This window comes from Streptomyces sp. NPDC016845, from assembly GCF_044332585.1.
Classification (GTDB): domain Bacteria; phylum Actinomycetota; class Actinomycetes; order Streptomycetales; family Streptomycetaceae; genus Streptomyces.
In genome coordinates, this window is the sequence record NZ_JBIRPI010000011.1 from 168,543 (window position 1) to 225,260 (window position 56,718).

Annotated in this window: 48 protein-coding genes and 1 pseudogene (2 of these 49 running past the window's edge); 25 read left to right on the forward strand and 24 right to left on the reverse strand. The window is 72.3% G+C overall.

The annotated features are described in order from the left end of the window. Window positions 1–392, forward strand: partial view of a helix-turn-helix domain-containing protein gene (locus tag ACH4RC_RS25535; protein ID WP_398205060.1) — the end only. It extends 460 nt beyond the left edge of the window; 392 of the gene's 852 nt are visible here — the last part of the coding sequence; its start codon lies beyond the left edge, outside the window; its stop codon occupies window positions 390–392. On the opposite strand, the gene ACH4RC_RS25540 is transcribed toward ACH4RC_RS25535, so the two are convergent. Next, window positions 389–979, reverse strand: coding sequence for a hypothetical protein (locus ACH4RC_RS25540; protein WP_398205061.1), 591 nt, complete (start codon window positions 977–979; stop codon window positions 389–391). The genes ACH4RC_RS25535 and ACH4RC_RS25540 overlap by 4 nt on opposite strands. A 245-nt stretch (window positions 980–1,224) precedes the next feature. Between ACH4RC_RS25540 and ACH4RC_RS25545 the strand changes: the two genes are divergently transcribed. From ACH4RC_RS25545 to ACH4RC_RS25580, 8 genes are all read left to right on the forward strand, one after another. Beyond that, on the forward strand, window positions 1,225–2,091 hold the full coding sequence (locus tag ACH4RC_RS25545) for a universal stress protein (protein ID WP_398205064.1): 867 nt from the start codon (window positions 1,225–1,227) through the stop codon (window positions 2,089–2,091). 56 nt (window positions 2,092–2,147) lie between these two features. Beyond that, window positions 2,148–3,755 carry an alpha-amylase family glycosyl hydrolase gene (locus tag ACH4RC_RS25550; protein ID WP_398205066.1) on the forward strand — a complete coding sequence of 536 codons (1,608 nt, stop codon included), beginning with the start codon at window positions 2,148–2,150 and terminating at the stop codon, window positions 3,753–3,755. A gap of 275 nt (window positions 3,756–4,030) precedes the next feature. Further along, window positions 4,031–5,041, forward strand: coding sequence for a LacI family DNA-binding transcriptional regulator (locus tag ACH4RC_RS25555; RefSeq protein WP_398205069.1), 1,011 nt, complete (start codon window positions 4,031–4,033; stop codon window positions 5,039–5,041). A gap of 264 nt (window positions 5,042–5,305) precedes the next feature. Next, the gene (locus tag ACH4RC_RS25560; RefSeq protein WP_398205072.1) at window positions 5,306–6,724 is read left to right on the forward strand and encodes an extracellular solute-binding protein; all 1,419 of its coding nucleotides are present in this window, start codon (window positions 5,306–5,308) and stop codon (window positions 6,722–6,724) included. Window positions 6,725–6,760: 36 nt separating this feature from the next. After that, entirely contained in the window at window positions 6,761–7,714 is a 954-nt protein-coding gene (locus ACH4RC_RS25565; protein WP_398205073.1) for a carbohydrate ABC transporter permease, read from the forward strand. A gap of 43 nt (window positions 7,715–7,757) precedes the next feature. After that, window positions 7,758–8,633 (forward strand): carbohydrate ABC transporter permease, encoded by an 876-nt coding sequence (locus ACH4RC_RS25570; RefSeq protein ID WP_398205176.1) that lies wholly within the window; start codon window positions 7,758–7,760, stop codon window positions 8,631–8,633. 96 nt (window positions 8,634–8,729) lie between these two features. Beyond that, window positions 8,730–10,349, forward strand: coding sequence for a glycoside hydrolase family 13 protein (locus tag ACH4RC_RS25575; RefSeq protein ID WP_398205075.1), 1,620 nt, complete (start codon window positions 8,730–8,732; stop codon window positions 10,347–10,349). 252 nt (window positions 10,350–10,601) lie between these two features. Further along, window positions 10,602–11,996 carry a PP2C family protein-serine/threonine phosphatase gene (locus tag ACH4RC_RS25580; RefSeq protein WP_398205077.1) on the forward strand — a complete coding sequence of 465 codons (1,395 nt, stop codon included), beginning with the start codon at window positions 10,602–10,604 and terminating at the stop codon, window positions 11,994–11,996. Between the two features lie 24 nt (window positions 11,997–12,020). On the opposite strand, the gene ACH4RC_RS25585 is transcribed toward ACH4RC_RS25580, so the two are convergent. Further along, on the reverse strand, window positions 12,021–13,502 hold the full coding sequence (locus ACH4RC_RS25585) for a hypothetical protein (protein ID WP_398205078.1): 1,482 nt from the start codon (window positions 13,500–13,502) through the stop codon (window positions 12,021–12,023). A gap of 234 nt (window positions 13,503–13,736) precedes the next feature. Here ACH4RC_RS25585 and ACH4RC_RS25590 point away from each other — a divergent pair, with 234 nt between their 5' ends. Beyond that, the gene (locus tag ACH4RC_RS25590; RefSeq protein ID WP_398205080.1) at window positions 13,737–14,888 is read left to right on the forward strand and encodes an aminoglycoside phosphotransferase family protein; all 1,152 of its coding nucleotides are present in this window, start codon (window positions 13,737–13,739) and stop codon (window positions 14,886–14,888) included. A 219-nt stretch (window positions 14,889–15,107) separates the two neighbouring features. Continuing rightward, on the forward strand, window positions 15,108–17,087 hold the full coding sequence (locus ACH4RC_RS25595) for an N-acetylmuramoyl-L-alanine amidase (protein ID WP_398205082.1): 1,980 nt from the start codon (window positions 15,108–15,110) through the stop codon (window positions 17,085–17,087). Window positions 17,088–17,190: 103 nt separating this feature from the next. Here the strand turns inward: ACH4RC_RS25595 and ACH4RC_RS25600 are convergent, their stop codons facing one another. The 3 genes from ACH4RC_RS25600 to ACH4RC_RS25610 all read right to left on the reverse strand — a co-directional run bounded on the left by ACH4RC_RS25600 (window position 17,191) and on the right by ACH4RC_RS25610 (window position 21,582). After that, window positions 17,191–17,688, reverse strand: coding sequence for a hypothetical protein (locus tag ACH4RC_RS25600; RefSeq protein WP_361061644.1), 498 nt, complete (start codon window positions 17,686–17,688; stop codon window positions 17,191–17,193). Between the two features lie 321 nt (window positions 17,689–18,009). Beyond that, window positions 18,010–20,895, reverse strand: a complete 2,886-nt coding sequence (locus ACH4RC_RS25605; RefSeq protein ID WP_398205085.1) for an ATP-binding protein — start codon at window positions 20,893–20,895, stop codon at window positions 18,010–18,012. 36 nt (window positions 20,896–20,931) lie between these two features. Further along, entirely contained in the window at window positions 20,932–21,582 is a 651-nt protein-coding gene (locus ACH4RC_RS25610; RefSeq protein ID WP_398205088.1) for a CGNR zinc finger domain-containing protein, read from the reverse strand. 69 nt (window positions 21,583–21,651) lie between these two features. Here ACH4RC_RS25610 and ACH4RC_RS25615 point away from each other — a divergent pair, with 69 nt between their 5' ends. Beyond that, window positions 21,652–22,377, forward strand: coding sequence for a leucine-rich repeat domain-containing protein (locus ACH4RC_RS25615; RefSeq protein WP_398205091.1), 726 nt, complete (start codon window positions 21,652–21,654; stop codon window positions 22,375–22,377). An 8-nt stretch (window positions 22,378–22,385) separates the two neighbouring features. Here the strand turns inward: ACH4RC_RS25615 and ACH4RC_RS25620 are convergent, their stop codons facing one another. The 6 genes from ACH4RC_RS25620 to ACH4RC_RS25645 form a co-directional block, all read right to left on the reverse strand. Then, on the reverse strand, window positions 22,386–23,327 hold the full coding sequence (locus ACH4RC_RS25620) for a universal stress protein (RefSeq protein ID WP_398205094.1): 942 nt from the start codon (window positions 23,325–23,327) through the stop codon (window positions 22,386–22,388). Between the two features lie 161 nt (window positions 23,328–23,488). Next, window positions 23,489–23,731, reverse strand: a complete 243-nt coding sequence (locus ACH4RC_RS25625; RefSeq protein WP_398205095.1) for a DUF397 domain-containing protein — start codon at window positions 23,729–23,731, stop codon at window positions 23,489–23,491. An 84-nt stretch (window positions 23,732–23,815) separates the two neighbouring features. After that, window positions 23,816–24,994, reverse strand: a complete 1,179-nt coding sequence (locus ACH4RC_RS25630; RefSeq protein ID WP_398205098.1) for a thiolase domain-containing protein — start codon at window positions 24,992–24,994, stop codon at window positions 23,816–23,818. Beyond that, on the reverse strand, window positions 24,991–26,094 hold the full coding sequence (locus tag ACH4RC_RS25635; protein WP_398205100.1) for a thiolase domain-containing protein: 1,104 nt from the start codon (window positions 26,092–26,094) through the stop codon (window positions 24,991–24,993). Before ACH4RC_RS25635 ends, ACH4RC_RS25630 begins: the two co-directional genes overlap by 4 nt. Further along, window positions 26,095–27,066 carry a Zn-ribbon domain-containing OB-fold protein gene (locus ACH4RC_RS25640; RefSeq protein WP_398205103.1) on the reverse strand — a complete coding sequence of 324 codons (972 nt, stop codon included), beginning with the start codon at window positions 27,064–27,066 and terminating at the stop codon, window positions 26,095–26,097. A 630-nt stretch (window positions 27,067–27,696) separates the two neighbouring features. Further along, the gene (locus tag ACH4RC_RS25645) at window positions 27,697–28,503 is read right to left on the reverse strand and encodes a crotonase/enoyl-CoA hydratase family protein (protein WP_398205104.1); all 807 of its coding nucleotides are present in this window, start codon (window positions 28,501–28,503) and stop codon (window positions 27,697–27,699) included. 160 nt (window positions 28,504–28,663) lie between these two features. Between ACH4RC_RS25645 and ACH4RC_RS25650 the strand changes: the two genes are divergently transcribed. Both ACH4RC_RS25650 and ACH4RC_RS25655 read left to right on the forward strand, forming a co-directional pair. Continuing rightward, entirely contained in the window at window positions 28,664–30,283 is a 1,620-nt protein-coding gene (locus ACH4RC_RS25650; RefSeq protein WP_398205107.1) for an acyl-CoA synthetase, read from the forward strand. Window positions 30,284–30,323: 40 nt separating this feature from the next. Continuing rightward, the gene (locus ACH4RC_RS25655; RefSeq protein ID WP_398205109.1) at window positions 30,324–31,115 is read left to right on the forward strand and encodes a GNAT family N-acetyltransferase; all 792 of its coding nucleotides are present in this window, start codon (window positions 30,324–30,326) and stop codon (window positions 31,113–31,115) included. On the opposite strand, the gene ACH4RC_RS25660 is transcribed toward ACH4RC_RS25655, so the two are convergent. Continuing rightward, entirely contained in the window at window positions 31,112–31,951 is an 840-nt protein-coding gene (locus tag ACH4RC_RS25660; RefSeq protein ID WP_398205111.1) for an alpha/beta fold hydrolase, read from the reverse strand. The two genes, ACH4RC_RS25655 and ACH4RC_RS25660, sit on opposite strands and share 4 nt — an antisense overlap. Window positions 31,952–32,101: 150 nt before the next feature. Here ACH4RC_RS25660 and paaK point away from each other — a divergent pair, with 150 nt between their 5' ends. Continuing rightward, entirely contained in the window at window positions 32,102–33,403 is a 1,302-nt protein-coding gene (gene paaK / locus ACH4RC_RS25665; RefSeq protein ID WP_398205113.1) for a phenylacetate--CoA ligase PaaK, read from the forward strand. Window positions 33,404–33,489: 86 nt separating this feature from the next. On the opposite strand, the gene ACH4RC_RS25670 is transcribed toward paaK, so the two are convergent. Continuing rightward, window positions 33,490–35,001 (reverse strand): acyl-CoA synthetase, encoded by a 1,512-nt coding sequence (locus tag ACH4RC_RS25670; protein ID WP_398205116.1) that lies wholly within the window; start codon window positions 34,999–35,001, stop codon window positions 33,490–33,492. Between the two features lie 139 nt (window positions 35,002–35,140). Here ACH4RC_RS25670 and ACH4RC_RS25675 point away from each other — a divergent pair, with 139 nt between their 5' ends. Beyond that, on the forward strand, window positions 35,141–37,564 hold the full coding sequence (locus tag ACH4RC_RS25675; RefSeq protein WP_398205178.1) for a penicillin acylase family protein: 2,424 nt from the start codon (window positions 35,141–35,143) through the stop codon (window positions 37,562–37,564). A 10-nt stretch (window positions 37,565–37,574) separates the two neighbouring features. On the opposite strand, the gene ACH4RC_RS25680 is transcribed toward ACH4RC_RS25675, so the two are convergent. After that, complete coding sequence (locus tag ACH4RC_RS25680; protein ID WP_398205119.1) at window positions 37,575–39,131, reverse strand: acyl-CoA synthetase; 1,557 nt, start codon at window positions 39,129–39,131, stop codon at window positions 37,575–37,577. Between the two features lie 285 nt (window positions 39,132–39,416). Further along, on the reverse strand, window positions 39,417–40,520 hold the full coding sequence (locus tag ACH4RC_RS25685) for an NAD(P)H-dependent flavin oxidoreductase (RefSeq protein WP_398205121.1): 1,104 nt from the start codon (window positions 40,518–40,520) through the stop codon (window positions 39,417–39,419). Between the two features lie 179 nt (window positions 40,521–40,699). Between ACH4RC_RS25685 and ACH4RC_RS25690 the strand changes: the two genes are divergently transcribed. After that, the gene (locus ACH4RC_RS25690) at window positions 40,700–42,499 is read left to right on the forward strand and encodes a serine hydrolase (RefSeq protein ID WP_398205123.1); all 1,800 of its coding nucleotides are present in this window, start codon (window positions 40,700–40,702) and stop codon (window positions 42,497–42,499) included. A 19-nt stretch (window positions 42,500–42,518) separates the two neighbouring features. Here ACH4RC_RS25690 and ACH4RC_RS25695 read toward each other — a convergent pair whose 3' ends face one another. From ACH4RC_RS25695 to ACH4RC_RS25715, 5 genes are all read right to left on the reverse strand, one after another. Then, the gene (locus tag ACH4RC_RS25695) at window positions 42,519–44,057 is read right to left on the reverse strand and encodes a phytoene desaturase family protein (RefSeq protein ID WP_398205180.1); all 1,539 of its coding nucleotides are present in this window, start codon (window positions 44,055–44,057) and stop codon (window positions 42,519–42,521) included. Between the two features lie 132 nt (window positions 44,058–44,189). Continuing rightward, window positions 44,190–46,469 carry a tetratricopeptide repeat protein gene (locus ACH4RC_RS25700; protein ID WP_398205126.1) on the reverse strand — a complete coding sequence of 760 codons (2,280 nt, stop codon included), beginning with the start codon at window positions 46,467–46,469 and terminating at the stop codon, window positions 44,190–44,192. Next, window positions 46,433–47,383 carry an oxygenase MpaB family protein gene (locus ACH4RC_RS25705; protein WP_398205127.1) on the reverse strand — a complete coding sequence of 317 codons (951 nt, stop codon included), beginning with the start codon at window positions 47,381–47,383 and terminating at the stop codon, window positions 46,433–46,435. The genes ACH4RC_RS25700 and ACH4RC_RS25705 overlap by 37 nt, the downstream gene beginning before the upstream one ends. 58 nt (window positions 47,384–47,441) lie before the next feature. Continuing rightward, on the reverse strand, window positions 47,442–48,620 hold the full coding sequence (locus ACH4RC_RS25710) for an acyl-CoA dehydrogenase family protein (RefSeq protein WP_398205128.1): 1,179 nt from the start codon (window positions 48,618–48,620) through the stop codon (window positions 47,442–47,444). 116 nt (window positions 48,621–48,736) lie between these two features. Next, window positions 48,737–49,168 (reverse strand): ferredoxin, encoded by a 432-nt coding sequence (locus tag ACH4RC_RS25715; protein ID WP_398205182.1) that lies wholly within the window; start codon window positions 49,166–49,168, stop codon window positions 48,737–48,739. A 303-nt stretch (window positions 49,169–49,471) separates the two neighbouring features. On the opposite strand from ACH4RC_RS25715, the gene ACH4RC_RS25720 reads away from it, so the two are divergent. The 6 genes from ACH4RC_RS25720 (at window position 49,472) to ACH4RC_RS25745 (ending at window position 54,044) form a co-directional block, all read left to right on the forward strand. Further along, entirely contained in the window at window positions 49,472–50,371 is a 900-nt protein-coding gene (locus ACH4RC_RS25720) for a GNAT family N-acetyltransferase (RefSeq protein ID WP_398205130.1), read from the forward strand. A 165-nt stretch (window positions 50,372–50,536) separates the two neighbouring features. Then, window positions 50,537–51,475: a cation diffusion facilitator family transporter gene (locus ACH4RC_RS25725; protein ID WP_398205132.1), complete on the forward strand. Its 939-nt coding sequence runs from the start codon at window positions 50,537–50,539 to the stop codon at window positions 51,473–51,475. Window positions 51,476–51,564: 89 nt separating this feature from the next. After that, a complete protein-coding gene (locus ACH4RC_RS25730; protein WP_398205134.1) occupies window positions 51,565–51,972 on the forward strand; it encodes a VOC family protein in 408 nt (135 codons plus the stop codon). 119 nt (window positions 51,973–52,091) lie between these two features. After that, a complete protein-coding gene (locus tag ACH4RC_RS25735) occupies window positions 52,092–52,250 on the forward strand; it encodes a hypothetical protein (protein WP_398205136.1) in 159 nt (52 codons plus the stop codon). Window positions 52,251–52,315: 65 nt separating this feature from the next. Then, entirely contained in the window at window positions 52,316–52,813 is a 498-nt protein-coding gene (locus ACH4RC_RS25740) for a two-component system response regulator (protein WP_398205137.1), read from the forward strand. Between the two features lie 142 nt (window positions 52,814–52,955). Next, a complete protein-coding gene (locus tag ACH4RC_RS25745) occupies window positions 52,956–54,044 on the forward strand; it encodes a hypothetical protein (protein WP_398205139.1) in 1,089 nt (362 codons plus the stop codon). A gap of 71 nt (window positions 54,045–54,115) precedes the next feature. On the opposite strand, the gene ACH4RC_RS25750 is transcribed toward ACH4RC_RS25745, so the two are convergent. After that, window positions 54,116–54,751: an HdeD family acid-resistance protein gene (locus ACH4RC_RS25750; protein ID WP_398205140.1), complete on the reverse strand. Its 636-nt coding sequence runs from the start codon at window positions 54,749–54,751 to the stop codon at window positions 54,116–54,118. A 136-nt stretch (window positions 54,752–54,887) separates the two neighbouring features. Here ACH4RC_RS25750 and ACH4RC_RS25755 point away from each other — a divergent pair, with 136 nt between their 5' ends. Beyond that, entirely contained in the window at window positions 54,888–55,169 is a 282-nt protein-coding gene (locus tag ACH4RC_RS25755; protein ID WP_398205142.1) for a DUF488 domain-containing protein, read from the forward strand. 8 nt (window positions 55,170–55,177) lie between these two features. Here ACH4RC_RS25755 and ACH4RC_RS25760 read toward each other — a convergent pair whose 3' ends face one another. The 3 genes and pseudogenes from ACH4RC_RS25760 to ACH4RC_RS25770 all read right to left on the reverse strand — a co-directional run. Continuing rightward, the gene (locus ACH4RC_RS25760; RefSeq protein WP_398205144.1) at window positions 55,178–55,573 is read right to left on the reverse strand and encodes a helix-turn-helix domain-containing protein; all 396 of its coding nucleotides are present in this window, start codon (window positions 55,571–55,573) and stop codon (window positions 55,178–55,180) included. 138 nt (window positions 55,574–55,711) lie between these two features. Further along, window positions 55,712–56,071: a luciferase family protein gene (locus tag ACH4RC_RS25765; protein ID WP_398205146.1), complete on the reverse strand. Its 360-nt coding sequence runs from the start codon at window positions 56,069–56,071 to the stop codon at window positions 55,712–55,714. 21 nt (window positions 56,072–56,092) lie between these two features. Further along, a pseudogene (locus ACH4RC_RS25770) lies at window positions 56,093–56,554 on the reverse strand (PadR family transcriptional regulator); the annotation flags it as partial. Between the two features lie 65 nt (window positions 56,555–56,619). On the opposite strand from ACH4RC_RS25770, the gene ACH4RC_RS25775 reads away from it, so the two are divergent. After that, a protein-coding gene (locus tag ACH4RC_RS25775) for a nuclear transport factor 2 family protein (RefSeq protein WP_398205148.1) crosses the window boundary here: on the forward strand, window positions 56,620–56,718 show its 5' end (the start). Its footprint extends 294 nt past the window's final position; 99 of the gene's 393 nt are visible here — the first part of the coding sequence; its start codon is at window positions 56,620–56,622; its stop codon lies beyond the right edge, outside the window.

The window sequence follows — 56,718 nt, forward strand, 5'->3', positions numbered from 1 at the left end:
TCCGGACACCGCGGGCCCGGCGCCGGGTCGATCCCGAGGTCGCCCACTGCTGGCGCCGTCTGCTCCGCACCCGGGGCCGGGTACGGGTGGACGGCCTCGCGGACGAGGTCGGCTGGGACCGCAAGCGCCTGTCGGCCCGCTTCGGCGCCCAGCTCGGCATCGCCCCCAAACGCGCCGCCCGCCTCGTCCGCTTCGACCACGCCGCCCGCCTGCTGGCCTCGGGGCACACCCCGGCCACCGCCGCCACGGTCAGCGGCTACGTCGACCAGTCCCATCTGCACCGGGAGGTGCGGGAGTTCACCGGTCTCACCCCGTCGGGGGTGGCGGCGGCCCCGTGGCTGCAGATCGATGACGTGGCGTGGCCGGACGCGGTGCCGGCAGCGGTGTCCTAGGCGTGCCGCCGTCCCCACACCGGCTCCACCCGGCTCCACCCCCGTTCCCACGCCGCCAGGCGACGGCGGTCGAGGGCCGCGCGTAACGTGAGGCGCGTGGTGAGGGCAAGCCCGGCCGTCGCGGTGGCCACCAGGAAGCCCGCCGCGAGGGTGTGCGACCAGACGTCGCCCCCGCCCCAGGGCGCCGTGGTGACGCCACCGTGCCGGTCCAGCCAGACCGTGGCGGTGTCGCCGCGTTCGAGCCCGGCCGTGACGGGGGCGATCGCGGTGACCGTGCGGCCCTGCCCGTCGGTCCAGCGCACCGTGACCGGGTAGGTGACCGTCGCCTGGACACCAGAGGCGGCGGGCACGTGGTCCGGCGCGTCCTCGACCAGCCGGGCCCGCTGCGGCTGACGGGACTCCCGCTGGGCGCGGACGTGGGCCCGGGCATCCTCGTGCGCCGCCCAGCCGCTCAGCGCGCCCGCGGCCGGCGCCACCAGGACGGCGAGCACGCCGAGCACCAGCGCCGCCCAGGCCTCGACCACGTCCGACCTGCGGCGCAGCGGGTTGTCCCGCGCTGCCCGGTGGTCCGGCCCGAACAGGCCCATGGCGGCCTCCTCGCTCCACACTTACGCGGACCGCACGGCGCGGCACAGGGGCCGAACGACCCCGGCGCCAGGGCCGGTTCGCCTCTCCCGGTGCGAACGACGGGGGTGACAGGGTCCGGAACGCGCCCGGCGCACGCGCCTTTTGCGTGCATCCGGTTCCTGGGACGGGCACGCGTGACCGCTCTCTCGCGTGGAACCCGCGCCGGAGCCGAGCACCGATCCCTCTGCCATCGGGAGGTTCCGTCATGGACCGTATGCGCGTCCTGACCGTCGGTACGGACGGTTCACGCGAGAGCCTGGACGCCGCCGACTGGGCGGCCCGCGAAGCGCTGCGGCGCGGGCTGCCTCTTCGTCTGCTGCACGCCTACAGCGGTGAACGGCTCGCGCCGCCACCGCCCGACGTGGACCTGCCGGGACGCGGCGTGCTCGACCGGATCGCGCTCCAACTCGGCTACGAGTACCCCGCGTTGGAGATAGTCGCGCGCCGCCGGCCCGCGCCACCGGTCGCCGCGCTCCTCGAAGCGGTCACCGAGTCCGAGACGCTCGTCCTCGGCTCGCGCGGCTTCACCGGGTACTCCGGGTTCCTCGTCGGCCCGGTGGCGCTCGCCGTGACGGCGCGCGCGGACCGGCCGGTCGTCCTCGTACGGGCGGGCGGGCTCCCGCGGGACGAGCGGGCGCCGGACGGGGACGGGTACCTGCCGGTGGTCGTCGGCCTGGACGTGACCCAGCCCGCGGACGAGGTGCTCTCGTACGCCTTCGAGGCGGCGGCCCTGCGCGGTACGGAGCTGCACGCGCTGCACGCCTGGACGCTGCCGCCGCTGGGCGCCGGCCCGCCGGGGACGACGACGCCGCCCGGTGACGCGGCGCGCCGCGAGTCGCTGCGCCGCCGGGCGCTCACCAGCGCGTTACAGGTGTGGCGGGCGAAGTATCCGGAGGTGCCCGTGGTGCAGCGGCTCCTCTACGGTCAGCCCGGCCACCATCTGCTGAAGGCGTCGACGGGGGCCGGCCTGACGGTGATCGGGCGCAACGCCGACGTGGCCGAACTGGGCCGCACGGCACACTCGGTGGTGCACCATGTGATGAGTCCGGTGGCCGTGGTCCCGCACACCTGAGCCACGGGGACGCCCGGCCCGCCCGGCCTTTCCCGACCGAGAGGCAGTTCGCGTCCATGACCTCGTTCCGCCCCGCCCCGGCCTGGCTGTCCGACGCCGTCTTCTACCAGATCTACCCGCAGTCGTTCGCGGACTCGAACGGGGACGGGATCGGGGACTTCGGCGGCATCGCCGAGCGGCTCGGCCATCTGTCCTGGCTCGGGGTGAACGCCGTATGGATCAACCCGTGCTTCGTGTCCCCGTTCCGTGACGCGGGCTACGACGTCGCGGACTACCTCGCGCTCGCGCCGCGCTACGGCACCGACGACGATCTGGCCCGCCTGGTGGAGCTGGCCGGGCGGCGCGGGATCCGCGTCCTGCTCGACCTCGTCGCCGGGCACACCTCCGACCGGCACCCGTGGTTCCGGGCGTCCGCGCACGATCCGGACGACCACCGCTACATCTGGAGCGCGGACGGCGTCCCCGACGGTTTCGTGCCCTCGCCCGGGACCCGGCCCGGCGGCTACCTGCCGAACTTCTTCGACTCGCAGCCCGCCCTCAACTTCGGTTACGCGCGCGAGAGCGCGGCCGAGCCGTGGCGCCAGCACGTCGACGCCGAGGGGCCACGCGCCAACCGGGAGGCGCTGCGCACCGTCATGGACCACTGGCTGCGGCTCGGTGTGTCCGGGTTCCGGGTCGACATGGCGGCGTCGCTCGTGAAGGACGACCCGGACAAGCGGGCCACCGCGCGGATCTGGACCGAGCTGCGGCACTGGCTCGACCGGGCCCACCCCGACGCCGTACTGCTCGCCGAGTGGGGCGATCCGCAGGTGTCCGTGCCGGCCGGGTTCCATGCCGACTTCTTCCTCCAGTTCGGCGGCCCGACGGACGGGCTCGCGATGCGCTCGCTGTGGAACAACGGGGCGGGCACGCGGAACGAGACGTGGGCGCCGCTCGACTGCTTCTTCGACGCGTCGGGGCTCGGCTCGCCCCGGCCGTTCGTCGAGGCGTGGCGCGCGGCGGACTCCGCGCTCGGCGACACCGGTTTCGTGTCGCTGCCCACGTCCAACCACGACTTCTCCCGCCTCAACTGCGGCCCGCGCACGGCGGAGCAGCTCCCGGCGGCGTTCGCCTTCCAGCTGACCTGGCCCACCCTCCCCGCGATCTACTACGGCGACGAGATCGGCATGCGGTACGTGCCGGGCCTGCCCGACACCGAGGGGAGTGTCCTCGGGCCGTACTACAACCGGGCGGGTTCCCGTACGCCGATGCAGTGGGACGAGGGCCCCGGCGCGGGGTTCTCGACCGCGCCCGAGGAACGGTTCTACCTGCCGCTCGACCCCGCCCCCGACCGTCCGTCGGTCGCCGCGCAACGGGCCGACGAGGGCTCGCTGCTGCACCTCGTACGCCGCCTCGTCGCCCTGCGTACGTCCACCCCGGCGCTCGGCGCCCGCTCGCCCGTCGAGGTGCTGCACGAGGGGCATCCGTTCGTCCACGTCCGGGGAGGCCGGTTCCTGGTGGTCGTGAATCCGGCCGCCGGCCTGCGGACCTGGGCCGTGTCCGAGCCGGGGCGCCTCGCCGGGGCGCGGCCGGTGGAGGTGTCCGGGGTGCGGATCGCCGCGGACGGCTCGGCCGTCGAGGCGGACGGATTCGGGTACGGCGTCCTGGCTCTGACGACGGACTGAGACATCTCCGCGACGATGACTCCGCACCGTCGCGGGAGTCTTGACCGACGAGGAACTCTTCCCAGGAACGCTCCTTCCGGAGGTGCCCGATCTGCTCCCGTCAGCCCCCCGTGCCCCACCGCCGACCGCCCCGACCACGACGCGCGGGCGCCGGTGGGGCAGTTGTGGCCGGGGCGCGGAGGGCCCCGCTCGCGGCGTGAGGCACCTTCTCGGTCCGTGACCGGATGTCACCATCACGCAAACTGTCCGCAATCTTTTGCGCTAATCTTGCGCACATGACGCGCAGACTTGCTCAGGTGGCGAAGAAGGTCGGAGTCAGTGAGGCCACGGTCAGCCGGGTGCTCAACAACAAACCCGGCGTCTCGGAGGCCACACGACAAGCGGTACTCACCGCACTCGACGTACTCGGCTACGAGCGGCCGACCCAGCTGCGCGGGGAGCGGGCCCGCCTGGTCGGCCTGGTCCTGCCGGAGCTGCAGAATCCGATCTTCCCCGCCTTCGCGGAAGTGATCGGCGGCGCCCTCGCCCAGCAGGGCCTCACGCCGGTCCTGTGCACACAGACCAAGGGCGGCGTCTCCGAGGCGGACTACGTGGAGCTGCTCCTTCAGCAGCAGGTCTCCGGGGTGGTCTTCGCCGGTGGTCTGTTCGCGCAGGCCGACGCCGAGCACGGGCACTACCAGCGCCTCGCGGAGCGCAATGTCCCGGTGGTCCTCGTCAACGCCTCCATCGAGCGGCTCGGCTTCCCGCGCGTGGCCTGTGACGACGTGGTCGCCGTCGAGCAGGCGTGGCGCCATCTGGCCTCGCTCGGCCACGAGCGGATCGGGCTCGTCCTCGGGCCCGAGGACCACATGCCCTCGCGCCGCAAGCTGACCGCGGCCCGCGCGGTCGCCCGCGCCACCGGCGGCAAGCTCCCGGACGACGCGATCGAGCGCGCCATGTTCTCCCTGGAGGGCGGGCACGCGGCGACGACCCGGCTCCTGGAGCGCGGCATCACCGGCATCATCTGCGCCAGCGACCCGCTCGCGCTCGGCGCCGTGCGCGCCGCCCGCCGCGCCGGGCTCTCCGTGCCCCGGGACGTGTCGGTGGTCGGCTACGACGACTCGGCGTTCATGAACTGCACGGAGCCGCCGCTGACGACGGAGCGCCAGCCGATCGAGGCGATGGGCCGCGCCGCGGTCGAGCTCCTCGTGGCGCAGATCCAGGGCGGCACGGTCCCCGTCGGCGAGCTGCTCTTCGAGCCGGAGCTGGTCGTGCGCGGCTCGACAGCGCCCCCGCCCGCCGAATAATCGCGCAACCGAGCGCAACCGACCGCAAGAACCGGACGCCACGGGTCCGCCGTATGACGGCGGGCCCGTGACGCGTACTCCCCCATGACCCCCTCCTGTTAATTTTTTGCGGAGTACGCGCGACATCTTGCGGAGATCCGTCGACGGTGCTTGAGTGTGGCACGCCCCCGGCACGCACCTCCCCGTGCAGCCCAGTGCCGCGGGCCTCCACGTTCCTGCCTGCCTGTACGCACAGGCGGGCTCAGGCCCGAAGGGGACCCAACGATGAGAAGCACCACCTGGTCACGTCCTGTCCGCCGAACGTCAGCGGTCGCCATCGCCACCGCCCTCGCCCTGGGCTCGCTCGCCGCTTGCGGCACCAGCAGCAGCTCCGACGACGGCGGGTCGGGCGGCACCGGGTCGAAGGCCGACATCAGCGCACCGCTCGACCCGAAGACCAAGGTCACGCTGACCATCGACTGTATGCCGCCGAAGAACAAGGCCGCCGAGCTGAAGGAGTGGAAGGAGGACGTCAAGGAGTTCAACAAGAAGTACCCGAACGTCACGATCGACGGTAAGTCGACCGCGGGTCAGTGCGAGGAGCCGGCCCGGTTCACCGCCGCCCTCAAGGCGAAGTCGCAACCGGACGTCTTCTACACGTACTTCACCGACCTCCAGCAGGTCCTCGACAACAACGGCGCCGAGGACATCACGGCATACGTCACCGACAAGACCGTTCCGGCGATCGGCTCGATCGACCCGAACGTGATGAACGCCCTGAAGAAGGACGGCAAGCTCTACGCCCTGCCGACCAGCAACTACACCATGGGCCTGCTCATCAACCGCAAGCTGTTCAAGCAGGCCGGACTCGACCCGAACAAGCCGCCGACCACCTGGGACGAGGTCCGCACCGCCGCGAAGAAGATCGCGGGCCTCGGCAACGGCATCTCCGGATACGGCGAGTACAGCGCGGAGAACACCGGCGGCTGGCACTTCGCCGCGGCCCAGTACAGCCTCGGCGGCTCCATGGTCACCGCCGACGGCAAGAAGGCCGCGTTCAACGACGCGACCGGCAAGCAGGTCGTCCAGCAACTGCACGACATGCGCTGGACCGACGACAGCATGGGCAAGACGCAGCTGCTCAAGTGGGGCGACCTGCAGAAGCAGATCGCGTCCGACAAGCTCGGCATGTTCCTCGCCGCGCCCGACGACGTGACGTACATGGTCCAGCAGCTCGGCGCGGAGTACGAGAACTTCGGCATGGGCCCGATCCCCGGCGGCAAGGCCACGCTGTTCGGCGGCAACGACTACATGATCAAGAAGGGCTCGTCGCCCGACAAGATCAAGGCGGCCATCGCCTGGCTGAACCTCAAGACGCTCACCCCTGCCAAGGGCCAGTTCGACTGGGCGCGCACGAAGGCGGACAAGCTGCCCGTCGGCCTGCCGCAGCCGAACTTCTTCACCGGTGAGACCAAGGAGCAGGACCTCAAGTCCCGTACCGACAACGCCACGATGCCGGTCGAGAACTTCAAGGCGTTCATGGACAACCCGGTGCCCGGCAAGGCCGAGCCGCCGAAGGCGCAGGAGATCTACAAGGTTCTCGACAACGTCATGTCGGGCGTCCTGACCAACGAGGACGCCGATATCGACAAGCTCCTGTCCACCGCCGAACAGCAGGTCAACCAGGTGCTGGCCAACCAGTAAGCCGCCCCGCCAGTACCTGTGATCCGAGGAGTGACCATGTCGGCCCCGACGCTGCCCGCGAAGTCCCCGCAGGCCGCACCGCCTCCCGCCGAGCGCCAGCCCGCCACCCCGAGCGGTTCGCTGGCACGCGCCGTAAGACGCAATCTCACCGCTCACGGCTTCCTGATCGGCGCGGTGCTCTGCTTCTCCTTCTTCTCCTGGTATCCCATGGTCAGGGAGTTCATCCTGGCCTTTCAGAAGACGAAGGACGGCCGCACCACCTGGGCCGGCTGGTCCAACCTCACGTACGTCTTCAACGACCCGGCCTTCGGGCAGGCCTGGCGCAACACCCTCCTCTACACCGCGCTCGCCCTGGTCCTCGGCTTCGCCGTCCCGTTCTTCGTGGCGGTCCTGCTCAACGAGTTCCGGCACGGCCAGGGCTATCTGCGCATGCTCGTCTACCTGCCGGTGATGCTCCCGCCGGTCGCCTCGGTCCTGCTCTTCAAGTACTTCTACGACCCCGGCTACGGCCTGTTCAACCGCGTCCTCGGGATCTTCGGGATCCCCGAACAGCAATGGCTGCAATCGACCGACACCGCGATGCTCTCCGTCGTGATCGCGGCGACGTGGATGAACATGGGCGGCGCCACCCTCATCTACCTGGCCTCGCTCCAGGGCATCCCCGGCGAGCTGTACGAGGCCGCCGAGCTGGACGGCGCGGGCCTGTGGCGCAAGATCTGGCACGTGACGATCCCGCAGACGCGGCTGATCCTCTCGCTGATGTTCCTCATGCAGATCATCGCCACGATGCAGGTCTTCACCGAGCCGTTCCTGCTGACGAACGGGGCAGGCCCGGAAGGGTCCACCACCACCGTCGTCTACCTCATCTACCAGTACGCCTTCAACTTCAACAACTACGGCGGCGCGGCGGCCCTCGGCCTCGTCCTGCTCGTCCTGCTCGCGGCCTTCTCCGCGGTGTACGTCCGCCTCAGCCGTTCGCAGGACGACTGACGCCCAGAGGAGTTGGGATCTCACCGACATGGCTACCGAAACGATGCGCCCCCGCACCCTGATCTCGCCGGCCACCCTCGGCCGGCGCCGCGGAAGGATCATCTACTGGACCGTCTTCGGCGTGACGATGGGCCTGTTCACGCTGGTCTTCCTCGGCCCGCTGTACTGGATGGTCACCGGCGGTCTCAAGACCACCGCCGAGATCGTCCAGTCCCCGCCCACCCTCGTACCGCACAGCTCGCACCCCGAGAACTACAAGGACGCCTGGCAGGTCATGGACCTCGCCAAACTCCTCTTCAACACCCTCTACTACGCGTTCGGCGCGCTCGCCTTCCAGCTCGTCCTGGACGTGGCCGCCGCGTACTCCCTGTCCAAACTGCGGCCCGTCTTCGGCAACGTCGTCCTCGGCATGATGCTGGCGACGCTGATGATCCCCGCGACCGTCCTGGTCGTCCCGCAGTATCTGACCGTGCTCGACGTGCCCGTCTTCGAGCGGAACCTCCTCAACAGCCCGTGGGCGATCTGGCTGCCGTCCGTCACGAACGCGTTCAACATCTTCCTGCTCAAGCGGTTCTTCGACTCGATCCCGCAGGAGCTGCTCGACGCGGCCTCCATCGACGGCGCCTCCTCCGTACGCACCCTGCGCTCCATCGTGCTGCCGATCTCCCGGCCGATCCTCGGCGTCGTCTCCATCTTCGCGGTGGTCGGCGTGTGGAAGGACTTCCTCTGGCCGATGCTGACCCTGCCGGACCCCGCCAAGCAGACCCTGAACGTCGGCATCTACTCGCTCTCCAACGGCGTCCCGCAGAACCAGCTGATCGCCGCGCTCACCATCGCGTCGGTGCCGACGCTGATCCTCTTCCTGCTCTTCCAGCGCAACATCATGGGCGGCCTGACCGCCGGCGGCCTCAAGGGCTGACACCGGCCCGCCCGCACTCTCCACTCTCTGTCGTGTGCCGCCGCGTACCCCCTCATCGGGGCGCGGCGCGCACCGCCCTGCCCGAAAGGACCCCTCGTGGCCGACGACTGGTGGCGTTCCGCAGCCATCTATCAGGTGTACGTCCGCAGCTTCGCCGACGGTGACGGCGACGGGACGGGAGACCTCGCCGGGGTCCGAGCACGCCTGTCCTATCTGGCGGAGCTCGGCGTCGACGCCATCTGGTTCACGCCGTGGTACCGCTCCCCCCTCGCCGACGGCGGCTACGACGTCGCCGACTACCGCGTCATCGACCCGGCGTTCGGCACCCTCGCCGAGGCCGAGAAGCTGATCGCCGAGGCCCGCGACATGGGCATCCGCACCATCGTCGACATCGTCCCGAACCACGTCTCCGACCAGCACCCCTGGTTCCGGGCCGCCCTCGCGGCGGGCCCCGGCAGCCCCGAGCGGGAGCTGTTCCACTTCCGCCCCGGGCGCGGCGAGAACGGCGAACTGCCGCCCAACAACTGGCCCTCGCAGTTCTCCGGCGAGACCTGGACGCGCGTCCCCGACGGCGAGTGGTACCTGCATCTGTTCACCGCCCAGCAGCCCGACCTCAACTGGGCGCACCCCGCCGTGCGCCAGGAGCACGAGGACGTGCTCAGGTTCTGGTTCCAGCGCGGCGCGGCCGGCGTCCGCATCGACTCCGCCGCCCTCCTCGCCAAGGACCCGGCCCTCGCCGACGCCGTCGACGGTGACGAGTCCGGCTACGTGGACCGCGACGACCTCCACGCCGTCTACCGCTCCTGGCGCGCGATCGCCGACGAGTACGACGGTGTCCTGATCGGCGAGCTGTGGGTGCCCGACCCCGAGCGGTTCGCCCGCTACCTGCGCCCCGACGAGCTGCACACGGCCTTCAACTTCGACTTCATGGCCCGGTCCTGGGACGCGGCCGAGCTACGCGCGTCCATCGACAACACCCTCGCCTACCACGCGCCGGTCGGCGCGCCCGCGACCTGGGTCCTGTGCAACCACGACGTGACCCGCACCGTCACCCGCTACGGCCGCGAGGACACCCGCTTCGACTTCGCCGCCAAGCGGTTCGGCACCCCGACGGACCTGGCGCTCGGCCTGCGCCGGGCCCGCGCCGCCGCCCTGCTCTCGCTCGCCCTGCCGGGCTCCGTATACCTGTACCAGGGCGAGGAGCTGGGCCTGCCCGAGGCCGAGGTCCCGCGCGACCGCATCGAGGACCCGATGCACTTCCGCTCCGGCGGGGTCGACCCGGGGCGCGACGGGTGCCGGGTGCCGCTGCCGTGGTCCGCGCACGGGGTGTCGTACGGCTTCGGGAACGCGGGCGAGCCGTGGCTGCCACAGCCCGCGGAGTGGGGCGCGTACTCCGTCGAGAGCCAGGAGGCGGACCCGGCCTCGATGCTGGCGCTGTACCGCGCGGCGCTGCGGCTGCGCGCCGCCGAGCCGGGCTTCGAAGGGCTCGGCCTGACCTGGCTCCCCTCCCCCGAGGGCGTACTGGCGTTCGCCCGCGCCGACGGTGTCGTCTGCGTTGTCAACCTGGGCGCCGCCGAGCCGGTCCAACTTCCGCCGCACAAGCGCCTGTTGCTGTCGAGTGACGCGCTCGACGCCGACGGCCGCCTGCCGGGCGACACGGCGGTGTGGCTCAGCACAGCTCCACGGACAACCCCTCGGGCGACTCCTCAGGCGTAGCCTTCCCTACGCTGTCCGGCCCTTCGCGCATCGGCGCACGGCCGAACGCGTCTACGCCGTTTCCTACGCCTCTCCCGGCCGTCAGTTCGACTGTGGCGTCCGGGAGAGGCGTTCCGGAGGACAAAGACATATGCCAGAAGCACCACCGCATCGTGTATGGCGAAATGCCTTACGAGGCCAGGCGGCCTGTGCCACAGTCGTAGGCAGTCCTCCCGTCCGCCGTGGCCTTCGGCGCCTGTATCGGAGTTCGTCATGTCTCCCCATGTCTTCGCGGACCGCCCCACCGGCCAGCCGCCGGAGCGTGGCACGGTCGACGCGCTGATCTCGCAGACACGCCGGCTCCTCGGTGACGTCGACGCGGTGCGCCGGGAGACACCGGGCCCCTTCGACGGCGAGGCGGACGCCGAGCTCCGGTGGCAGCGCGCCCTGTACGAGCTCGCGGTGCACCAACTGAGCGACCTGGACCGGCATTTAGCACAACTGCGCGAAGGCCCCGCGCCCCGCCCCGCCGCCGCCGAACAACGGCACAGCTCCCTGGTCAGCCGGGTCGGCAGCGCCGAGTGGAACCTGCTCACCGACGAGGTGACCTGGTCCGACGAGCTCTACCGCATCCTCGGCCGCGACCGGCTCGCCCCCGCCCTGACCCTCGACGAGCTGCCGGCTCTCGTGCACCGCGACGACCAGCCGAGACTGACCGCGATGGTCACGGACTGCCTCATCGACGGCAAGTCGATCGACGGGGAGTTCCGCGTCGTACGCCCGGACGGTTCCGCGCGCACGGTGCACATGATGGGCGAGCCCGTGCTCGACGCCGACGGCTCGACCGCCTCGATGTGGGCGGTCGTGCGCGACGTCAGCGAACTGCGCCGCAGCCAGCGCGCGGTGAGCGAGACCCGTGACTCGCTCCAGCGCCAGCGGCACATCGCGCAGACCGAGCACCGGCTCGCGGTCGAGCTGCAGGAAGCCGTGCTGCCGCCGTGGCGTGGCTCCCTGCGGCTCCCGCACGGCCTCGACGTGGCCGCCCGCTACCTCCCCTCCCCCGTCGGCGGCCTCATCGGCGGCAACTGGTACGACGTACTCGAACTCCCCGACGAGCAAGCGCTGTTGACCGTAGGCGACCTCTCCGGACACGGCGTCGCCGCCGCCTCGGGCATGGCGATGCTGCTCGGCACGGTCCGCGGCATGGCGGTCTGCGCCGCCGCCCCGGACGAGGTGCTCGCCCGGCTGAACCACCTCCTCCTCGCTTCCCCGGGCCCCTCCCTGGCCAGCGCCCTGTGCTGCCGGTACGACCCGGCGGCCCGCACACTGGCGTGGGCGCAGGCGGGACATCCCGCCCCGCTGCTCTTCCGCGACGGGTCGGGGCGTGCGCTCACGCCACCCGAAGGCGCGCTCCTCGGAGCGGCCTCCGGCGCCCGCTACGGACCCGCGCGCGAGACACTGCGCGCCGGTGACGTCCTGCTCCTGCACACCGCCGGGCTCGTGCCCCGGCACAACGGCGACATCGCGGCGCAGCGACTGCTCGCGCTCGCGCCCGAACTGGCCACGGCCCCCAGCGCACAGGAGTGCGTGGGCCTGATCGTGGACGAGCTGGGCACGGGTGAGCGCGAGGACGACGCCTGTGTACTGGTCGCCAGGATCGGCCCCTGAACCTTCCCCGTACGGGGTTCGAGGTCAGGCCCGGGCGCGCTTCACCGACGGCCTCGGCAGAGCCAGTTTGATCTCCGTACGCAGCTCCTCGATCTTCGGGTAGCCCGCGAACTGACCGGTGAGCCGGTACATCTCGCGCAGCCGGTCCCAGGTGCGGTGGGACGAGTTCGACCCCATCGACGACAGGGCGAGGCGGGCGTACCGGTCCGCCTGTTCGGGGTCGTCGGCGATGAAGCAGGCCGACGCCAGGGACAGGTGGTCGAAGATCTTCGAGCGGTCGCGGCCGCCCGCGCGGAGCGCGAGCGCCTCCTTGGCGTGGCGCTGCGCGATGATCGCGGCGCCCGGTTCGTGCTCGGCGAGGGTGCGGTAGGCGAGGGCCTGCATACCGTGCAGGTCCGCCTCGTCGAACATCTGCATCCAGCTCGGCGGCGCCACGTCACCCCGGTCGGAGACGAAGAGGTCCTCCGCCTCGCCGAGGGTGCGGCGCATGGCCTGGCCCTTGCCGAGCGACGCCTGCGCCCATGCCTCGATGGTGTACAGCATGGCCTTGGTGCGGGGCAGCACCTCGTCGCCCGAGCCGGACTTGGCGAGCTTCATCAGGTCGAGCGCCTCGTCGGGGGCGCCCAGGTGGATCTTCTGGCGGGCGGCCCGGGAGAGGGCCTCGCCCGCTCTCGGCCGGTCGCCGCCCTCGCGCGCGGCGTGCGCGGCGATGACGAAGTACTTCTGGGCCGTGGGTTCGAGGCCGACGTCGTGGGACATCCAGCCCGCGAGGACGGCGAGGTTGGCGGCGACGCCCCACAGGCGCCGCTGCAGATGGACAGGGTGTCGGTAGGAGAGCATCCCGCCGACCTCGTTGAGCTGGCCGACGACCGCCTTGCGCTGCAACCCGCCGCCGCGGGAAGCGTCCCAGGCCCGGAACACCTCGACCGAGCGCTCCAGCTCCTCGATCTCCTGCGACCCGATGGGGGCGGCCTCGTAGCGGTCGAACCCAGCGGGGTCGGCATGCAGGGGGTCGTGGGAGGTAGGGGCGTCGGCCGCGAGGACCGGGTCGGTGTGCAGCCAGTCGTGCATGGCGCTGCTGAGTGCGGATCCTGCGGCGAGCGCGGCACCCGCGCCCACCAAGCCGCGTCGGTTGAGCATGAGGTCCATTCCCGTGAATTCGGTGAGGACCGCAGCTGTCCGCTCGGGCGCCCACGGCACTCCGTCGGGCCCCTGTTGCTCCGGGCCCTGCCGTCTTCCTGCGCGCCCGCGTCGGACGAGACCGAGATCCTCGATGGTCACGACACGGCCGAGTCGCTCGGTGAACAGCGCCGCCAGCACCCGCGGTACCGGATCGCGCGGGATCTCTCCCATGTCGATCCAACGCCGCACCCGCGAGGTGTCCGTCGCCAGCTGGGGGTGGCCCATGGCCGCCGCCTGCCGGTTGACGAGCCGCGCGAGTTCGCCCTTGGACCAGCCGGCCAGGCCGAACAGGTCGCTCAGGCGGGTGTTGGGTTGTCCGTTCACGTGAGCCCCCAGGTTCTCGGCTGCAATCGACAGTAGCCCTCTGTCAGTTGCTGAGCGACTATTCGCCAGGGTTCGCCAGGGTGCGCCAGCTGTCGGGCTCCTGCCCGTCGGGTGTCAGGTAGGAATGCGCCACCCCGACCCGGTCGACGCAGGGGCATTCCCCAGGGTGTACCGGTCGGCCGGGCCGGGGCAGCGCACGCAACTCGTCGGCACGCGAAGGGATCTGTCTCGCCCATGTACGCAGCATCGTCCTCCGTGTCCGCCCCGCCCCGGTCGCCCCGCCCCCTCCGTCCGGTGGTGCCCGGCAGCGGCCCGTACCTCGACCCCTCGCGGCCCGCGGGCCCGGCGCTCGGTGGCGTCGGACGCCCGCGTCGCGCCTCGGGGATCGGCACACCACCGCTCAGCGGGAGACTCGACTTGTCCGGCCCCCAGGGCGCCCAGTTGCGCACGGCGATCGCCACGGTGCACCGGATCTGCCCGGAGTTCCATCCGGTCCAGGTGCTGCGGCGCAGCCCGCGCTCCGTACTGCTCGTCGGAACGACCGGGCGCAGCACCGCCGTAGCCAAGTGTTTACTGGACCACTCCCCTGCGTGGACCGCGCGGGTCGGGCACGAAATAGCGGCATACCGCTCGTTCGTCCGACACCGGCCGCCGGTGCGGGTCCCGCGTCTCATCGCGGCGGACCCGGACAACGGCACGCTGGTGATCGAGCGGATGCCCGGCCGGGTGGCGGCCCTGCAGCGCCACCCGGCCGAGGCTCCGCCGCGGGCGGACGTGCGTGCCGCGCTCGGCGCGATCTGCCGGCTCAACCAGTGGCGGCCTCCGGCGGGCACGTTCGACGCGCCGCTGGACTACGCGGAGCGGATCAACAAGTTCCACGATCTGGGTCTGCTGACCGACCGTGACATGGGTGATCTGCAGAAGCTGCTGCACGGCATCGCCCACACGGCGGGCCGCGGCGGCATGGGCCAGTTCTGTCACGGCGACGCCCTGCTCTCCAACGTGCTGCTCTCGCCCGCGGGACCGGTGCTCGTGGACTGGGAGCACGCGGGGTGGTACCTGCCGGGGTACGACCTGGCGACGCTGTGGGCGGTCCTCGGCGACGCCCCGGTGGCGCGCCGGCAGATCAGCCAGCTCGCGCAGTCCGGCGGCCCGGCCTCGCGCGACGCGTTCCTGGTCAATCTGATGCTCATCCTGACCCGGGAGATCCGTACCTACGAGACGGCCGCGCAGCGTTCGCTGCGCGAGCAGACCCCGGCGGCACCGGGACCGGCCCACCCCGGTGCTGCGCCGTCCGGCGAGGAGCAGCGGTTGTTGCTGCGCCGCCTGCACGACGACTGCAACATGGCCCGCAAGGCGGTCCGTGCGGCGGTCGGCACTCGCTGACGGGGACGTGGTTCCGCGGCGCGCCGAAGAGGGTGGCGCACCGCGGATCCTCGTCGTCCGAGAACCGGGTGCGGACCGGTCCAACTCCCGCCGCCTGTACGTGCATTGGTCTACTCCGGTGACGCGTCGCAGGCGGCGTTCTGTCGCCCCTGGGATGATTGACTGATCGGTGGCGAGCCGATACCACTGGTGCGACCACCAGCGCCCCAGGAGGCCCCGTTGCACCGGTCCATCCGTTCCATCCCCGGCAGGCGTCCCCGTACGGGGGTGCGGGCGGCGGGCACGCTCGCCACAGCGGCTCTGCTTCTTCCGCTGCTCGGGGCGGCGCCGCCCGGGGCGGCGGAGGACGGTTCACCGACCGGGCTGCAGGGGGCGTTCGCCGCCGCGGCGGCCGAGTACCGGGTGCCGCAGAGCGTGCTGCTCGGCGTCTCGTACCTGCAGTCGCGGTGGGACGCGCACGACGGCGCGCCGAGCGTGACCGGCGGCTACGGCCCCATGCACCTGACCGACGCGCGCACGGCGATCGCCGGAACCGTGGCGCACGACCACGCGGAGGGCGACGCGCGCGGCGACGACTCGCGCGACCCGCTGCGGGCCTCCCGGGCCGTGCCGCTCGACAACCAACTCCCCCTCCGTCTGAAGACGCTGCCGCGCGCGGCGGACCTCACGGGCATCCCCGCCGAGCGGCTGCGCAGCGACCCGGCGGCCAACGTGCGCGGTGGCGCCGCGCTGCTCGCCGCCGCGCAGAAACGCCTCGGCAAGCCGCTCAGTGACACGCCGGCCGACTGGTACGGCGCGGTCGCGGCGTTCTCCGGCGCCGACGACAAGGCGACCGCGGCGACGTACGCCAATGATGTGTTCGCGGTGATCCGTGACGGCGAGCGGCGCACGACGGACGACGGTCAGAAGGTGGCGCTCGCCGCCGATCCGGCCGCGAAGCCGCAGGCGGCGCAGTTGGAGTCGATGGGCCTGCGCCGCACGGACGCCTCGGAGACCGAGTGCCCGAGGACGGTGTCGTGCGAGTGGATCCCGGCGCCGTACGAGGAGTTCGGCGACGGCGACTACGGCAACCACGACCTGGCGGACCGCCCCCACGACCAGAGCATCGACTACATCGTCATCCATGACACGGAGGCGACGTGGGAGCAGACGCTCAAGCTGGTCCAGGACCCGACCTATCTCGCCTGGCACTACTCGCTGCGCTCGACCGACGGGCACATCGTGCAGTCCATCAAGGCCAAGGACGTCGGCTGGCACGCGGGCAACTGGTACGTGAACGCCAAGTCGATCGGCCTGGAGCACGAAGGTTTCCTCGCGCAGCCCGACTCCTGGTACACGGAGGAGATGTACCGTTCGTCGGCTCGCCTCGTGCGCTACCTCTCGAAGAAGTACGACATCCCGCTGGACCGGCAGCACATCCTCGGCCATGACACGGTGCCGGGCCCGACGGCGTCGACCATCCCGTCGATGCACACCGACCCGGGACCGTACTGGGACTGGGCGCACTACTTCGCGCTGATGGGCAAGCCGTTCCACCCGTCGGCGGGGCCGCGCGGCGGGGCCGTCACCATCCGGCCCGACTTCGCGTCGAACCGGCCGGAGTTCACCGGCTGCGCGAAAGCGGGCGAGCCGTGCGCGCCGCACGGATCGAGCGCGGTGCGCGTGTACACGGCGCCGAGCGAGGACGCGCCGCTCGTCAAGGACATCGGTCTGCGGCCGGGCGGCCAGGACTCGACGATCGACGTGAACGACATGGCGTCGCGGGTGTCGACGGGCCAGCAGTACGCGGTCGCGGAGCGCAAGGGCGACTGGACGGCGATCTGGTACCTCGGCCAGAAGGCGTGGTTCAAGAACCCGCGCAAGCAGCCGACGGCGGTCGACGCCCGGGAGTCCGTGGTCACGCCGAAGGCGGGCGCGACCGAGATCCCGGTGTACGGGCGGGCGTATCCGGAGGCGTCCGCGTACCCGGCGGGGATGACGCCGCAGGCGGTCTCACCGCTGCCGTACAAGCTCCTCGCCGGGCAGCGTTATGTGATCGGCGGGCGGACGACCGGTGAGTACTTCTACTCCCCGACGTTCGACACGTCGACGCACAAGGTGGTCAAGGGCGAGGACGTGTACTACGAGATCCAGTTCGCGCACCGGGTCGCCTATGTGCGGGCGGCGGACGTCCAGGTGGTGTCGTCGAAGGTGCGGTGACGGCCTCGGCCGCCGGATGAAGGGGCCCGGATCCGCGCGGGAGCGGATCCGGGCTCTTGATTCTTTCGAGGCGTCTTTTCGAGGCGTCTTTCGGCAGTGCCGTTCAGGCCTGCTGGAACAGCTCCGCGGGCAGCGGCTTGAGCAGCGCGTACAGGTCGTCGGTGATCGGACGGTCCCAGGACGCGATGGTCACGAGCACATTGTCGCTGCGGTCGAACTGGACGCAGGAGATGCGCGTCTCGGAGAGCTTCAGGCGCCGCACGATCAGCAGGTTGTCGCCCTGCATCACCGGGACGTCCTCGACGCCGGTGACCGTGACCTCCTCCTCGTTCTCCAGCGCGATGAGGAGCTGGGCGACCTCGAAGGGGATCTCGCCCTCGGCGGTGTCCCGGGCCGGGGAGCCCTCGGGGAGATTGCCGATGATCATCGCGGGGCCGCGGCCGCCGAACAGGTCGTAGCGCAGGAACACGCCCTGGCAGCTGCCGTCGGGGGCGGGCAGCAGGCCCGCGCCGAGATTGCCCGGCCAGTCGCCCGGATCCATGGCCAGGACGTCGAAGTCGGGGCCCGCGGGGGTCGCTGCGCGGCGGCGGAGGAAGGACATGCCGTCCATCGTACGTCGCTCGGGGCGTGGTGCCCGCCTCGGGGTTTGGCGACCGAATTATCGGTTCCCGGCTGCGGCGTCGGGTGGTCAGGGCTGCGACATCAGGTGCTCAGGGCTGCGGCGTCAGGTGTTCCCGGCTGCGGCGTCAGGTGCTCACAGCCACCGCGTCAGGCGCTCAGGGCGGCGGCGTCACGTGCCGAGCGCTGCCGCGTCACATGCTCAGAGCCACCGCGTCACGTGCCGAGCGCTGCCGCGTCACATGCTCACGGCCACCGCGTCACGTGCTGAGCGCTGCCGCTTCACATACTCACGGCCACCGCGTCACGTACCGAGCGCTGCCGCGAGGCCCGTCTGGTCGGTGCCGATCTTGCGGTAGACGGCCGACAGGAGGCGGACCACCGTCTGCTCGTCGAGGTGCAGCTCGGCGGCGGTCTCGGCGGGGCAGAGGCCGCGTGCGGCGCAGCCCGCCGCCGCGCGCTCCCTGGCGGTCAGCGCGTCCGTGGCCGGGCTGCGCAGGGGCCGGGGCCGCAGCCCCGCCGCGGCGAGTTCGTCGCGGGCGCGTTCGGCGAGGCCGTCGGCGCCGCAGGTGGCCGCGGCCTCCAGGCCCCGGTAGAGCTGGTCGGCGGCATCGGCGGAACGGCCCGCTCGGCGCTGCTCGGCGCCGAGGGCCACGAGCGAGCAGGCCAGTTCGTAGCCGGCCGGTGAGCGTTCGAGATGGGCGACGGACTCCTCCAGGAGCTTGCCGCGCGCGGCACCGGTGGAGACCTCGGCGGCGGCGCGCAGGGCCTGCCCGATCGCGGACGGCGCGCCGAAGTGGCGGGCGCGTTCGACCGCGTCGTGGGCGGTGGCGAGGGCGCGGGCCGGGGCGTCGTGCGCCTCGGCGCGGGCGAGGTGGAGCTGCCAGGGGCACCAGGCGGGGTTGCGCATGCCGCGCGGGTCGAGCCGGCGCCCGGCGGCGGCCAGCTCCATGGCGGCGTCCTTGGTGCGGCCGAGGGCGAGGAGGAGCTCCCCGTAGACGGTCTGTGCGTCGGGGAAGACGACGGCGGCGGGGAACGGCTGTCCGAAGGAGTACGTCTCCGCGACCGTCCGGGCCTCCTGGACCCGGCCGCGCGCGAGCAGCACCTCGATGAGGGTGCCGACGGCGTACCAGTGGGCGGGGGTGCCGGGTCCGACGCGCTCGGCGAGGCGCAGGCCCGCGCGCGCGAAGTCGTCGGCCTCGGCGAGCCGCCCGCGCCGGTGGCGGACGTAGCCGAGCAGGGTGTACGCGAAGGAGAGGTGGCCGCCGCGCCAGCCCGCGTGCTCGAAGTCGGCGATGCCCTCGACGAAGAGTTCCTCGGTGCGTCCTGGCCGGTCGGCGTAGAGGAAGGACAGGGCGACGAGGACGGGGACCTCGAAGCCGCGGTCGTCCTCGGCGGCCCAGCGCAGTCCGCCCGCCAGGGCGCGTTCGGCGTGCCGGACGACGGTGGCGGCGGGTTCGCCGCGCAGGGTGGCGTCCCAGGTGCGCAGGCCGATGATGTAGCGCTCGGTGAGGTCGCGGCCGGTGAGCCGGTCGGCGAGTCTGGCGAGGCGGCGGGAGCGGGCCGGGGAGTCGGGTTCGTCGGCGCGGAAGGCGTCCCACATGAACTGGTCGGCCTGGAGCCGCAGCCGGACGCGGGGATCGGTGGTGTGCCGGGTTTCCCGGGCGAGGATCTCCGACGCCTCGGCGAGCCGGTCGCTGTGGGCCAGGACCTGGGAGAGCCGGTAGACGATGCCCTGGCGCAGGGCCGGGTCGGAGATCGGCTCCTCCAGGGCGGCGCGCAGGTGGTTGACGGTGGTGGCGGGTTCGGTGAGCAGGGAGGCGCTGCCGAGTTCGTAGAGGACGACGGCGCGGTCCTCGAAGGGCGGGGGTTCACGCAGGGCGCGGGCCAGGTAGCGGCGGGCGGCGTCGGGGGCGCCCGCGCGGACGGTCTCGCGGGCGGCCGAGCGGAGCTCCTTGACGACCCAGCCGTCGCCGTCCGGGTGGGTCTCCAGGAGGTGGCGGGCTGCGGCGGCCGGGCCCAGTCCGGCGTCGACCAGGGTCCAGGCGGCCTGCCCGTGCAGGGCGACGCGGATGCCGCTGGGGATGGCGCGGTAGACGGCGGTGGCGATCAGCGGGTGGACGAACTCCAGGGTGTCCACGCCGGTGAGGATGCGCGCGGTGCGCAGCCGGTCGGCGGCGTCCGTGGCCTCCTCGGCGCCGAGCCCGGCGACGCCCGCGGCCAGTTCGGGGCCTATCTCGGTGCCGAGGACGGCGCAGGCCCAGGCGAAGCGGACGGTGGAGGTGCCGAGGCGTTCGAGCCGTGCGATGAGTCCGCTGCCCTTGACGGCGGCGGCGAGGTCGCGCAGCAGGTGCGCCGCGTTCTCGGTCGGGGCGAGGCCCCGGTCGTGCACCTTCGCGGTGAGTTCGACGGCGACGAAGGGGTTTCCCGCGGTGACGGCCCAGCACTCCCGGCAGAACGCGTCGTCGGCGTGTGCCCCGACGGACTCGCGGACCATGTGGGCGATGGCGGGCGCGCTGAGCGGTTCGAGGCCGAGGGGGCGGCGGCCCGCGCGGTCCGGGAGACCGCGCAACGCCTCGGCGTGGTCGGGCAGTTCCTCGGGCCGGTAGGCGACGACGAGCAGCAGCGGCAGCTCCTCGGCGCGCGGCGCGAACGCGGCGAGCCAGCTCAGCGACTCCGGGTCGGCCCAGTGGGCGTCGTCCAGGACGAGGACCATGGGGGCGCGGTCCACGGCGAGGTGGGTGAGCACCCAGTCGAGGCCGTCGCGCAGGCCCTGCGGGTCGGGCGGCGCCCCGTCGGCGGCGGCGCACAGACCGAGGGCGGGGCCGACGATGGCGTACCAGCTGCCGAGCCGTGAGCGCAGTTCCGCCTCGGGGACCCCGGCGAGCTGGGGCTGCACGAGCTGGCGCGCGACGTAGAAGGCGACGCCCTGTTCCTGGTCGCCGCCGCGCGCGTACAAAACGGTGCAGCCCTTCGCCGCGGCGCGCCTGCGGACCTCGGCAAGGAGGGAGGTCTTGCCGAGACCCGCGGGCGCGGCGACGGCGAGCAGCGCGCCGTGCGGCCGCTCGGGCGGTTCGACGCCGGCGGGGCGGAGCCCGGCCAGTTCGTCGAGCGCCTCGTCGACGACGGCAAGCTCGCTCTCACGTTCGAGCAGGGGCCGTCTGCCCCGGCCGCCGCGCTGCTGCACCATGCCCTCAGCGTACGCCGAACCATCCTTGTCGGAGCCTCATGTGCCGTTCTGTGCAGGGGAGTTGGAGGCCGTGTTGTGGCGCTCGTGATGGCGGGCGACACGGGCCCTGTTCCCGCAGGACGGCTTGCACCACTCCTGGCGCGGATGCTCCTTGAGGAAGTACCGCACGCAGCGGGGCGCGTGGCAGGCGCGCAGCCGCTCCCGGTCGGCGCTCGCGAGGAAGGCGAGCGCGGCGCGGGCGAGCGCGGCGGCGAGGAGGTCGGTGCCGGACGCCTCGGCGGTGCGGACCACGTCCCGTACGGACGGGGCGGCGCCGTCACCGTCCGGCCAGCTCAGGACGGGGGCGGTGGTCACGCGCGCGGCCGCCGCGTTCAGCCGGGCCACGGCCTCGGTGACGGGCAGCAGCCGCTTCGCGTCGGCGGGGCTCGGCTCTCCCGGCCGCACAGCGCGCGCGAACAGGGCGCGCACGGCGGCCCGCATCGCGCGGACCTCGCCCAGGCTCGCCTCGTCACCGGTGAACTCCGCGTCCAGCGGCAGCGCGGAGGCGTGGTCCCGTACCCAGGCGGTGAGGCCCTCGGGCGCGAGGAGGTCGTCGGCGACGCCACCATGGCCGTCATGGCGGACGGTGAGGGCGAGGTCGAGGACGAGCCGGGTGCTGTCGGGCCCCGCCGGGCTGAGATCGGGCATGCGCTTAATGATAGGTTCCGCGTCAACCATTAGGCACTATGGAGCACTGTCAGGCGCTGGAGGGGGCTCATGAACGGTGACGGCACGCTCTCGTACTGGCGGGCGGGGCTGGACTCCGTACCGGACGAGGTGTGGCGCCACCCGGAGCTGACGACCCTGCTCCTGCCCGACAACCACCTCACCCACCTCCCTGACCGCATCGGCACGCTGACCGCGCTCCACACCCTGGACCTCGGCCACAACCGGCTGACCTCGGTGCCCGCCGCGCTCGGCGATCTCACCGCCCTGACCCGGTTCCTCTACCTGCACGACAACGACCTGACGGAGCTGCCCGCCGGCATCGGCGCCCTGGACCGGCTCGCGTACCTGAACGTCGGCGAGAACCGGCTGCCCGCGCTGCCGGACACGCTGGGCGCGATGACCGCCCTCGTGGAACTGCGCGCGCAGCACAACCGCCTGACAGCACTCCCCGACAGCATCGGCCGCCTCACCGCGCTACGGGAACTGTGGCTGCGCGGCAACGAGCTGGCGGCTCTCCCCTCCTCCGTCCGCGGCCTGCGCGAACTGCGGGAGCTCGAACTGCGCGAGAACGCCTTCGACACCGTGCCGGAGGCGGTACGCGGTCTGCCGCTGCTGCGCAAGCTGGACCTGCGCGGCAACCGGCTGCGGGAGCTGCCGGGCTGGATCACCGAGCTGGCCGCCCTTGAGAAGCTCGACCTGCGCTGGAACGACGTGAGCGTCACGCCCGGCCTGCTCGACGAGCTGACCGGGCGCGGATGTGTCGTGCTGCGCTGAGCCGCCGCTCAGCGCAGCTCTCGCTCCTCCTCGGTGAGTGCGGGGCCCGGGGGCACGATCGCGACCGGGCTCGCCGCGTGCAGGAGCACCGCCTGGGTGACCGAGCCCAGGATGGGGGCGGGGCGGGTGAAGCGGCGGCGGTGGCGGCCGACCACGACGAGATCGGCGTCGCGCGAGTTGGCGACGAGGTGGCCCGCCGCGTCGCCGGGCGCCACGTAGAGGTCGACCTCGACGTCGGGGTGGGACTTGCGCCGCTCCGTGACGGCGGCCTCGGCCAGGCGCAGCGTCTCCTGCTCGGCGGCCTCCTGGTCGACGGTGGTCGGCGCGAAGTCGCCGAACGCGGACCAGGCGAGCACCGGCCAGGGATAGGCGGCGACGACCTGCAGCCGGGCACCGCCGCGCGCGGCGTGCTCGAAGGCGAAGCCGAGCACGGTCTCGTCCGGGTCGGCGGCTTCGTCGGGCTGCAGGCCCACGACGACGCGCGGCCCCGGCGGCACCGGCGTGTCGCCGTGCACCGCGCGGCCCGGGGGCGGCACGACGACGACGGGGCAGTGCGCGTCGCGCGCGGCGGCCACCCCGTTCGAGCCGAGCAGCAGGCTCGCGAAGCCGCCGCGCCCGCGCGAGCCGAGCACCAGGAGCTGGGCCTCCGCGCTCATCTCGGGCAGCACGGCGGCGGGCAGCCCGTCGCGGCTGATGAACTCCAGGGGCGGCAGCCCCTCGCGCGCCTCCAGAGCCTTCCGTACGTCCCCGATGACGCGGTCGTCGGCGGGCTCGTCGGGCCCGGCGACGAGCACGTCGGCCTGGAGGCGGGGCGCGTACTGCCGCACATGCACGATGCGCAGCTCGACGCCGCGCCGGGCCGCGTCGGCGAGCGCCCACTCCAGGGCGCGCTTGCTGTCGTCGGACCCGTCGACCGCGGCGACGACGGGCAGGGGATGCGGCGTACTCATGACTACTTCGCCTCCGACACGGGGCACGCTGGACCGTGCCCACATTGACCAGCTGTTCCGCTGTCCAGGCTCGCGCACACGGGAGCCGCGGGACAGGGCCGAAGGTCGCGTGTCGGAAACCGAGGCGGGGCGACGGCGGGGCCACGCCCGCGGAACGCCTCCTACGTCAGATCGAACTCGCCCTCGCGGGCCCCGAGCACGAACGCTCCCCACTCGTCCGGCGAGAAGATCAGCGACGGGCTCTGCGGGCTGCCGCTGTTGCGCATCGCGATGAACCCCTCCACGAAGGCGATCTGGACATCGCCCGCCCCTCTGCTGCTGGAGCGCCAGTCCGCCTTGCTCAGATCCAGGTCCGGCTTGTCCCACCCCGCGAACGGGTGCTGGTCGATGGTGCTCTCGGCCACGTCCGTGCTCCTCCCGGTTCGTCGTCCGTGCGCCAGCCTAGCGATCGGTGCGTACGGCGGACAGGCCGCGAAGGCGGCGATCGTTCACCGCGTGGGCGGCTCGGCGCCGACCAGCCACATGGAGAAGAACTGCGAGCCGCCTCCATAGGCGTGCCCGAGCACCCTGCGGGCGCCGTCGACCTGGTGCTCCCCTGCCTGGCCGCGCACCTGGAGGGCGGCCTCGGCGAAGCGGATCATGCCGGAGGCGCCGATGGGATTGGTCGACAGGACGCCGCCCGACATGTTGACGGGCAGGTCGCCGTCGAGCTCGGTCACGCCCGCCTCGGTGAGTTTCCAGCCCTCGCCCTCGTCGGCGAAGCCGAGGTTCTCCAGCCACATGGGCTCGTACCAGGAGAACGGTACGTACATCTCGACGGCGTCGATCTCCCGGCGGGGGTCGGCGACACCCGCCTGCCGGTACACATCGGCGGCGCAGTCCTTCCCGGCCTGCGGAGAGACGAAGTCCTTGCCCGCGAACAGGGTCGGTTCGCTGCGCATGGCGCCGCCGAGCAGCCAGGCGGCCGGTCCGGGCGAACGCGCCGCTCCGGCCCGGTCGGTGAGGATCATCGCGCACGCCCCGTCGGAGGACGGGCACGTCTCGGAGTACCGGATCGGATCCCAGAGCATGGGCGACGCCTGGACCTTCTCGAGGGTGATGCCGTGCTCGTGGAGATGGGCGTAAGGGTTCTTCAGCGCGTTGCGCCGGTCCTTGTACGCGACCAGGGAGCCGACGAAGTCGGGCGCGCCGGTGCGCCGCATGTAGGCACGCACGTGCGGCGCGAAGAACCCGCCGGCCCCGGCGAGGAGCGGCTGCTGGAACGGGACGGGGAGGGAGAGCCCCCACATGGCGTTGGATTCGGACTGTTTCTCGAAGGCGAGGGTGAGGACGGTGCCGTGGACGCGGCCCGCGACGAGGTTGCCGGCGACCAGCGCGGTCGAGCCGCCCACGGACCCGGCGGTGTGCACGCGCAGCATCGGTTTGCCGACGGCGCCGAGCGCGTCGGCGAGGTACAGCTCCGGCATCATGACGCCCTCGAAGAAGTCGGGCGCCTTGCCGATGACGACGGCGTCGATGTCGGCCCAGCTCAGCTCGGCGTCGTCCAGGGCGCGTCGCGCCGCCTCGCGCACGAGCCCCGCGATCGACACGTCGCGGCGGGCGGCGACGTGCTTGGTCTGCCCGACGCCGACGACGGCCACGGGCTCCTTGCCGGTCCGGCTGCTCATCGCTGTCCCTCCCCTTCACGTGCTTCGTGTACGGCTTCACGTGCTTCGAGTACGGCGACGAGGTTCTGCTGGAGGCAGGGCCCCGAGGTGGCGTGGGCGAGCGCCCGGCGGGACTCCCCCCGATGGATGCGGGCGGCGGCCTCGCCGATCCGGATGAGCCCGGCGGCCATGACGGGGTTGGCGGCGAGGGCACCGCCGGACGGGTTGACGAGGACGTCGTCGCCGAGCCGCAGCGCCTTGCGCAGGACTACCTCTTGCGAGCTGAACGGGGCGTGCAACTCGGCCGTGTCGAAGGGGGGTTCGGACTGCGTGAAAGCCCCGGCGTTCTCGGCGGCGAGCCGGGTCGACGGTGAGTCGGTGAGGTCGCGGACGCCGAGGCTGTGCGCCTCGATGCGGTGATCGATGCCGCGGATCCAGGCGGGCCGCTCGCACAGCTCGCGGGCGCGCTCCCCGGCGGCGAGGATCACGGCGGCGGCGCCGTCCCCGATCGGCGGGCAGTCGCCGGTCCGCAGCGGCTGGACGACGTACTCGCCGTGCGGCACGCCGGGGCCGCGGAGCTGGGCGTGCGGGTTGTCCCCGGCGGCCTCGCGGCTGCGGGCGGCGACCCCGGCCAGGGCGGGCTCGTCGGTGTGGCCCGCGTCGATGAGCGCCCGCGCCTGCAGCGCGGCGAGGGCGACGGAGTCGGGCCACAGCGGTGCCACGTAGTACGGGTCGAGCTGCCGCGTCAGCACGTCCCGCACCGACCCGGGCGACGACTTCCCGTACGCGTACACGAGCGCGGTGTCGGCGTCACCGGTGAGCAGCTTGGTCCACGCCTCGTACAGCGCCCACGCCCCGTCCATCTCGACGTGCGACTCGGAGATCGGCGGCCAGGCCCCTACGCCGTCGAGCGCCATGGTGAACGAGAAGGCGCGCCCGGCGAGGTAGTCGCTCGACCCCGAGCAGGTGAAACCGATGTCGCTGGTCTTCAGGCGTGTCGCGTCGAGGACCTCGTGCAGCACCGGCATCAGCATCTCCACCTCCGACACTTCGTCGGTGGAGCGCCGGTGGTCGGTCTGCCCGAAGGCGACGACGGCGATGTCCCGGATCGGCGGCCTCATTCAGATCAGCTCCTTGTACGCGTCGTAGTCCGCGTCCGGTTCGCCGGTGGGCCGGTAGTGGTCCGGGTAGCGCCCGCCCTCGCTCCACACGGGCTCCACGCGCAGGCCCATGCGCACCTCGTCGCACGGGATGCCGGCGATGCGGCCGTGCAGCGCGAGGTCGGCGCCGTCCAGGGCTATGTGCGCGTAGACGTAGGGCAGTTCGATGTCGAGGTTCTTCGCCTTGACGTTGACGATGCAGTACGTGGTGACGGTGCCGGCCGGGCCGACCTCCACCTGTTCGGTCGTGGCGACACCGCAGGTGGGGCAGGCGCCGCGGGGCGGGACGTAGACCTTGCGGCAGTCGGGGCAGCGTTCGCCTACGGTGCGGTTCTGTGCGAGGGCGTTGATGTAGCGGCTCTGGGCGGCGCCCGGGCTGTAGGTGTAGTCGAGGCGGGCGGGGGCGACGATGCCGGTGACGTTGCCGTCGCCGAAATGTCCGTTGTGTGTACGGGGTTGAACGCGGACCGGGTCGGTGTCGTCGGGCTCGAAGCAGGCGATGTCCGTGATGGCGCCGGTGCGGTCCGCGTCCGGGGCCCAGCGGACTCGGACGCGCATGCCCGTGCGGATGGCCTCCGGCCCGGGGGCGTCCAACGCGTGCAGCAGGGCGGTGTCGGCGCCGTCCAGTCTGACGAGGACCCACGCGAAGGGGGTGGCCAGGGGCTGGCCTCGGCGGGGCTCGGGGTTCCACGCCCAGGTGGTGACGGTGCCGGTGGCACCGACCTCCACCAGATCGCGGAGCTCCTCGGCGGTCACGGGGTCGTACTCGACCGGCGGAACGAGGACGCTGCCGCTCGGGGTGCGGGCGCCCAGGCAGGTCTTGTGCTTGAGGCCGGTCAGGAACGCGCTCTGGACGGGGCCCAGGGAGCGGGTGAAAGGGAACTCCACGATCAGTGGTGCGCGGAGTACGTCTGTCGGGGCCGGGTGCGTCATCGGGTCTCCTTCGCTTCGGCGGGCCGGGTTTCGGATTCCGGAATTCGTCTGCCTGGCAGCGCTCTCGCCGCCGAGCGCGGGTCGCGTCGTGGTTGCTCGCGCCGTTCCCCGCGCCCCTGAGCGATCGCGTCTGCCGGGTTGCCGCTGTCCCGCGAGCACGGGTCGCGTCGTGGTCGCTCGCGCCGTTCCCCGCGCCCCTGAGCGATCGCGTCTGCCGGGTTGCCCCTGTCCCGCGAGCACGGGTCGCGTCGTGGTCGCTCGCGCCGTTCCCCGCGCCCCTGAGATGCGCACTTCGTGCGGCATCTCGGGGTCCGCCCCGAGGCCTCTTGGGGAGAAGCGGGGCAGGCTCCGCTTGGAGGCGCGGCGAAGCCGCGTGCCTCCAGGGGCGCGGGGAACTGCGCGACCAGCCACGACGAGACCGGCACGCGCACTCCGACAAACGCCGGGCAGACGCTGAGGGGCGCGAGGAACTGCGCGAGCAACCACAACGCGACCCGCGGCCGCATCCCCACAACCACCCGGCAGACGCTGAAGGGGCGAGAGGAACTGCGCGAGCGGCCACGACGCGGCCCGCGCTCGGCGACGGGGCGGGGCAGGCGTCGGGCCGCGTCGAAGTGGCCCTGGCCGGCATCACTCCCGCCGAAACCGCGGAGCGCGCCGCTCGGCGAACGCCCGCGCCCCCTCCTTCGCATCGGCCGTGTCGAAGATCGGCCACCCACGCTTGAGCTCCGCCGCCAGACCCTCCGCCTCCGGAACCCCCGCGTTCTCGTACACGGACGCTTTCACCGCCTCCACGGCCAGTGGCCCGCACGCGTTGACGCGCTCCGCGATCTCCAGCGCCGTGTCCAGCGCGGTTCCGTCCGGAACGACCCTCCCCACCAGACCGATCGCGGCCGCTTCCGGCGCCGGGTAGGGACGCCCCGTCAGCAGCATCTCCAGCGCATGGGTGCGAGCGATCTGCCGCGGCAGCCGTACCGTCGAGCCGCCGATCGGGAACAGACCCCGCACCACCTCGAACAGCCCGAACGTCGCCGACTCCCCGGCCACCCTGATGTCCGTACCCTGCAAGATCTCCGTACCGCCCGCGACGCAGTACCCCTCCACCGCCGCGATGACCGGCTTGCGCGGCCGGTGATGGCGCAGCATCGCCTTCCAGTGCAGGTCGGGGTCGGCTTTGAGACGGTCGCGGTACTGCTGACCTGCCATGCTGTCGCCGCCGCCGGCCAGCGCCTTGAGGTCCATCCCGGCGCAGAACGACCCGCCCGCCCCGGTGAGCACGACGGACCGGACGGAGTCATCCGCGTCGGCCGCGACCCAGCCGTCGTACAGGCCGACGAGCATCGGCAGGGACAACGCGTTCCTGGCCTCGGGCCGGTTGAGCGTGAGTACGAGCGTGGCGCCCTCGCGCCGCACGTCGAGATGTTCGGTCCCGTCCATGGCTGACCTCCCTGAGACGAGAACAGGTTGCAGGAGGGCGCGAGCCAGTACAAGAGTTTTCTGACAGACAGTCAGATTACTTCGACGGGGCCCCTTCCCCGTTCTCCGCCTCTCTGCTCTGATGACGGCCACCGAGACGGTGCGACGGTCAGGAGGAGCGGTGGAGTACAACCTTGCCGACCTGTTCGAGTCGGTCGTCGACGTGGTCCCGGAGCGCGAGGCGCTGGTCTACCTCGACCATCCCGGTACGGGCGCCGAGCGCAGACTGACGTACGCGGAGCTCGACGCGGCGGCCTGCCGCGTCGCCCACCACCTGATCGACAGCGGCCTGCGCCCCGGCGAACACCTCGGCCTGCACCTGTACAACGGCGTCGAGTACCTGCAGACCGTGCTCGGCTGCCTCAAGGCCCGGGTCGTCCCCGTCAACGTCAACTACCGCTACGTGGAGGAGGAGCTGGTCTACCTCTACCGCGACGCGGATCTCGTCGCGCTCGTCTTCGACGCGGAGTTCACCGACCGCGTCGCGGCGGCCCTGCCCCGTACCGAGAAGCTGCGGCACTTGTTACGGGTGGGGGCTCCGGCGCCGGGCGCGCCGCCCCTCAAGGCCGTCGACTTCGCCGAGGCGGAGGCGGGCGCGTCGGAGGGGCGCGGGTTCGCGCCGCGTTCGGCGGACGACCAGTTCATCATCTACACCGGCGGCACCACGGGCATGCCGAAGGGTGTGATGTGGCGGCAGGAGGACCTGTTCTTCTCGGGGCTCGGAGGCGGCGCGCCGACCGGTGAGCCGGTCACCCGCCCCGAGGAGCTCGCCGAGCGGGTGGCGGCGGGAGGTGCCGGCATCACGTTCTTCCCCACGCCACCGCTGATGCACGGCACCTCCACCCTCACCGCGTTCATCGGCTTCCACTTCGGCCAGCGCGTCGTCATCCACCGCAAGTTCGTGCCGGAGGAGGTGCTGCGCACGATCGAGAAGGAGAAGGTGACGAGCGTGTCGCTGGTGGGCGACGCGATGCTGCGGCCGCTCATCGACGCGCTGAACGGCCCGCTGAAGGGCACGGACTGCTCGTCGCTGTTCAGCGTCTCGTCGTCGGGCGCGATCATGTCGGACACGGTCCGCGCCCAGTTCCAGGCGTTGGTCCCGAACGCGCTGCTGCTCAACAACTTCGGGTCGTCGGAGTCCGGCTTCAACGGCACCGCGACGGACGACTCCGGCGCGGGCCAGGGCTTCCGCCTCCGCGTCAACGCCCGTACGAGGGTGGTGGACCCGGCGACCTACGAGCCGGTCGCCGTCGGCGAAGTGGGCCGGATCGCCCAGCGCGGCCACGTCCCGCTCGGCTACTACAACGACCCGGGGAAGACCGCCGAGACCTTCTTCCGGAAGGGCGACCAGCGCTGGGTGCTGCTCGGCGACATGGCCACGGTCGACGAGGAGGGCATCGTCACCGTCCTCGGCCGCGGTTCACAGTGCATCAACACGGGCGGCGAGAAGGTGTACCCGGAGGAGGTCGAGCAGGCGCTCAAGTCCCATCCGGACATCTACGACGCGCTGGTCGCCGGCGTCCCCGACCCGAAATGGGGCAACCACGTGGCCGCCGTCGTCCAGCTCAGGACCGGCGCCCCCGCCCTCTCCCTGGACGCCCTGCGCACCCACTGCCGCACCCACCTGGCGGGCTACAAGATCCCCCGCCAACTGGTCCTCACCGATACCATCCAGCGCTCCCCGAGCGGCAAGGCGGATTACCGCTGGGCCCGAACGGTCGCCGCCGAAGCGTCCCGCTGATCCGGTTGCCCGGTGCCGGGGCCCCTGCTGAAGTGGCAGGATGGATCAGAAAGCAGTGCTCTCCCTCTTCGACCGGCAGATGCGGCGCGACGCGCGGCCCGACGCTCCCGGCGCACGGGTCGAGCGAGTGGGGAACGTCGTGCGGCAGGCCGGGCCCGGCGACGGGTGGAACGGGGTGCTGTGGTCAGACCTCGACGCGGACAGCGCCGATGCCGCGATCGCCGGGCAGGCCGCCTTCTTCCGCCACTTGAACGTCGAGGCGGAGTGGAAGGCGTACGGGCATGATCTGCCCGGTGATCTGGGCGCGCGGCTGCTCGCCGCCGGGTTCGTGGCCGAGGAGACCGAGACGCTGCTCGTGGCGGAGACAGCCCGGCTCGCGCTCGATGTCGTACCGCCGGAGGGGATCGAGCTGCTGCCCGTCACCGAGGAGGCCCACGTCGAGCTGGTCGAGCGGGTGCACGCGCGGGCCTTCGACGGCGGCCGCTCCCCGATCGGGCACCAGGTGCGTCAGCAGCTCGCGCACGACCCGGGGACCGTGCCCGCCGTGGTCGCGCTGCACGGCGCCGAGCCGGTCAGCGCCGCCCGCCTCGAACTCCACGAGGGCACGGACTTCGCGAGCCTGTGGGGCGGCGGCACCGTCCCCGAGTGGCGGGGGCGGGGCGTCTACCGGGCGCTCGTGGCGTTCCGGGCGCGGATCGCCACCGAGCGTGGATTCGCGTACGTGCAGGTCGACGCCACGTCGTACAGCCGGCCCATCCTGGAACGGCTGGGTTTCGTGGCGCTGGGGACGACCACCCCGTACGTTCTGGCACCGAGGATCCAGGACGCCTAGGCCGCCAGGAACTCCGCCACCCGCGCCACGAAGAACTCCGCGTCGTCCAGCCAGGGGTAGTGCGCCGCGCCGGGCTGCACCTCGACCCGGCCGCGCGGATAGCACTTGGCGGCGCGGTGGACGAGTTCGGGGCGCGGGCCGCCGTCCACTTCGCCCGCGAGGAGCAGCACCGGGGCGTGGAGGCGGGACAGGGCGGCGCGGGTCGCGGGCGGGTCGTAGGCGCCCTCGGCGGCGTAACGGACCTCGGCGTCCTCGTTGGACTGGACGTCTGCGCGGGCCGCGTGGGCCCGGGCGCGCTCGTCCCAGCGGCCGTAGAAGAAGGCGTCGTAGAGGGAGTAGTCGGCGTCGTCCCGGCCGGCGAGGAACTTCTCGTACTCGGCGTAAGCGGCCTCGAACCACGGTTCGTGGCGGCGGAGTTGTGCGGCGGCGCGCCGGTCGTCGGGGGTGGCGCGCAGGCCGAGCGCCCGTTGCGCGGAGGTGACCAGGACCAGTCGGGCGATCCGTTCGGGGTGCCGGGCGGCATGCAGGACGGCGAGGTTGCAGCCCGCCGAGTGGGCGAGGACGTCCATGCGGTCGAGGTTGAGGTGGGCGCGGAGCGCCTCGACGTCGGCGACCTGCCGGTCGCAGCGGTACGTGGCCGCGTCGGCCGGGACCGCCGAGTCGCCGGTGCCGCGCAGGTCGAGGAGGTACAGGGTGCGGTGGGCGGTGAGGCCGCCCAGGTCGCCGAGGTACTCGGAGGCGCGCATCGGTCCGCCGGGCAGACATATGAGGGGCGGGCCCGAGCCCCGTACGTGACAGGCCAGTTCGGTGCCGTCAGGTGCGGTGAACGTGAACATGGCGTGATCATCACAGCCGGGCGGCGCCACCGGCAACGTCGTATGTCTTGACGCGAGGCCCCCGGCCTTGAATTACTGACGACCAGCAGGTCGACCGAATGATCGGTCGGTCGGTGGCGCGGCAAGGGTACGAGTGCGGGAGTGCGGTCGATGACGTCGACGACGACGCGATGGTGGGACGAGGGCGAGCGCCTGGGCGCGGACGAGCTGCGGGCGCTCCAGCTGGAGCGGCTGCGCGCGACGCTCGGCCGGGTGTACGAACGGGTGCCGTTCTACCGTGACGCCTTCGACAAGGCGGGCGTGCGTCCGGAGGACTGCGCCTCGCTCGCGGATCTGGCCCGTTTTCCCCTGACGACCAAGGCGGACCTGCGGGACAACTACCCGTTCGGGATGTTCGCCGTCGACCAGTCCGAGGTGCGGCGGCTGCACGCGTCGAGCGGGACGACCGGGCAGCCCACGGTCGTCGGGTACACCGAGGACGATCTGTCGATGTGGGCCGACATGGTGGCGCGCGCGATCCGCGCCGCGGGCGGCAGGCCGGGCCACAAGGTGCATGTGGCGTACGGGTACGGCCTGTTCACGGGCGGGCTCGGCGCGCACTACGGCGCGGAGCGGCTCGGCTGCACCGTCATCCCGGCGTCCGGCGGCATGACCGCGCGCCAGGTCCGGCTGGTCCAGGACCTGAAGCCCGAGATCATCATGGTGACGCCGTCGTACATGCTGACTCTCCTCGACGAGTTCGAGCGGCAAGGCGTCGACCCGCGCTCCACGTCCTTGCGGGTCGGTGTCTTCGGCGCGGAGCCGTGGACCGAGGAGATGCGGCGCGAGATCGAGGAGCGGTGCGGGATCGACGCCGTCGACATATACGGGCTCTCCGAGGTCGTCGGCCCCGGCGTCGCGCAGGAGTGCGTCGAGACGAAGGACGGGCTGCACATCTGGGAGGACCACTTCTACCCGGAGGTCGTCGACCCGGTCACGGGTGAGGCGCTGCCCGACGGCGAACAGGGCGAACTGGTCTTCACCTCACTCACCAAGCAGGCGATGCCGGTGGTCCGCTACCGGACGCGGGATCTGACGCGGCTCCTTCCGGGGACGGCGCGGCCCGCGTTCCGCCGCATGGAGAAGATCACCGGCCGCAGCGACGACATGGTGATCCTGCGCGGGGTGAACCTGTTCCCCACGCAGGTCGAGGAGATCGTGCTGCGCACCCCGGGCGTGGCGCCGCACTTCCAGCTCCGGCTCACCCGCGAGGGCCGGATGGACGCGCTGACGGTCCGCGCGGAGGCCCGGCCCGACGCGACACCGGAGGAGCGGGAGGCGGCGGCGCGGACCATCGCGGCGCGGATGAAGGACGGGGTCGGGGTCAGCGTGGCCGTCGAGATCGTCGACCCGGAGACGCTGGAGCGCTCGGTCGGCAAGATCAAGCGGATCGCGGACCTCCGGAACCGTTGACGAGTCCCGGAGTTCCGGAGTTCCGGAGTTCCGGAGTTCCGGAGTTCCGGAGTTCCGGAGTTCTGGCATTCTGGAATTCCGGAGTTCTACAGCGCTTCTCTCAGCTCCCGCTTGAGGATCTTGCCGCTCGCGTTGCGCGGCAGCTCGTCCACGAAGACGATCCGCTTGGGCGCCTTGAAGTGAGCGAGCCTCTCGCGCGCGTGGGCGAGGAGTTCCGCCTCGGTGACGGTGACGCCGTGGGCACGGACGACGACCGCGGTCACCGCCTCGATCCACCGCTCGTCCGGCAGCCCGATCACGGCTGCCTCGGCGACGGCGGGGTGCGTGTAGAGCGCGTCCTCGACCTGCCGGGAGGCGACCAGAACTCCCCCGGAGTTGATGACGTCCTTCACGCGGTCCACGACCGTGAAGTAGCCCGCGCTGTCGCGCACGGCCAGGTCGCCGGAGCGGAACCAGCCGTCCCGGAAGGCGAGCGCGGTCTCCTCCGGCTTGTCCCAGTAGCCGTCGCACAGTTGCGGGGAGCGGTAGACGACCTCGCCCGGCGTGCCGTCGGGTACGTCCTTGCCGTCCTCGTCGACGATCTTCGCCTCGACGAACAGTACGGGCCGCCCGCACGAGTCCATCCGCCCCTCGTGCTCACCCGGTCCGAGCACGGTCGCCAGCGGGCCGATCTCGCTCTGCCCGAAACAGTTGTAGAAGGCGAGGTCGGGGAGGCGCTCGCGCAGCCGCTCAAGGACGGGCACCGGCATGATCGACGCCCCGTAGTACGCCTTGCGCAGCCCGCCCAGGTCGCGGGAGGCGAAGTCGGGGTGCCGGGACAGGCCGATCCACACGGTGGGCGGCGCGAAGAGGCTGTCGGCCTCGCCCGCCTCGACGAGGTCGAAGATCCGGGCGGCGTCGGGCGCGTCGAGGAGCGTGCTGGTCGCGCCGACGGCGAGGTACGGCAGCAGGAACACGTGCATCTGCGCCGAGTGGTACAGCGGCAGCGAGTGCACCGGCCGGTCCGTGTCCTTGAGGTCGAGCGCGTGGATCGCGCTGACGTACTCGTGGACGAGCGCCCGGTGCGACATGCACGCGCCCTTCGGCAGGGCCGTCGTCCCCGAGGTGTAGAGGAGCTGGACGAGGTCGTCCGCGGCCGGCCGCTCACCGTCGTGGGGCGCGGCGCCCGCAAGGCGTGCGAGCAGCGAGTCGTCGGCGTCGCGCAGCGCCAGCGTCCGTACGCCGTCCGGCAGCCGGTCCGCGAGGTCCGGGTCGGTGAGCACGAGCGCGCTGCCGGACTGTTCGACGATGTAGGCGAGGTCGTCGCCGGTCAGGTTCTGGTTGACGGGGACGTGCACGAGGCCCGCCCGGGCGCAGGCCAGGAACCCGATGAGGTAGGCGTCGGAGTTGTGGCCGTAGGCGCCGACCCGGTCGCCGGGCGCGAGATCCAGGCCGCGCAGCACACCGGCCGCGCGCGAGACCGCGTCGTCCAGTTCCCCGTACGTCCATGAGCGCGGCCCGTAGCGCAGGGCGACCCGCGCCGGGGTGCGGCGGGCGCTGCGCCGCAGCACTCCGTCGACGGTGCTGACTGCCGCTGCGGACGCCGGTGACCTCGTCATGGCGTGATCCTCTGCGCCCGGGACCGCCGGGTCAAGACGTGTGCGTGGCGGGCGCGCAACGTGCTCGCACACCCCTCGGCAGTCGACATACCGATTGGTACGCTCAGCCGCCCTGCCCGCAACAGCAGTTGGGAGCATGATGCGCATCCGTCCGAGACCACGGCGCCGCACGGTCGCCGGGATCGCCCTGCTGACCGCGTTCGTCACCACGGCCGCCCTCCCGTCGGCCGCGGCCGACCGGCACGAGCGCCCGCACAGTCCGCACGACGGCGGCCTGTCCGCCACCATCCGCTACACGGAGTACGGGATTCCGCACATCGTCGCCAAGGACTACGCGAACCTCGGCTTCGGCACGGGCTGGGCGCAGGCCGCGGACCAGGTGTGCACCCTCGCCGACGGGTTCCTGACCGTACGGGGCGAACGCTCGCGCTGGTTCGGGCCCGACGCGGCGCCCGACGGCTCGCTCTCCTCGGCGACCGAGAACCTCGCGAGCGACCTGTACTTCCGCGGCGTACGCGACACGCACACGGTGGAGAAGCTGCTCGCGACGCCCGCTCCGGCCGGGCCCGGCAAGGACGTCAAGAACGCGATGCGCGGTTGGGCCGCCGGGTACAACGCGTGGCTGAAGCAGAACCGGATCACCGACCCGGCGTGCAAGGGCGCCGAGTGGGTGAAGCCCGTGACGACGCTGGACGTGGCGGCGCGCGGCTTCGCGATATCGGTGCTCGGCGGCCAGGGGCTCGGGATCGACGGGATCACGGCGGCGCAGCCACCGACGGCCGGTACGCAGCGCAGGACAGCGCCCTCCAAGGAGCAACTGGCGGACGCGGCACGTGACTTGTTCTCGCAGGACGGGTCCGACATGGGGTCGAACGCGGTCGCGTTCAGCGGGGCCACGACGGCGAACGGGCGCGGGCTGCTGCTCGGCAACCCGCACTACCCCTGGCAGGGCGGCCGCCGCTTCTGGCAGTCGCAGCAGACGATCCCGGGCGAACTGGATGTCATGGGCGGCTCGTTGCTCGGCACCACGACCGTCTCCATCGGGCACAACTCCCGTGTCGCGTGGAGCCACACGGTCGCGACCGGCGTCACCCTCAACCTGCACCAGCTGACCCTCGACCCGTCCGACCCGACGGCGTACGTGGTGGACGGCGAGCGGGAGAAAATGGTGCAGCGGCGCGTGACGGTCCCCGTGCGGGGCGGCGCGGACGTCACCCGCACGCAGTGGTGGACCCGGTACGGCCCCGTCGTCACCTCGCTCGGCGCGCAACTGCCGCTGCCCTGGACGGCCACGACCGCGTACGCGCTCAACGACCCCAACGCGGTGAACATGCGGGCCTCCGACACCGCGCTCGGCTTCAGCAAGGCGCGCTCGACGGACGACGTGCTGCGGGCGCTGCGCCGCACCCAGGGCCTCCCGTGGGTGAACACGATCGCCGCCGACTCCCAGGGCCACTCCCTCTTCACCCAGTCCCAGGTCCTCCCGCGCGTCACGGACGATCTGGCGGCGAGTTGCTCGACGCCGCTCGGCAAGGCCACGTACCCGGCGTCGGGTGTGGCGGTGCTGGACGGCTCGCGCGGCGACTGCGCGCTCGGCCGGGACGGGGACGCGGTACAGCCCGGCATCTTCGGTCCGTCGAGGATGCCGGTCCTGAAGGATGCGCCGTACGCGGAGAACTCCAACGACAGCGCCTGGCTGGCCAACGCGGACCGGCCGCTGACCGGGTACGAGCGGATCTTCGGCACGGTCGGCACCCAGCGCACCCTGCGGACGCGCGGCGCGGTCGAGGACGTGGCGGCGATGGCGGACAAGGGCGGCCTGCGCGTCGCGGACCTCCAGAAGCAGCAGTTCGCCGACCGGGTGCCGGCCGGTGACCTGGCGGCGGCGGACGCGGCGAAGGCGTGCGCGGCGCTGCCGGGCGGTAGCGCGACAGGCAGTGACGGTACGGCAGTTGATGTGTCGCGGGCGTGCGGGGTGCTCGCCCGCTGGGACCGCACCATGGACACCGGCAGTCGGGGCGCGCTGCTCTTCGACCGGTTCTGGCGGAAGCTGACGGCGGCGGTCCCGGCCGACGAGCTGTGGAAGGTGCCGTTCTCGGCCGCCGACCCGGTGCGCACGCCGAACACGCTCGACACCGCGCACCCCGGCTTCACGACCGCGCTCGCCGACGCCGTGGCCGAACTGCGCGGGGCGGGTATCGCGCTGGACGCGAAACTCGGCGCGCACCAGTTCGTGGTGCGCGGCGGCGAACGGATCCCGGTCCACGGCTCCACGGAGTCGCTCGGCGTGTGGAACAAGGTCGAGCCGGTCTGGGACCCGGCGGGCGGCGGCTACACGGAGGTCGCGCACGGCTCCAGCTACATCCAGGCCGTGGGGTGGGACGGCGGCCGTTGCCCGGTGGCCCGTACGTTGCTGACCTACTCCCAGTCCTCGAACCCGGACTCCGCGCACTACGCCGACCAGACACACCTGTACGCGCGGAAGGGGTGGGTCACGGAGCGGTTCTGCGAGAAGGACATCCTGCGTTCGCCCGCGCTGAAGGTGGTGCGGGTGCGCGGCTGACGGGCGTCGTTCACAGGGTGCGGGTCCGTCCTTCCCAGTACGGGTCCCGCAGGCGCCGCTTGTAGAGCTTGCCGTTGGGGTCGCGGGGCATCGTCTCGATGAAGTCGACGCTCCTGGGCCGCTTGTAGCCCGCCAGGTGTGTCCCGCAGTGGGCGAGGATGTCGGCGGCGAGGGCGTCGTCGGCCGCGTGGCCCTCGGCGACCTCGACGACCGCCTTGACCTCCTCGCCCCACTCGTCGTGCGGGATGCCGAACGCGGCCGCGTCGGCGACGGCGGGGTGGGTCAGGAGCGCGGACTCGATCTCGGCGGGGTAGATGTTCACACCCCCGGAGATGATCATGTCGATCTTCCGGTCGCGGAGGAACAGACAGCCGTCCTCGTCGAGCACGCCGAGGTCGCCGACGGTGAAGAAGTCGCCGATGCGGTTCTTCTCCGTCTTGCCCTCGTCCTTGTGGTACGCGAACCCGCCGGTCCTCATCTGCATGTACACGGTGCCGAGCCGGCCTGCGGGCAGCCGGTTCCCGTCGTCGTCGAAGACGGCCAGCTCACTGATGGGCCACGCCTTTCCGACCGTTCCGGGCTTCTTCAGCCACTCCTCGGCGGTGGCGAAGGTGCCGCCGCCTTCGCTGGCCGCGTAGTACTCCTCGACACATGTGCCCCACCAGTCGATCATCGCGCGTTTGACGTGGTCGGGGCAGGGGGCGGCGCCGTGGATGGCGTGCCGCATGGACGTCACGTCGTAGCGGTCCTTCACCTGCTGCGGCAGGGCGAGGAGGCGGTGGAACTGGGTCGGGACCATGTGTGTGTGCGTGCAGCGATACGTGTCGATGGCGCGGAGCATCTCCTCCGGGGTCCACTTGTCCATGAGGACGACCGGGTGCCCGATGTTCAGCGCCGCGCCCGCGAACTGGAGTACCGCCGTGTGGTAGAGCGGTGAGCACACCAGGTGCACGTTGCCGTCGAACGGCTTGATCCCGAAGATCCCGAGGAAGCCGCCGAGGTACGCCTCCTCGGGGAGCTTGTTCTGGAGCGGGCGGCGGATGCCTCGCGGGCGGCCCGTGGTGCCGGAGGTGTAGTTCATGACCCAGCCGAGGGTGCGGTCTTGCGGGGCCGAGTCGGGCTGTCCGTCGAGGAGTCCGGCGTAGGGGCGGAAGGTGTCGATGTCGCCGACGGCATAGCGGTGGGTTGTCGGGAGGCCGGCCTCGTCGGCGGCCGCTCGCGCCTGTTCGGCGAACCGCTCGTGCGCGATCAGCGCCTTCGCGCCCGAGTCTGCGACGATCCAGGCGATCTCCGGGGCTACGAGGTGGTGGTTGACCGGGACCAGGTAGAGGCCGGCCTGGGAGGCGGCCAGGTAGGCGGTGAAGAACTCGACGCCGTTGGGGAGTACGACGGCGAACACGTCTCCCTTCTTGAGCCCGGCTCGGCGTAGCCCGTGCACCATTTTGTTGGCTGCGGCGTGGAGGCGTCCCGCGGACCAGGTTTCGGCGTCCGGGGTGGTGAGGACGGGGCGGCCCGGGTTCGCGGTGGCCTGGGCCCAGAATCCGTTCGGGGGGGTGGGGTCGGGCATGGGGTCCTCCTTCTTTGCGGGAGTCTTTGCGGCGGGTGGCTTCCCGTCTGCCGGGTTCGCTCTCGCTGCCGAGCACGGGTCTCGTCGTGGCTGGTCGCGCAGTTCCCCGCGCCCCTGGAATGCGCACTTCGCGCGCCATTCCGGGGGCGCGGCCAGCCACGACGGCGCCGCACATGTCCAAGGCCCACCCGAAAGGCACCGCGGCACAGCCGCATGCCCCCAGGGGCGCGGGGAACTGCGCGACCAGCCACGGCGCACGCCGTACTCGCCCACGGCGGTGACCCCCTACGGCGACCCGGCGATCCGGTTGAGGCGAGTGATCGCCTCCTCGAAGCCCCGGGTCAGGTCATCGAAGACGGCCTGGACGCTGCGCTCCGAGTTCATCCGCCCCACGATCTGCCCGACGGGCGTACCGAGCAGCGGCTCGACCTCGTACTTCTGGATCCGGGACACCGCCTCGGCGACAAGCAGCCCCTGCAGAGGCATCGGCAGGGTCCCGGGCCCGGCGGGGTCCTCCCACGCGTCCGTCCACTCCGTGCGCAACTGCCGCGCCGGCTTCCCCGTGAGCGCGCGCGAGCGCACCGTGTCGCCGGAGCCCGCGGCGAGAAGCTTCCGGGTGAGGGCCGGCGACGTCAGCTCCGCCTCGGTCGTCGTCAGCCAGACGGACCCGAGCCACACCCCTTGCGCACCGAGCGCGAACGCCGCGGCGGCCTGCTGCCCGCTCCCGATGCCACCGGCGGCGAGCACCGGCAGCGGCGCGACCGCCTCGACGGCCTCGGGCGTCAGCACCATGGAGGCGATCTCCCCGGTGTGGCCCCCGGCCTCGTACCCCTGGGCCACGACGACGTCGATCCCCGCGCCAGCGTGCTTGCGGGCATGGCGCGCGCTGCCCGCCAGTGCGGCGACGAGCACGTCGTGTTCGTGGGCGCGGGCGATGACGTCCGCCGGGGGTGAGCCGAGCGCGTTGGCGAGGAGTGCGATCGGGTAGTCGAAGGCCACGTCGAGCTGGCCGCGCGCGACCTGCTCCATCCAGCCGGTGATCCGCCACCCGGACGCCTCGCCCTCGGCGAGTTCCGGCACGCCGTGCTTGGCGAGGGTGTCCCGGACGAACTGCCGGTGCCCTTCCGGGATCATCGCCTCGACGTCCGCCTCGGTGACCCCCTCGACCTTCTTCGCGGGCATGACGACGTCGAGCCCGTACGGCCGGCCGTCGGCGTGCGCGTGCAGCCAGTCGAGGTCGCGGGTGAGGTCGTCGGGGGCGGTGTAGCGGACCGCGCCGAGCACGCCGAGCCCGCCTGCCCTGCTGATGGCGGCGGCCACCGCGGGGAACGGGGTGAAGCCGAAGACGGCGTGCTCGATCCCCAGTCTCTTGCTCAGCTCCGTCTGCATGCGCGCAGGATGCCGCAGCGGACCGGACGACGGAAGGGCTTTTCTGATGCGGCGTCAGATTCTTCGCGGTCCGTGTACGAGCCGCCTACGCGATTCACGGTGGTTGACACGAGGCAGTACTGACATGAAAGTTTCACCCGTCCAAGGAGATCCCGAAAGATACTTTCAGGAGGCTGCTCATGAACGCACCGGACCGGGACAGATCGCGGGGCGGCCTCACCCGGCGCCAACTGGGCGGGCTGGGGTTCGCGTTGAGCGGCGCGCTCGCCCTCGCCCCCTTCCCCGTGGGGCCCGCCGCGGCCGCCAGCGAGAAGAAGACACGTCCCACCTTGCGCCACGGCTCCCCCGAGCGCGCGGGCCTGCTCGCCGGTCACCTGCGGCAACTGGTCGCCGACGCCGAGAAGTTCCTCGGCCCCTCCCCCAAGCACCCCTGGTACGCGGGCGCCGTGCTGCTCGCGGGGCGCGGCGGCACGGTGGCGCTGCATCAGCCCATCGGCAAAGCGGTCCGGTATGCGCGCTACGACGACACGACCGACACCGGCGTCGAGTTCCCGGCCGAGCAGCAGATCGACATGGCCGAGGACACCGTCTTCGACCTCGCGTCGGTGTCCAAGCTGTTCACGTCGATCCTCGCCGTGCAGGAGATCGAGCGCGGCCACCTCGAACTGGAAGGAAAAGTCGCCTCCTACCTCCCGGACTTCGCGGGCGCGGGCAAGCAGGACGTGACCGTACGGCACCTGCTCACGCACACCTCCGGGTTCCGGTCCTGGATCCCGCTCTACAAGGAGCCCACGCGCGAGGGGCAGCTCCGGCTCATCTGGAACGAGGCGCTGCTCAACCCGCCCGGCACCGCCTACCTCTACTCCGACCTCAACCTCATCTCGCTCCAGCTCGTCCTGGAGAAACTCACCGGCAGGACTCTCGACGTCCTGCTGCGCGAGCGCGTCACCCGGCCGCTCGGCATGGACCGCACCCGCTACAACCCGCCCGCCTCCTGGAAGCCGGGGATCGCCGCGACGGAGGACGCGCGGGCGCCCTGGTCGGGGCTCGACCGCGGTCTGGTGTGGGGCGAGGTGCACGACGAGAACGCGTTCGGGCTCGGCGGTGTCGCGGGCCACGCGGGTGTCTTCTCCAGCGCCTGGGACCTCGCGATCCTCGGCCGGACGCTCCTCAACGGAGGGGTGTACGGCAGCGCCCGCATTCTGTCCGAGAAGTCGGTGGAGCTGATGTTCACCGACTTCAACACGGCCTTCCCCGGCGACGAGCACGGCCTCGGCTTCGAGCTCTACCAGCACTGGTACATGGGCGCGATGGCGACCCCGCGCACCGCGGGCCACACGGGGTTCACCGGCACCTCGATCGTCCTCGACCCGACGACCGACTCGTTCCTCATCGTCCTCGGCAACTCGGTCCACCCTGTGCGCAGCTGGCGATCCGGCTCCGCTCCCCGGGTCGCCGCGGGCAACAACATGGCGCGCGCCGTCGCGGTCCGCCCCGAGCACGGCCGCACCGCCTGGTTCTCCGGCATGACGAGCGCGGCCACGGCCACGCTGACCCTGCCCGACCTGCGTCTCGCCTCCTCCGACGCCCGGCTGACCTGCTCCCTGTGGTGGGACACCGAACCGCGCTCCGACCTCCTCTTCCTGGAGGTCTCGACGGACGGCGGCGCCACCTGGAAGCCGCTCCCCTTCACCACGGACCGGAACGACGCCGACGGGGCCGACGCCCACCCGAAGGGCACGGCCGACGGCTGGTCGGGCCGCACCTGGCACCGCCTCACCGCGGACCTCGGCGGCTTCGCCTCCGCCTCTGCGCGCGTGCGCTGGCGGTACACGACGGACCAGCTCTACGTGGGGCGCGGGGTCTACGTGGACGGCGTACGGGTCACCGACGGCCGCCGGGCCGTCGCCTTCGACGAGGCGCGCCCGGCCGACTCCTCCCGTATCGAGGCGGTCGGCTGGACGGCCTCCCGGGACTGACCCCGGGCGGAGAAAGGGGTCAGCGGCCGAGCACCGCCATGGCGGCGTTGTGCCCGGGGATGCCGCTGACCCCGCCGCCGCGCACGGCGCCCGCGCCGCAGAGCAGTACGTTCGCGTGCTCCGTCTCCACTCCCCACCGGCCCGCGCGGTCCTCCCCCTCCCCCTCCGCGTACGGGAAGGACAGGGCGCCGTGGAAGATGTGGCCGCCGGGCAGGCGCAGGTCGCGTTCGAGGTCGAGCGGGGTCTTCGCCTCGACGCAGGGGCGGCCCTCGGCGTCCTCGGCGAGGCAGTCGGCGAGCGGTTCGGCGAGGTGGGTGTCGAGCTGGGCCAGGGTCGCCTTCAGGAGGTCGGCGCGCGCGGCCTCGTTGTCCTCGGCGAACAGGCGCGCGGGCGTGTGCAGGCCGAAGAGCGTGAGGGTCTGGTAGCCGCGCGCGGCGAGGTCGGGGCCGAGGATCGTCGGGTCCGTCAGGGAGTGGCAGTAGATCTCCGAGGGCGGCGCGGACGGCAGCGCCCCGCCCGCCGCCTCCGCGTGAGCCGTCGCCAACTCCTCGTACCCCTCGGCGATGTGGAACGTCCCGGCGAACGCCTCGCGCGGGTCGACGGACGTGTCCTTCAGCCGTGGCAGCCGCTTGAGCAGCATGTTCACCTTCAGCTGGGCGCCTTCGGCGGGGACGGGCGGGGCGGTGCCGAGGAGGCGGGCGAGGTCCTGCGGGGAGGCGTTGACGAGGACGTGCGAGGCGGAGACCGTGCCCTCGCCCTCACCCTCCCCCGTCCTGTACGTCACCTCGGCGCGTCGCCCGTCCGTCTCGATCCGGGTCACCTCGTGGCCGGTGACGAGGTGGGCGCCCGCCGCGCGGGCCGTGGCGGCGAGGGCGTCGGTGAGCGCGCCCATGCCGCCGACGGGCACGTCCCAGTCGCCGGTACCGTTGCCGATCACGTGGTAGAGGAAGCAGCGGTTCTGGGCGAGCGCCGGGTCGTGGGCGTCGGCGAACGTGCCGATCAGCGCGTCCGTCAGGACGACACCGCGCACCAGGTCGTCCGTGAAGCGCTCCTCGATGCCGACGCCGATCGGTTCCTCGAACAGCAGCCGCCATGCCGCGTCGTCCCCGACGCGCTCGCGCAGTGCGGCGCGGCTCGGCAGCGGTTCGGTGAGGGTGGGGAAGACCCGTTCGGCGACGTGCCGCGTCGTCTCGTAGAACCTGGTCCACGCCTCGTACTCGCGCTCGCCGCCCGTGAGACGGGCGAACGCCTCACGCGTACGGGCCGGGCCGCCGCCGACCAGGAGCCCGGTCGGGCGGCCGTCGCGCGTGGTCGGCGTGTACGAGGAGACGGTGCGCCGCCGCACGGCGAAGTCGAGCCCCAGATCGGCCAGGATCTTCTTCGGCAGGAGGCTGACGAGGTAGGAGTAGCGCGAGAGGCGGGCGTCCACGCCGGTGAAGGGGCGCGAGGAGACGGCGGCGCCACCGGTCGTGCCGAGCCGTTCGAGCACGGTGACGGTGCGGCCCGCGCGGGCGAGGTAGGCGGCGGCGACGAGACCGTTGTGGCCCCCGCCGACGATGACGACGTCGTACGAGGTGCGCGGCTGGAGCGACGTGTGCCGCTGGTACGAGGCGTGCTGCTGGTACGAGGTGTGCTGCTGGTCGAACCGGTCCAAGGCGGGCCCCTTCGTTCCCGGGCGGGGCCCGTGCGCTCAGCCGCGCGGCCGGCCCCGCTGGCGCAACGCGGCGACTCGACGGTACAGCTCCACCGCCTCCGCGCTCCGGCCCAGCTGTTCCAGGCACTGCGCCTCGTCGTTGCGGCTGGCGAGCGTGTCGGGGTGGGCCGCGCCGAGGACCCGCTCGCGGGCGGCGGCCACGGTCCGGTACTCGACGAGCGCGTCCCGCCAGCGGCCGAGCCAGCCGAGCCCGACCGCGACCTCCCGGTGGCTGATGAGGGTGTCGAGGTGGTCGGCGCCGAGGACGCGCTCGCGGATCGCGCACACGTCGCGGGCCTCGGCGAGCGCCTCCTCCCAGCGGGAGAGGCGGCCGAGGTTGACGCCGAGGCCGTGGCGGGCGCGCAGGGTCTCCGGGTCGGCGGGGCCGCTGACCCGGACCCGGTCGTCGATCAGGTCGCGGTAGAGGGTGAGCGCCTCCACGCTGCGGCCGAGCCGTCCCAGGCCGATGCCGACCTCGTAGCGTGCGGCGAGGGTGTCCGGGTGGTCGGGGCCGAGGGCCCGCGCGCGTGCCCGCGCCACCTCGCGGTAGGCGCGCAGCGCCTCGGTCCAGCGCCCCAGCCGGCCGAGGGTGTAGCCGACTTCGCAGCGGGTGACGAGCGTGTCCGGATGGTCGGGGCCGAGGACGCGTGCGCGCGCGTCGACGACCTCCTTCGCCATGCGGTACGAGTCCTCCAGGCGGCCGAGGCGGCTGAGGTTGAAGGCGAGGTTGTGGCGGCAGCGCAGGGTGTCGGGGTGGTCGGCGCTCATCACCCGTTCCCGGGCGGCGAGGACGGAGACGTACACCTGGTGCGCCTCCAGGTGGCGGCCCAGTCTGCCGAGGACGTAGGCCACCTCCTGGCGGGCGCCCAGCGTGTCGGGGTGGTCGACGCCGAGGGCGCGCTCGCGGCCCCCGACGACGCGCCGGTAGGTGCGCAGGGCGTCGGCGGCGCGGCCGGTGCGGCTCAGCGCGAAGGCGATCTCGTAGTGGCTGGCGAGGGTGTCGGGGTGGTCGGGGCCGAGGGCGTGCTCGCGTTCGGCGGCGACCGCGCGGTGGACCTCGCCGGCCTCGGCCCAGCGGCCCAGCCGGCCGAGGCTGAGGCCCGCGTTGTGCCGGGAGAGGAGGGTGGCGAGCAACTCCGGTGCCGGGGTGGGGCGTTCCACGGGTTCGGGCGGGGTGGTCCCGGCTCCGGTGGCGGGGCGCGGGATCCACTCGCCGGAGAGGCCGCCCGCCGCGTCGGGCGGGGTCGGGCGCGGGCCCGTGCCGCCGGTGGCCTTGTGCCCGGTGGTCATGCCGCGGGTCCACGACGGCAGGCGCGGCTCGCGCGACAGGGGCTGCTCGGCGACGACCTGGGTGTCCGGGTGCGGGACGACCTGCGGAATCCGCACGGTGGGCACGTACGCGCCGCGCGCGGAGCGTCCGGTGGCGATGCGGCGGCCCAGCTCCCGCGCGTCGTGCGGGCGTTGCCCGGGGTCCTTGGCGAGCAGGTCGAGGATGATCCGCTCGACGTAGCCGGGCAGGTCGGGGCGGTGGCGGCGCGGCGGCGCGGGCGGGGTGTCGCGGTGGCCGACGAGCACGGCCCAGGCGTCGTCGAGGTCGAACGGGGGCGCGCCGGTGGTGAGCTCGTACAGCACGCAGCCAAGGGAGTACAGGTCGCTGCGCTGGTCGACGTGGGCGCCGCCGATCTGCTCCGGCGACATGTAGTGCGGGGTTCCCATGGCGATGCCGGTGCCGGTGAGGCGGGCGGTGAAGCCGATGTCGGCACCGAGCCGGGCGATGCCGAAGTCGCAGATCTTCGCCGTGCCGTCGGCGAGGCGCACGATGTTGGCGGGTTTCAGGTCCCGGTGCACGATGCCTTGCTCGTGCGTGTAGGCGAGGGCGCCGGCGATCTGTTCGGCCATGTCGACGACGTCGTCCACGGGCAGCGGATGGTGCCGGTTGTCCTCGAGGAGCTGGCTGAGGTTCTTGCCCTCCAACAGCTCCATCACCAGGTAGAGGATGCCCTCGTGCTCGCCGAAGTCGTGCACGACGGTGATGCCGCGGTGCTGGAGCGCCGCCGCGACCCGCGCCTCGCGGCGGAAGCGCTCGCGCAGCACCCGGGTGAAGGAGGGGTCGCGCTGGGGTGCGAGCGGCTTGAGGCACTTGACGGCGACGTGGCGGCCGAGCGATTCGTCGCGGGCGCGCCACACCTCGCCCATCCCGCCCCGGCCGATCCGGTCGAGCAGCCGGTACCGCCCGTGGATCAGGGTGTCGTTCCCGCTCTCCTCCAGCTCTGGCATGACCCGCTGTCGCCCCCGTCGCCTCGCCGCGCGGCCCCCCGGTCCAGTATGGGCACGCGGGTGCCGACTTTGAACGGTGCCGGGCGGGCGTGGGGGCCCAGTCGAGCCATGGCCCGCAGGATGTGTTTCGGGGGCAGTTGCCGGCGCACCCGCGCGGGGACGGCGCGCAGCGCGGTGCCGGTGGCGCGCAGGCGCCGGGTGGTGACGGCGGGGGCCGGGGCGGGCCGCCCGTACAGCTCGTGGGCGTACGGCGGGAGCGAGGCGTACGCGAGGTCCGCGACGCGCCGCCACAGCAGTTCGCGGGCCGGGACGAGGAGCGCGCCGGCCGGCGGGCGTTGCAGGAAGTCGTCGACGACGCGGGCGTCGGGGCCGGCGGCGAGTGCGGGCCGTACGGAGGTGAAGTACGCCGCCAACTCGGCTCGGCCGTGCGGTACTTCGTCCGGGTCGAGACCGACGAGGCGGGCGCTGGTGCGGTGCTCGGCCATGTAGCGGTCGGCCTGGGCGTCGGTGAGACGGAAGCCGGAGCGCCGGGCGACGTGCAGGTAGGAGTCGATCTCGGCGCAGTGCACCCAGAGCAGCAGTGCGGGTTCGTCGACGCCGTAGCGTTCGCCGGTGTCCGGGTCGGTGGCCGACAGCATGCGGTGGATCTTGCGGACCCGCGCGCCCGCCTTCTCGGCCGCCTCCGTGGTCCCGTACGTCGTCGTGCCGACGAAGTCCGCGGTGCGCATCAGGCGGCCCCAGGCGTCGCGCCGGAAGTCGGAGTTCTGCATGACGCCGCGCACGGCGCGCGGGTGCAGCGCCTGGAAGTACAGGGCGCGGATGCCCGCCACCCACATCATGGGGTCGGCGTGCAGCTGCCAGGTCACGGAATCGGGGCCGAAAAGGCCCGGGTCCGCCGTGCTTGTCCCTGTCACCCGCGGCTGCCTCCTGTCGTCGTTGTCCCGATCCGGCACGTGTGGCGGACAGCGGGTGTCAGCGGCGCACCCGGGGCATGCCGAGGCCGATCCAGGAGATGATCTCGCGCTGGATCTCGTTGTTGCCGCCGCCGAAGGTGAAGATGACGGCGGAGCGGTAGCCGCGCTCCAGTTCGCCGTGGAGGACCGCTCCGGCGCTGCCCTCCTTCAGGGCGCCCGCCGCCGCGACGACCTCCATCAGCCAGGCGTACGCGTCGCGGCGCGCCTCGCTCCCGTAGACCTTGACGGCGGAGGCGTCGTGCGGGGTGAGGGTGGAGTCCTGGAGGGCGCTGACCATCTGCCAGTTGAGGAGTTTCATCGCGTCGAGCCTGGTGTGGGTGCGGGCGAGGCGGTTCCTGACCCAGCCGAGGTCGATGACGCGGCGGCCGTCGGCGAGCTTGGTCTCCATGGCCCAGCGCTGGACGTCGTGCAGGGCGCGGATCGCCATGGTGCCGTGGGCGGCGAGGGTGACGCGTTCGTGGTTGAGCTGGTTGGTGATCAGGCGCCAGCCCTTGTTCTCCTCACCGACGCGGCGCGAGACGGGGACGCGGATGTTCTCGTAGTGGCTCGCGGTGGTGTCGTGCGAGGCGAGCGTGGTGATGAGGGTGCAGGAGTAGCCGGGGTCGGAGGTCGGTACGAGCAGCATGGTGATGCCCTTGTGGGGCGGCGCTTCGGGATCGGTGCGGACGGCGAGCCAGATCCAGTCGGCGGTGTCGCCGTTGGTGGTCCAGATCTTCTGGCCGTTCACGACGTAGGTGTCGCCGTCGCGGACGGCGCGGGTCCTCAGGGCGGCGAGGTCGGTGCCGGCGTCCGGTTCGCTGTAGCCGATGGCGAAGTCGAGTTCGCCGGAGAGGACTCGCGGCAGGAAGAACTCCTTCTGTTCATCCGTGCCGAACTGCATGATCGTCGGGCCGACGGTGTTGAGCGCCATGAGCGGCAGCGGGACGCCCGCCTGGGCCGCCTCGTCGAAGAAGACGAACTGCTCGACCGGGGTGAGGCCGCGCCCGCCGTACTCCTCGGGCCAGCCGACCCCGAGCCAGCCGTCCGCGCCGAGACGGCGCACGGTCTCGCGGTAGAAGCGTTTCTGGGCGGCGGGTTCCGCGTAGCGGGCGTACGCGTGGTCGGGGACGAGGTCGGCGAAGTAGGCGCGCAGCTCGGTGCGCAACTGCTGTTGCTCGGGCGTGTAGGCGAGGTGCACGGCCCCTCCTGGCGGTCGACCGGTCGGCGTCGGCGCACACAGTAGAACCCGTTGCAGAAATAGGGAATGCCCGGCCCGGTACGGGCTCGGCGGAGAGCGGCCTCGGGCCTCAGGCCTCAGCCCAGTACGACGAGGAAGTCGGTGCAGGCGCGGGCGCACGCGCGGCACTGTTCGGCGCAGTCCGCGGCGTCCGGGACGCCGTCGCAGGCGTGCGCGCACTCCAGGGCGACGGCCCGGCACCACTCGACCTGGAGCCGCAGCCCGTACTCGTCCCGGTGCGTCTCCTCCGAGAGCAGCCGGCAGGTCGCGTCGCAGACCTCGACGCACAGGAGCAGCGAGCGCCGCAGGTCGTGCCGCTGGCCTTCGCGCGCGGTGTCCATGGCCGCCGGGCGACGTGCGGGGCCGCCCTGCAGCGGAGGGGCGAGCGGGCCCGGGTCGAGGAAGCTGACGCGCAGGGCGCTGGCGCGGGCGCACTCGGTGCAGGCCTGGGCGCAGGCGAAGCGGCTCTCGAGGAAACGGACGAGCGTGTCCTTCGGCGGTTCGGTCATCAGCGCGGGGTCTGCGGCCTCGATGGTCTCGGTGGTCTCGGCGCGGAGGTGCGACTGCTTCGCCAGGGGGGTCACCGGCCCGGCTCCTTTCGGGGAAACATCAGCGTCCGCGCCGGGTAGCCCCATCTCCGGGGGCCAAACCGGCTCGGCGGCGCGAGACCCGGCAAATCCTTTGCGGCGGGCGGCGCACAGGGGTACTTTCGGCGGGCCTTTCACCCCCGCGCGCCCCCTGCCTGCGGCCACCTCCTCTCCCCTCTCCTCTCTCTGAATCTCCCTGATCTCCCTGATCTCCCTGGAGCGCTCTTGTCCCACGTGTCGCAGGTACCGGCCCGGCTGACGCCGCTCGTCGATCCGCACGCCACCGCCGGTACGCGCCGCCTCGCCTGGCTGGCGCGGGACGCGGACGACAACCCTGTCGGCACGGCGTTCCTGCGCCTGTTCGACCGCGAAGGACAGCGGCACCTCGCCGAGCTGACCCTGCGGGTCCATCCGGCCGAGCGGCGCGCCGGGATCGGCACCGGGCTGCTCGCGGCGGCGGTCGAGGCGGCCCGTACGGACGGCCGCCGCTCGCTGCTGGCCGGCGCCGACGGCGACTCCCCCGGCGAACTCTTCCTCGCGGCACGGAAGTTCAGGCGGGTGCTCCGGCTCACGTACACGCGTCTGGTGCTGGCCGACGCCGACCGCAGGGCCCTCGCGACGACGGCCGGACGCCCCTGCCCCGGCTACCGGCTGACGGAGTGGGACGGCACGGTCCCGGACGGCCTGGCGGAGTCGTTCGCCGCCGCGCGCCGGGCCATGGACGACATGCCGATGGACGACGCCGACTACGGCCACGTCGAGTGGGACGTGGAGCGGGTGCGCGCCGTCGCCGAGGCCGTCGCGGACCGCGGCGACCTGCTGCACACGGTCGCCGCGCTCGACGAGCGCGACGGCTCGGTGGCGGGCTTCACCGAGCTGGTCGTGCCGGGCTCGCGCGAGGGCGACGGCCGGCACTACGGCACCGGCGTCCTGCCCGGTCACCGCGGCAAGGGACTGGCCCGCTGGATGAAGGCCGACCAGATCCTGCGGCTACGCGCACGCCATCCGGAGCTGACGGGTCTCGTCACGGACACCGCGGACAGCAACCGCCCGATGCGCGCCGTGAACGACGCGCTCGGCTACGTACCGACGCATCGCTCGTGCGAGTACCAGCTGGACCTGTGAGATCGGCCCGTCAGGAGGTCTTCGCGCTGGTCCGCCGGGTTTACGGCGCGGGGCGCCGGTTACCGGGGACGGGGTACGGCGCGGCCACGGTCCCCCGGGCCCCTCGGCCCGCCGAGGCCGCCGCACACGACCGGTAACCACTCTTCACACCCTGTGAGTTGACACGTGAGCGACCCCGAGAAGTCCGGCGCGCAGGAGGACCGCAAGACCCGGCTCACGGTCCTTGTGGCGCTCGCCGCGAATCTGGTCATCGCCGTCGCGAAGGCGATCGGCGGCGTCATCGCGGGCTCGCCCGCCCTGCTGTCGGAGGCGGCCCACTCGGTGGCCGACAGCCTCAACGAGGTGTTCCTCCTCGCGGCACTGCACCGCAGCCGCCGCCCCGCGGACCGCCGGCACCCGTTCGGCTACGGCAAGGAGCGGTTCTTCTGGTCGCTGCTCGCCGCCGTCGGCATCTTCGTGATGGGCGGCTGCTTCTCCTTCTTCCAGGGCTTCGAGGCACTGACCGGACCGAACACCCAGGAGTCGCACAGCGGCTACACGGCCGGGCTCGTCGTCCTCGGTGTCGCGCTCCTCGCCGAGGGCGCCTCCCTGGTCCGCGCGGTCCACCAGGTCCGGGCCCAGCCCGGCAAGGGCCTCGGCTCCGACCCGGCGCTGCGCACGGTCCTCGCCGAGGACAGCACGGCCGTGCTCGGCGTGCTCCTCGCCGCCGGCGGCATGGTCCTGCACATGGTCACCGGCAACGTCGTCTGGGAGGGCTCGGCGTCCCTGGCCATCGGCGCGCTCCTGGTGTACGTCGCCTTCGGGCTCGGCAAGAGCGCCCGCGAGCAGCTGATCGGCGAGGCCGTCGACCCGGAGCTGCGCGAGGGCATCCTCGACCTCCTCCAGTCGCAGCCGGAGATCGACTACGTGGCGGCGCTGCACACGATGCAACTGGGCATGGACTCCACGCTCGTGGCGGCCCGCGTCGACCTGACGCCGGGCATCGACAGCGAACGCCTCGAACTGGTCAGCGAGCGCATCAAGGAGTCCATCCAGAAGAGGTGGCCGGAGGCGGACCAGGTCTTCCTCGACGTGGTCGACATACCGCAGCGCGTACGTGAGTGAGCGCCGCGGGTGAGCGCGAAGGCTGACGATTCGGACATGCGTCCGGGGGTACTCGCGGGGCGAACCGACGGCGAGACCGGGGAGGTCCGATGAGCCACGTGGAAGCGGCGGTGCTGGTCTTCGACTGCGCGGAGCCGGAGGAACTGTGCGAGTTCTACCGGGTGCTCCTCGACGGAGAGGTCCAGCCGCCGGACGGTGGCAACCGGATCGAGCTCGTCGGCGCGAACGGCACGCGTCTGGCCTTCCGCCGCGACCTCAACGCCGCCCCCGCGAGCTGGCCGCGCCCCGACGACTCCCAGCAGGCCCATCTGGATCTGCTGGTGGCGGCGGAGCACCTGGACGACGTGGAGCGGCAGATCGTCGGGCTCGGCGCCCGGCCCCTCGAGACGCGCGGCGACGGCGGCGGCCGTACGGCGTCACGCCTGTACGCGGATCCGGCCGGGCACCCGTTCTCGCTGCGCAGCGCGCGGCAGCCGGCGAAGCCGAAGGCGAGCTGATCGGCGCGACGGCCATGAACCGCCTGCCCGTTCATGTCGTCCGACTGCCGCATGTCGTTCCTATGTACAGCTGTCTACAAGCCGAGTCAGATCCTTTCTGTCCGAAAAGAGGTTCACTCATGAACACCCGGCCGCGCGCCCCCCACCCCGAAGAGACCAAGCACGAGGTCAGGGGCGCTGTGCGGATGTGCCGTCCGGCCCGCCGTGAAGGGCGCGACGCCGTCGAGCCCGAGACGGAGCGCGAGAACGACTGGAATCTGGTGCGCGGAGAGGATTGAGAGCCCCTTCCCCCGCGCGCGTACGGGCATATGCTGTCGGTGCCGACGAGGGGAGGCACCCGGCGATGCCCACCGCTGCACGGCCCAAGATCCTGGTCGTCGACGACCGCGAGGACACGCTCTTCGCGATGGAGAGCGCCCTCGCCCCGCTCCGTTATCCGCTCGACCGCGCCAGCACCGGTGACGACGCCCTGAAAGCGGTCCTGCGCGGCGGCATAGCGGTGGTCCTCCTCGACGTGCTGATGCCCGACGTCAGCGGCTTCGAGGTGGCCCACTACATGTCGCGCCTGGAGCAGACCCAGGACATCCCGATCATGATGATCACGGGCGCGGGCCAGGACACCGCGCTCGCCGTCAAGGCCTTCGAACTCGGCGTCGCCGACTACGTCGTCAAGCCGGTGGAGCCGTGGGTGATGCGGACGAAGGTCCGCTATCTGTACGAGACGAGCCTGCGCATCCATGCCCTGCGGGACCGCCTGCGGATGCATGAGGCCGAGGAGGAGAGCGGCTCTTGTCTCCCGGCCGCCCGCTTCGAGGACCGTCCGCTGTCGCGACCGGCCTGATTCCGCGCCTCGCCCCGCCCGTCCGCTCCCGGTGTCGATGCTCACACCCACCCGGGAGCACACTCGACCCATGTGGTTGTACAGTACAACTTGGTTAAGAGTTGCATAAGCCAACTCACTCGACAGTTGTATACGCCAACCCATGGAGGTCCTGCTCATGCCCGCCGATCAGCGAGCGGCGCTGCGCCACGTCCTGACTCATCTGCTGACCCCGCTCCTGATGTGCGTCGGCATGGGCCTCGCCTACCTCGGCGCCTTCGCCGCGCCCGAGCCGCACCACCTGCCGGTGGCCGTGGTCGGCTCCGGGCCCGAGGCGAAGGTCTTCGCGCAGACCGTGAAGGACGAGGCGGGCGACGCCCTCGACGTGCGGACGCTCCCCAGCCGCGACGCGGCGATCGGGCAGCTGAGGACGCGGCACATCGACGGCGCGTACGTACCGGGCGAGAAGGCGCCGGAGCTGATCGTGGCCTCGGCCGGATCCGACACCACCGTCTCCGTCGTCCAGAAGATCTTCACGCCGGTCGCCGCGGAGCAGGGCGAACCTCTCAAGGTGACCGACGTGGCACCGACCGTCTCCGACGACCCGACCGGGCAGGGCCTGTTCTTCCTGCTCGTCGCGGTGAGCATCGGCTCGTACGCGTCGGTCGCCGTCCTGGGCGGCGCGGGCGCCGCGCTGCGGATGCGGGCGCGGGCGCTCCTCGTGGTCGGCGTCTCCGCGGTGGTCGGCCTGCTCGGCGCGGCCTTCGCGGGGCCCGTCTTCCACCTCGCCCACACCGGTCTGTGGGGCGTGTGGGGCATGGCGTGGCTGTACTCCGCGGGCATCCTGCTGATCGGTGTCGGCCTGCACACGTTCCTCAAGCGCTGGACGACGCTCGCCGTCATGGTGCTGTTCGTGATGCTGAACTTCACCAGCTCCGGCGGGGTCTTCCGCCCCGAGCTGCAGAACGGCTTCTTCGCCTCCCTGCACGCCTTCTGGAACGGCGCGGGCTTCGTCGAGGGCGCCCGCAGCCTCCTCTACTTCGACCACTACGGCCTGGGCCGGTACGTGTGGACGCTGGTGGCGTGGCTGGCGGTGGGCGCGGTCGTGCTCATGGTCGCGGGGATCGCCGAGCGCCGTCGCGGGCGGGCGCTCGCGCCTGCGGCGCCGGCCGCGAGCGAGAAGGCCGCGAAGAAGGGGACCGCCGAGGAGGAGGACGTCGAGGAGGAGCTGGAGGAGACCGTGGGCGTCTGACGCACGGCCTCTACGTCAACGCTGTGCCCCGCGCTCGTGACGAGCGCGGGGCACAGTCGCACGGTCGGGTCTCAGGCGCCGTGCGGCAGCTTCCTCGCCCGGCTGCGCAGCAGGAATGCCTCGACGATCTCCACGACACCCATCGCCACCAGCCAGCAGCCGCCGACCAGGGTCAGGACGGCGACGGACTCGAACGGCGACACGATGAGCACGATGCCCGCCATCGCGCTGACGATCCCGAGGAAGATCTGCCAGCCGCGCGCGGGCATCCCCGGATCGGACGCCGCCGCCGCGGTCTGCGTGATCCCGCGGAACAGCCAGCCGATGCCGATCCACAGGGCGAGCAGCAGGATCGACTGCATCGCGCCGCGGAAGCAGAACAGGCCGAGCAGGACGGAGACGGCGCCGCTGATGAACGCCATCACGCGCAGCCCCGTCGTCACATGGGTACCGACCGCCGTGACCAGCTGGAAGACGCCGCTGACCACGAGGTAGACGCCGAAGAGGATGCCGGCGGCCCACAAGGAGGCGCCCGGCCAGACGAGGACGAGTACGCCGAGGATGAGCGCGGCGACGCCGGCGAGGAGGACCGCCTGCCACGCGGCGGCGGCGAGTCTGCCGAGCGGACCCTCGGGACGGCGCGTTCGCTCGTCCTCGGCGCTGTGGCTGCGGTGCGGAGTCTGCGGTTCGTGCGGTGCTTGGGTCATGTCCGACTGTTCGCACCGCCGTACGGTGCCCGCCAGCGGGATTGGGCCGAACGGGTGACACGGGCGGCCGACGCGGCCACCGGCCCCGTACGCGGCACAAAACACGCGATGCGCCGCACAGCAGCAGACTGGAGCCATGACCGCACACCCGGACTCCGCGCCGTTCCCGGCCCGCCGTGTCCACGATCCGGCCGCCCTGCGCTCCTGGTACCACGAGGACCGCGAGGGGCGGTTCGAGACGTTCGCCGAGCGCTACGAGGCGGAGCTGGCCGAGCCGGTCCGCGCCGACCTCGTCGACCACGTACGCGCACTGGCCCGGCGGGGCCGCGTCACCCTGGTGACCGCGGTGAAGGAGATCGAGCACAGTCACGTACCCGTGCTCGCGCGCCACCTCGGGGCGAGCGGCGACGGCTCATAGGACCCGGCTCACGCGGCCAGGCACACCGTGCCCCGGCCCCCGCCTCGCGCGCCGCCCGCCGCGGTCGAGCCGAGCGGCGTGACGGCGGTGACGGAGACCGGACGGCGGTGGTGCGCTGCCCGCGCGGTTCCCCGCGCCAACTCCCCCTGCGCGAGCGCCAGTACGTCGACGAGACCGAGGCCGAGCGCGCCCGCGGCGGCGGCGAGCATCTCCGAGGACGCCTCCTTGCGGCCCCGCTCCACCTCGGAGAGGTAGGCCATGGAGATCCCCGCGACGTCGGCGACGTCCTGCAACGTCCGCCCCTGGGCCCTGCGTCGGCGGCGCAGCACGTCCCCGACGACATGGCGCCACAGCGGCTCCTGAGCGCGGACGGGCCGGGGCCTGGGGGTCTCGTGTGTGCTCATCGGCCCAGGTTAAGGCGGATACCCCGGACGGTGAACGGGCTTCGCCCAGGGCGATATCGCCTCCCCCGATCCTGCTCTCGCTCGCGCTCTGCTCGTACTCGTACTCGCGCTCTACTCGTACTCTCGCTCTCACTCTCGCTAAGAGGCGCGTGGGCGTTCCCAGTCGCACGGAGGTGAGGGGAACGCGTGGGCGTCGTGTTCCTTGAGGGCGAGGCTCACCAGGCTGAGGAGCAGCTCCACGTCGGTGTCGCACTCCAGGAGCACGGTGATCCATGAGGCGCCCGGCTGGACGCGGATGGCGCTGCTGTGCCGCAGTTGCGGCAGCAGCCGCTCGACCGCCGTCGACGTGAGATAGAGATCTGCGCAGTCGTCGGCGTGGAAATGAATGAGTTCGTGGCCCTCAGCGCCGAAAGCGTGCCCAACCGAGCACCGGGGCGGGCCACTTACCAGGTTCGGCCATGTCCCGAGTTCGGTCATGGCGCGCTGGGCCGCGGTCATGCCTCCATCCTCGCTCACGCTTCACCTGGAGGACCAGCCCCGGCAACCGTCGCGTACCTGTGAGCCCTTCCCGGCGGCGGCGCGGCGCCGCTCCAGCACATCAAGGACGCGCCTGCCCCAACGCAGGTACTCCTCCTCCAGTGCGATGCCGCCGAGCAGGGTCAGGTAGGGGCCGACCCGCTCCCCCTCGGCGAGGAACGCGGCCTCGTCGAGACCGCCGAGCAGGTGCAGGCGCACCCGCTCGTAGCGGGCGAGCTTGCCGTGCGCCCAGGCCATGCGCTCCTCGACGTGGCCGCGCACCGCGTCGGCGTCGCCGACGTCGACGGCCTGCACCTTCACCATCAGTTCGTCGCGCATCGCCATCGGCTTCGGCCGGCGCTCGGTGAACGCGGCGAGGTCGGCCCGGCCCGTCCGCGACAGCGTGAACATCCGCTTGTCGGGCCTGCGTTCCTGCGGCACCACGCGCGCGTCGACCAGTCCCTCGTTATTCTCATCGGCACCTAGTCAAAAAGTTGGCTACGTTGCCTATGAAGGATGAGGTGGGGGTCGTGCACGCCTTCCGTGCGGCCGTGGAGAAGGGCGACCTGTCGGCCGTCGAGGATCTGCTGGCCGAGGACGTGGTCTTCACCAGCCCCGTCGTGTTCAAG

Bases quoted from the DNA above. Each gene is read 5' to 3' on its own strand.
- ACH4RC_RS25605 (WP_398205085.1), bottom strand. From the start codon at position 20,895: ATGGTGCAGCAGCGCGGCGGCCGGGGCAGACGGCCCCTGCTCGAACGT.
- ACH4RC_RS25760 (WP_398205144.1), bottom strand. From the start codon at position 55,573: ATGAGCACACACGAGACCCCCAGGCCCCGGCCCGTCCGCGCTCAGGAG.
- ACH4RC_RS25640 (WP_398205103.1), bottom strand. From the start codon at position 27,066: ATGACGCACCCGGCCCCGACAGACGTACTCCGCGCACCACTGATCGTG.
- ACH4RC_RS25715 (WP_398205182.1), bottom strand. From the start codon at position 49,168: ATGACCGAACCGCCGAAGGACACGCTCGTCCGTTTCCTCGAGAGCCGC.
- ACH4RC_RS25560 (WP_398205072.1), top strand. From the start codon at position 5,306: ATGAGAAGCACCACCTGGTCACGTCCTGTCCGCCGAACGTCAGCGGTC.
- ACH4RC_RS25540 (WP_398205061.1), bottom strand. From the start codon at position 979: ATGGGCCTGTTCGGGCCGGACCACCGGGCAGCGCGGGACAACCCGCTG.
- ACH4RC_RS25700 (WP_398205126.1), bottom strand. From the start codon at position 46,469: ATGCCAGAGCTGGAGGAGAGCGGGAACGACACCCTGATCCACGGGCGG.
- ACH4RC_RS25685 (WP_398205121.1), bottom strand. From the start codon at position 40,520: ATGCAGACGGAGCTGAGCAAGAGACTGGGGATCGAGCACGCCGTCTTC.
- ACH4RC_RS25670 (WP_398205116.1), bottom strand. From the start codon at position 35,001: ATGACGAGGTCACCGGCGTCCGCAGCGGCAGTCAGCACCGTCGACGGA.
- ACH4RC_RS25750 (WP_398205140.1), bottom strand. From the start codon at position 54,751: ATGACCCAAGCACCGCACGAACCGCAGACTCCGCACCGCAGCCACAGC.
- ACH4RC_RS25610 (WP_398205088.1), bottom strand. From the start codon at position 21,582: ATGCCCGATCTCAGCCCGGCGGGGCCCGACAGCACCCGGCTCGTCCTC.
- ACH4RC_RS25755 (WP_398205142.1), top strand. From the start codon at position 54,888: ATGACCGCACACCCGGACTCCGCGCCGTTCCCGGCCCGCCGTGTCCAC.
- ACH4RC_RS25550 (WP_398205066.1), top strand. From the start codon at position 2,148: ATGACCTCGTTCCGCCCCGCCCCGGCCTGGCTGTCCGACGCCGTCTTC.
- ACH4RC_RS25555 (WP_398205069.1), top strand. From the start codon at position 4,031: ATGACGCGCAGACTTGCTCAGGTGGCGAAGAAGGTCGGAGTCAGTGAG.
- ACH4RC_RS25690 (WP_398205123.1), top strand. From the start codon at position 40,700: ATGAACGCACCGGACCGGGACAGATCGCGGGGCGGCCTCACCCGGCGC.
- ACH4RC_RS25730 (WP_398205134.1), top strand. From the start codon at position 51,565: ATGAGCCACGTGGAAGCGGCGGTGCTGGTCTTCGACTGCGCGGAGCCG.
- ACH4RC_RS25645 (WP_398205104.1), bottom strand. From the start codon at position 28,503: ATGGACGGGACCGAACATCTCGACGTGCGGCGCGAGGGCGCCACGCTC.
- paaK (WP_398205113.1), top strand. From the start codon at position 32,102: ATGACGTCGACGACGACGCGATGGTGGGACGAGGGCGAGCGCCTGGGC.
- ACH4RC_RS25740 (WP_398205137.1), top strand. From the start codon at position 52,316: ATGCCCACCGCTGCACGGCCCAAGATCCTGGTCGTCGACGACCGCGAG.
- ACH4RC_RS25545 (WP_398205064.1), top strand. From the start codon at position 1,225: ATGGACCGTATGCGCGTCCTGACCGTCGGTACGGACGGTTCACGCGAG.
- ACH4RC_RS25600 (WP_361061644.1), bottom strand. From the start codon at position 17,688: ATGTCCTTCCTCCGCCGCCGCGCAGCGACCCCCGCGGGCCCCGACTTC.
- ACH4RC_RS25680 (WP_398205119.1), bottom strand. From the start codon at position 39,131: ATGCCCGACCCCACCCCCCCGAACGGATTCTGGGCCCAGGCCACCGCG.
- ACH4RC_RS25655 (WP_398205109.1), top strand. From the start codon at position 30,324: ATGGATCAGAAAGCAGTGCTCTCCCTCTTCGACCGGCAGATGCGGCGC.
- ACH4RC_RS25675 (WP_398205178.1), top strand. From the start codon at position 35,141: ATGCGCATCCGTCCGAGACCACGGCGCCGCACGGTCGCCGGGATCGCC.
- ACH4RC_RS25615 (WP_398205091.1), top strand. From the start codon at position 21,652: ATGAACGGTGACGGCACGCTCTCGTACTGGCGGGCGGGGCTGGACTCC.
- ACH4RC_RS25765 (WP_398205146.1), bottom strand. From the start codon at position 56,071: ATGACCGCGGCCCAGCGCGCCATGACCGAACTCGGGACATGGCCGAAC.
- ACH4RC_RS25590 (WP_398205080.1), top strand. From the start codon at position 13,737: ATGTACGCAGCATCGTCCTCCGTGTCCGCCCCGCCCCGGTCGCCCCGC.
- ACH4RC_RS25565 (WP_398205073.1), top strand. From the start codon at position 6,761: ATGTCGGCCCCGACGCTGCCCGCGAAGTCCCCGCAGGCCGCACCGCCT.
- ACH4RC_RS25620 (WP_398205094.1), bottom strand. From the start codon at position 23,327: ATGAGTACGCCGCATCCCCTGCCCGTCGTCGCCGCGGTCGACGGGTCC.
- ACH4RC_RS25630 (WP_398205098.1), bottom strand. From the start codon at position 24,994: ATGAGCAGCCGGACCGGCAAGGAGCCCGTGGCCGTCGTCGGCGTCGGG.
- ACH4RC_RS25735 (WP_398205136.1), top strand. From the start codon at position 52,092: ATGAACACCCGGCCGCGCGCCCCCCACCCCGAAGAGACCAAGCACGAG.
- ACH4RC_RS25570 (WP_398205176.1), top strand. From the start codon at position 7,758: ATGCGCCCCCGCACCCTGATCTCGCCGGCCACCCTCGGCCGGCGCCGC.
- ACH4RC_RS25635 (WP_398205100.1), bottom strand. From the start codon at position 26,094: ATGAGGCCGCCGATCCGGGACATCGCCGTCGTCGCCTTCGGGCAGACC.
- ACH4RC_RS25660 (WP_398205111.1), bottom strand. From the start codon at position 31,951: ATGTTCACGTTCACCGCACCTGACGGCACCGAACTGGCCTGTCACGTA.
- ACH4RC_RS25745 (WP_398205139.1), top strand. From the start codon at position 52,956: ATGGAGGTCCTGCTCATGCCCGCCGATCAGCGAGCGGCGCTGCGCCAC.
- ACH4RC_RS25580 (WP_398205077.1), top strand. From the start codon at position 10,602: ATGTCTCCCCATGTCTTCGCGGACCGCCCCACCGGCCAGCCGCCGGAG.